We start from the raw sequence: 41131 nt of genomic DNA on the forward strand, positions 1-41131 counted from the left end.
GGCCGGGAGCAAACTCTTTGATGAATTTATGATATGATTTTACTAATATGTTAACTTTTACAGTTGAAATATACTGCAACGATTTAAGGTGATTATCGCAATGGGGCTCACCTCTTACCATTCCGAACAGAGAAGTTAAGCCCATTAGCGCCGATGGTACTGCCACAGGTGGGAGAGTAGGTCGTTGCCTTTCTTTTAAACCTCAATCTTTTAGTAGATTGAGGTTTTTTTTTGCTCTATATTTTAATGAAAATTATTTTTTGTTGATGAGCAACAACCACTTGAATCTATATAGTGAATATGTTCTTACTTTAAGTTATAAGTTGTTGAGTTTGCTTTTATCTAGCTTATCAATAAGCCTCCAAAGTTCATTATTGCTTAAACCATAACTTTCTATAGTTATACCAAAGCGCATATCGTATAAAAATAATACTTTATAAAAATTATCTTTCTTTGCATAGGTCTCTAAAACTTTTAATCCGTTTCGTTCGTAAGTTTTTTCGTAACCAGAAGCTTTTTTGCTATTAATTTTCATGTTTTGAGCCATATAATGAGTGTTTATAGCTAATAAGCCATCTTTACTTGCTCCATCTACAATTGTAATTTCGAGTTTTTGATTTTTATCGTTTTTATAAATTGCTCCTGCAGAAGCTATATTGTTTTGTGAAATACGACTTGTGGTAAAGGTTTCTCTTTTTAAATTACCCAAATTTTCTGGTAGCCAGTTTTTAAGTTGAGCTTCATTAGCAGGTTCTGTGTTTTTTAAGCGTTCTCTAAAATCGTTAGACTTAGGTGCTTTTTTTATTGTTTTAACAGTTTCTTGAAGAATTTCTTTGTTCTCTTTTTTAGTGTTACTACAAGAAAATAAAAAGAAGAAACAAATAGTAGTTGTTATTGTTTTTAGTAAATATTTCATATCGTTAATTTTTAAAGTCAAAATGAAATTACTGTGTATGAGGCAACGTTAGGGTACAAGGTTCGTAGGTGTATATTACTGAAGCACCATCTGGATTGATAATTTCTGCTTCTAATTTTTACTGCAATATTTTTAGTTTCCCTCATTTTTCAGACGTTTTTCAATATCTTCAATTCTATCATTGATTTCCTTTTTTTCTTCTTCAGAAGTAGCGCTTTTTAGTTCTTCCTTCAGGGTTTTTAGTTCTTTTTCGTAATTTTGTTTATTTATCTTTTTGGACACCTCTTCATACAATTCCTGATTTCTCTTTTTGTTACCAAAATACGAACTAAGGTCTAGGGCTTCTGGTATTTTAACCGTTATGTCTTGGTCGTAATAATACGTTGCTGTACCTTCTTTTAAAGCATTAATGTGTTTTAATCTGCCTTGTCGGTCAAAAGTCATGGATTTTCCTTTGTCTGGACCAGATTTTACTGTAAATTTTAAACACCCATTGGAAACTCCTTCACAATCAAAAGGTTTTGGTGTTACCTCATTACCATATTTTGCCCTAATAACTTCTGGAGAATAAAAAAATGCCCAATGTATAAAAACAGGAAAGCCGCCTATTGCATCTAATTCTTTACTTAATAATGCTTTTAATTCTTCTTTAAATTGTTTTTCAACCCCTGGATTCTCAAAGGGATCTTCTAATTTTTGACCCCTTTCTGATGTAAATACAAACCGTTCAAAAAGAGCAGCAATATAACCACTAGGATCCTTCAAAATTGAAGGATTATTCAAATCTAAAATTGAAGCCAATTCAATGAATTCAGAAACTAGTTTGTCTGTCATTAAATCAATGCTTAAATCCAAAATATCATTCAGATGAGCAATAGCCATTTGTTTAGCATTGAACCTTACATGTTTTTCTCCACTAAGCCCTTCAATGGCAAATGCTTGACCTTCAAACTGAACAGGGACATACCAATACCCATTTATGTCTGTGTATTGTTTGTGGCTTCCTCCTGATTCATAAAAAGGCTTTCCTCCCCATGCTTTTGCATCAAACGTATATTCTTTTTTAACAGTACTTACTTTCATTTCTAATGCTCTATTGTCCCAATCAAACTGAGCATCTATTCCGTCTTTACCACTTCGATACCTGTAATGCCCAAAATCTGTACCTTCAGAATGTAAGTCTCTACGATTTTCAACATCACCAACGGTCATTTCCATACGTATATCGCCTTGCCTAAATTTTTCCCAAAACCCAATTTTTTTAAAAACACCTGTAATTATATCTATAATGCCATCTGATTTTTCATTAGAATTATCTGCTGTTTTAACGGCGTCATCTGTAAAATAATTAAAGGTGCTTGCTAAGTAACTATATGCTTCATTAGTTTCTGTTTGGGCTTGTAGAGAAAAACTTAATAGAAGCAATAATGCTATATGTATATATGTTGTTTTCATGATTTGTTGTTTTATTCTATATAATCCTTTTGGTTAAAAGCCATTGTTTTAGGCTGTAATTGCGTACATACCATTTGGTAACTTTTGATAGCCGTGTTTTTTGATGTGAAATCAACCTCCATAATCATACTATTTTTAGTAAATGGTGAGTTTGGTATTTCTGCCTTGCTTTTAAACATGGCACCATAGATGGTGGCTGGAGCTTCGTTGGTAACCCAAAACCGTGTAATGCCTTCTTGCGTTGAAATTTCGTAACCTTTGCAATTAAACCCTAAGAGCTTTTTGTTACCTAATGGTTTTACTTGTTTGTCTGGGGCATCTTTAAAAGCTCCTACAAGTCTCGCTTTTGTTAAAATGTCCATTTTTTTACGGGCCTGCCTTTTTTTGCCTTGTATTTCGGCATAGTATACTTGCATACTACGTTCGTTATCGTAAACGATATGTTCGGTAAACCCATTTTTAGTTTGCTTTTTAGCATAATAGGTTTCGTTGGGCTGTAGTAAATAGTCAACTTTTACTGTATTGTTATTGCTTGTTACCTGCATAGTGACTTGATAAGAAAACTTGTAACTATCTGGCAGTTTTACATTATTGTCGGGCGGTGCTGGTATAGGGGGTCCCATCATTTCCATGGGGTTGGTGCTGGTATTGGGGTTTTGCTCCATGTTTCGACCACTCATAATCATATTTAATAACCCACTACCTTTTTGGGTTTCGGTATTTTTGGCACTCTCATTTCTGGTATTTTTGTTTTTAGATGTAGTAGCACTATCAATAGCCTGCTCCGTTTTTTTGCTGACCACCTCATCAGTTTTTTTAAGAATAGTTCGTTCTGCAGCTTGTTGCGCTTTTTTCTTTAATTTTTTAAAGAATTGAGCTTCTGCTGAATAACTGATACTTAAAAAAAGGAATATTGCTAAAATGTGTTTTGTTTTCATGATTTTATGTTTTTAAGGTTTTGAGCTTTTTACCAGCCGTAAACATTTCTGATTCTATTTGTTATTAAATATCGTATCTCAGTAAGATCATTTTTACCATCATCATTGTTGTCTATATATTGGTCAGTTCCATTAGTTAAAACAACAATACCAGCATTTTGAACTCCATCTTTGTTAATTTCTCTTATACCAGTAAAAAATGCTTTAAAGCCACCAGAGTTGGTTCCCCCATGACTATATCTATTTGCACCAGTATTCACTCCCATGTGATTGTCAACTAGGTTAGTGATAGCGTTTTTAGATAAAATTCTATTTCCTTGAAAAACACCATCGTTATTAATCATAATAATTAGATTAGCTAATTCTTCAGCATTTGTATACAGTCCTGCAGCTGCATATTGTGGGAACCTTAGAACTTTTACTTTTTCGCCACTTTTATTATGAGCTCTAGAGAATTCACCATACTTATTTTCAGGATTGATAACAAAACCACTTTTGTTCATTTTTAAAGGTCTTAAAATGTTGACTTGCATCCATGAAGGATAATTATTAGAAGTTATATCTTCTGTTAGTTTTTGTAAAACAGTAAACGCTTTTCCAGAATACCAACTAGATTTATTATTTGGACGTGAAATCATTTTAGTAGGATGATAGGTAATAGTTATATCTTTTAGAAGAGTATTTAAATTTGGCAAGCTATGTAAGTTTTCATAGCCTCCATAACCACCTCCTTTTTCACTACCTTTATAACTACAATTCGAATTAAATTGTGAACCTCTTCCTTCAATTCCGCTTCTATGTTGTAAGATGTTTTCTATAGTTACCTCATTAAAATTCTGAACCCAACTAGAATCTTTTACACATGAATTAAAAGGAATACTATTTTTAAGTTTTCCCGAAGTCAATAAGTTTTCGGTTAGTGTGACTTTATTATCATCAATTAACTTAAAAGCTCCAACTGCGGCAAATACTTTACTTATAGAAGCGGCTTGAAACATAGATTCTGGGTGTGCTGCATAACGCTTATCATTAGCTATTAAATGACCATAACTTGTTTTCCATGCAATTTTACCGTTAATAACAACTGCTACACTAACACCAGGTATTTTACGTTCTCTCATTATTTTCCAAATTGATTTAGAGGAATCAATATTTCGTTCAAAATCTCTTATTTTATTCGAAGGAATATTTTTAACACGTTTGTTAGCTACAACTGACCAGCCATTTTTATCTGGATCAAAAGTTAAAATAGAGTTGTTGTAACCTTTCCCTCTAAATTCTTTTAACTTTTCAAAAGCTTCTTCTGGTATGTTTCTTGAAAAGAAGTAATCTTCTGCCATTACTGTCCAACCTCCAGAAGGTGTGAATGATACTTTACTTATTTTTCGATCACTTGTTTTATTAGGCATATCAGTTTGTCTAATATTTCGCATTATTTGATAGCATTCATCTGGTATATTTCTAGTGTAAAATTGTCCATCAGTAGTCAAGATTACCCAAGCATTATTACTATTGTTGTAAATGTTTTTATAAGGAAATGATACACTTTCTATAGTCTTACCTTGCTGTTTAAACGATTGTATTTTCTCATAACATTCTTGTGGTATGTTTTTCGCATAAGTATTATTTTCTGTGATAATTATCCATGAATTGTCTCCACTATTAGGAGGAAAAACAACTTCTTTTATTTTTATTCCTTTGTTTACATACTCTTTAATTTTTTCATAACATTTTTGAGGAATATTTCTTGCAAAATGTTTATTGTCTTTCGTGATAATTACCCATCCCCCATTAGGTGAAAATGAGAAAGACTGAATACCTTTAGGTAAGAGTTCTTCCATTTTTTGATGAGCTTCATCAGAAATATTTCTGTTAAATTTTAGTTGAGCTATAGTTCCTACATTACTAGTTGAGTTTGTAGTTTCTTCTTCTGATTGAGAAGCAATTATAATATTATCTTGTAGATTTGGGCTTTGGTCGCTTAAAATGAGCGTGTTAGTATTTAGATTTGGCGAAGTGTTTGATGTATTCAAATTCTTTTCGGTTTCTCCTATTTGCGTGTTTTCCTGATTGGGGAACACATACATGAAATTGTCCTTTACAGTTAGTGTTTTTGTAGGTGTTTGTAACACGTTTTTGGACTCAAAATAGTTACCTGTAAGGGTGTTGTTTGTAGCTTTTAAAATTTGCTGTTGTACTTCATTAAACCTTAAGTTTTCTGTAATGTATTCATGTTCAAAATCAAATATCATCTGAGCATTTTTCTCAGGGAGTAGTGTATAGTTTCCGTACGTATTAAGGTCAATAAATTGAGGTTTTTTAACATCTGAAAATTCAACAGGTCTTAATTCATGATTGCCTGAAATAGTGCCTAAAAAGGTTTTGGTATTTGGATAGACATTTTTTAAGTTGGGTATTTTTTGAAGGTTTGATACCGAATTAATATCTAAAACTCTATTTGTTTTTCGGTCTACAATCATTGCAATTTGTATATCATTGGTAGAGGAGACGATTGTAAAGTTAGCAAAGCCCACTTTAGCATCGTAACTAGAGTCGTTAATACCGCTACCAATTGAAACCATAGTAGGCTGCATTTTAAATCTAGGAAGGTTAAGTATTAGCTTATCATCTAAGCGTATTTTTAGTTTGCCCATTTTACATTCTATTGTTACATGACGCCAAACGGGTTCTAGGGTATAAAACTCTTTATAGAAATTTTCGGCATTACCTGGTTGTGGTTGCGCCCAACTAGTTGATATCCCGTTTCGTTTTATAATGAAAGGTTGGTAACGAATGTCGTTTTGCTTATAACCATATTTTCCGTCCCATAATCTCACAGGAATACGTTGCCCATAAATAGAACTAGTTTTTCCAAAAAAAACATCAAACTCTATGATAAAATCACCATTAAGGTAGTTGTTGGTTTGATTGTTAATTATAGGTTTAATAATACTACCGTGCTTAAGACTTATAAATTTGTAACCGTCTTGTTGTTCTACAGTAGCCATACCTGTAACGACATCCCAATTACTTGGAAAGTCACCATAGGAATCGTTAGCTAGATTATCTTGATAGGTTTGAGCAAACCCTGCAAAACTTGTATATAAACTTAATAAGAAGGTGAAAATTAATCTGTTTGTTATTACTTTTTTCATTTTTAGTAGACTTTATTTACGGTATAACACGTAAATTATTTTTGTATTGATTGTAGTTTATTATGATAAAGGGGTTAACAAAAGCATCTATTTTTGGCTTTTTAGTACATAAAAAGGGGGATAAGAGGAGATATAACACTTAAAAATAGCTCAAAAGAATACCGAAGTACTGGCTAACTTTATAAGTTCAATAAAAGACTTTATAATTTGTTAAATTGAACTTGTAAACTGTATTTAGCAAATTTAAAATATTTAAAAATCAGAATATGAGGTCTTTGTATGTATTTGTGTGGTGAAAATGACTGAATATGAAAGAGATTGATTTATAAAGAGTTATTATAAGTATATTTAAGAAAATAAAGGAGTAGTATGATTCGGGCAATTATCATAGACGATGAATTTAACGCTGTTAAAAACTTGAAATGGGAGATAGAAAGCTTTTGTAGTGATATAGAAGTATGTGATACTTTTACCAATCCTGTTGAAGCAATTTCAGCTATTAATTATCTAAAACCTGATTGTGTTTTTTTAGATATTGAAATGCCCGAAATGGATGGTTTTCAACTTTTAGAAAGACTTACTTTTAGGGGTTTTGATTTAATTATTACTTCAGCTTATGATAATTATGCAATTAAAGCTTTTAAAGAACATGCAGTAGATTATTTATTAAAACCAATTGATTCAGAAGATTTGCTAAAGGCGGTAGATAGAGTTCGAGAAAATCAGAAACGTAATGTTTTAGGTAATCAGCTAAAAAACATAATTAAATCGTATGTGCCTGAGAAAAAGTTTTCGCGTTTAGCACTACCTACACTAGGGAAAACCATTTTTGTAAATTTTGAAGATATCATATACTGTAAGTCGAACGGAAGCTATACAGAAGTACACTTGAATACGAACAGTATGGAGATGCTGTCAAAAAAATTAAAAGAAGTAGAAGCACAAACCAACGATTCTTTCTTCAGGGTTCATAATTCGTATTTGGTTAATTTACATTATGTAAAAGAATATGTAAAAAATGAAGGTCCGTATTTGGTGTTAACCACTGGTGAAACAATTCCTATCTCTAGAGCAAAGAAAAATGAGTTATTACAAGTATTAAATTCGTAATCTTACTTTGAAAGAATCTGCTTTAACATATTTTTTAAGTGAACCACATCAAAATGGTTTCTTGATTTTTACTTTAGGTGTCCTTTTTATTCTAACGGTTTACCACTTTTTATTATATTTTCAGCACAAAGACAAGCTTTACCTTTTATATAGTGGATACACTTTTTTTATTATTCTTTCACAATTACAACACCTCAGAGAAGGCTTTTTATTTGAATTTTTACAATCTATATCAGAAGTAGTAAAATATCCAGAAGTATATACTGAAATGTATTATTTTATTTATGCATTTTTTGCTTTCAAGCTTTTAAACATAAAAAAAGAACTGCCTTTATGGTATAAAAGATGTTTTAAATGGTTGTATGTAATTATAATTTACTGTGTTCTAAAACTTATGGTTTTTATAATTATAGGAAATTGGGATATTTTACAAAAAGGATATTTACTCTTTACAATTGCGATGAGTATTTTAGGAATAGTAATGTACATTCCTTTTTTTAAATCAAAAAGTAAACTAAAGTACTATATGATAATAGGTTCAATGGTACTTTTTATAACTTCGGTAACCTCTTTACTGTACTATTTAAGCTTAATTAAACAAGGTCAAAGTATTGAGGCAGCGTATAGTATTTTATATATAGGTTTTATAGTAGAGAATATTATTTTTTCTTTAGGACTAGGACACAAACAAAAGTTAATTTTAGAAGAGCGTAATGAATCGCAGCAGCAACTACTTAAACAGTATGCTGAAAACGAAGAATTACGAGAAAAGGTTCAAAAAAAATTAGAATTAGATGTGGAAGCTCTTAGCAAACAAGCAGAAATTAAAAAACTAGAAACAGCTAAAATACAGTACGATAAAGAGCTGGCTGAGTTGAAGGTTTCAACATTACGAAATCAAATGAATCCACATTTTATCTTTAATTCCTTAAACTCTATAAAACGATATATTATTGATAACGATAAAAAAGAAGCCGTCTTTTATCTCAATAAATTCTCAAAACTTATTCGGAAAATTTTAGCGAGTACGATAGAAACAGAATCTTCTTTACAAGAGGAGCTTGAAATTTTAGAGTTATACATGAGTATAGAAAATACAAGACTAGATAATACGGTAGATTTTTCATTAAGTGTAGATGAATCGTTAAACTTAACGGCTATAAAAGTACCTCCTTTAATCACGCAGCCATTTATAGAAAATGCTATTTGGCACGGACTCGCATTAAAAAAAGGAAATCGTAAATTAACTGTTCAGGTTTTAAAAGTGAATGAAAATCAAGTACAAATAGATATTACAGATAATGGAATAGGAAGAGTAAAATCAAGAGAAATTAAAGAAAAAAAAATACACAAACGTACTTCTGTAGGAATAAAACTAACTGAAGAACGCCTACAACATTTCGCTAAAAATTGTAAAAGTAAATCCAACATTATTTTTACAGATTTGTATACCCAAAATAAACCAACAGGAACAAGAGTATCAATACTAATCCCTTTGGTATAAACTGAAAATATAACTCAAATACATATTATATTTATTTTGTTAAAAGCTGTAGTTTTGCCGAGTAAAAAACAATTTATTGTGATTTTACAACTCAAAATGAATAAAATTCAGAATGAATTATAAATATGCTTATTTAGTCCGATTTCAATATTTAGGATTTCGTTTACACGGTTGGCAAAAGCAACCAAATTTAAAAACAGTTCATTTTTTTGTTGATAAAACATTAAAGTTCGTGTGTAAAGGAATTCGTTGTAAATCAGTAGGAGTTGGGAGAACAGATGCCAAAGTATCATCAACCGATTATTACTTTCAATTGTTTATAGATGAAAAGCTAGACGAAGTTTTTTTTATGGAAGATTTCAATCGAAATTCACCTTCTGATATTCGTGTAGTAGCAGTTCAGAAGTTGCACGATGAATCATTTAATATTATCCAACATCCAAAAACAAAAGAGTATCGATATTATTTTTCTTACGGAGAAAAGAATCATCCTTATTGCGCAGCTTTCTTAACAGGGTATTTAGAAGAGTTGGATGTAGAATTGATGAAGCAGGGAGCTCAATTGTTTCAAGGGAATCATAATTTTAAACATTATTGTACTAAACCATCACCAGAAACAAAAGTTGAAAGAGAAATTGATGTTTGCAAGATTGAAGAAAACACTGAGTTAACAGCTTCTTTTTTTCCCGAGAAAAGTTATGTTTTAATTATCAGAGGAAGCGGATTTTTACGAAATCAAATCCGTTTGATTATGGGTGCCTTAGCAGAATTAGGTAAAGGAAATTATGATTTGGAGTTTATCAAGAGAAGTTTGAGTCCAGAGAATAGTAATATTGATTTTATGAAAACTATCGCGCCAGCTTCAGGGTTACATTTGCATAAAGTAGAATTCAAAAAATAAAGCTTGTCGATCGACAAGCTTTATTTTTTTACTATATTTTAGAGTAGAATTAGTCTCTAATTAAACTTCTTGAAATTACAATTTTTTGAATTTCTGAAGTTCCTTCGTAAATCTGAGTAATTTTTGCATCACGCATTAAACGTTCAACGTGGTATTCTTTAACGAAACCGTTACCTCCATGAATTTGAACAGCTTCAACAGTTTGTTCCATTGCTACTTTAGAAGCGTACAACTTAGCCATAGCACCTTCACGGTCGTAGTTTTCACCAGCATCTTTCTTGCAAGCAGCAGCCATTACTAAATGACGAGCAGCAGCAATTTCAGTATACATATCAGCTAATTTGAAAGCGATAGCTTGGTGGTTACAAATTTCAGTTCCGAAAGCTTTACGCTCTTTAGAATATTTTAAAGCTAATTCGTATGCTCCAGAAGCAATACCTAAAGCTTGAGCCGCAATACCAATACGTCCTCCAGATAATGTTTTCATTGCAAACTTAAATCCGAATCCGTCTTCTCCAATACGGTTTTCTTTTGGAACTTTTACATCGTTAAATTGTAAGGTGTGTGTATCAGAACCACGAATACCTAATTTATCTTCTTTAGGTCCAACGTGGAAACCTTCCATACCTTTTTCAACGATAAAAGCATTGATTCCTCTATGACCTTTAGCTCTATCTGTTTGAGCAATTACTAAATAAGTATCTGCACGACCACCGTTGGTAATCCAGTTTTTAGTACCGTTTAATAAATAGTAATCTCCTTGGTCTATTGCAGTAGTTGCTTGAGAAGTAGCATCAGAACCTGCTTCAGGTTCACTTAAACAAAAAGCACCAATTTGCTCACCAGTAGCTAATTTTGTTAAGTATTTTTGTTTTTGTTCTTCAGAACCATAAGCTTCTAAACCGTAACAAACCAATGAATTGTTTACAGAAACCATTACTGAAGCAGAAGCATCAATTTTTGATAATTCTTCCATAATTAATACGTAAGAAATAGCATCCATACCGCTTCCTCCATATTTAGGATCTACCATTACCCCCATAAAACCTAATTCACCCATTTTACGTACTAATTCGTCAGGGAATTGTTGTTTTTCATCTCTTTCTATAACTCCAGGCAATAATTCGGTTTGAGCAAAATCACGTGCAGCATCACGAATCATTAAATGCTCTTCTGTAAGATTAAAATCCATTATGTTTTTATATTTTATTAAATTATTCGTAAAAATCGTGCTCAAAGATACTTTTTTAATAGCAATTTTTCAATAGAGTTGTTATTTTTACTTCATGCAAGAAAAATATATTTACTGCATCGGTTTGATGTCAGGAACTTCTTTAGATGGTGTCGATTTAGCTTATATAAAAATGCATAGTTCTTTGTATAAAGATTTTGAAATTTTAAAGGCAGAGACCATTTCGTATTCAAAAGAATGGAAAACTAAATTACAAGAAGCAATAAATTACAAGGATAAAGACTTAAAAGAGTTAAATATTGAGTATGCTGAGTTATTAGGAGAAATTTTAAATAATTTTATTAAAACACATACTATAACCAATTTAGACTTTGTTGCATCGCACGGACATACAATTTTACATCAGCCAGAGAATGGAATTACACTACAAATTGGAGATGGACAAATTATAGCCAATCGTACTCAGCAAAAAGTAGTGTGCGATTTTAGAACTCAGGATGTACAATATGGAGGTCAGGGTGCGCCTTTGGTGCCTATAGGAGATCGATTATTATTTACTGATTACGAATACTGTGTAAACTTAGGAGGATTTGCAAATATTTCTTATGAGAAAAATAATCAAAGGATTGCTTTTGATATTTGTCCTGTAAATATTGTGTTGAATCATTATACACGCATTATAGGATTAGAGTATGATAATGAAGGGAAAATAGCTTCTGAAGGAACAATTAATGTAGAACTACTAGAGCGATTAAATCAACTTCCTTTTTATAAAAAAAATCCTCCTAAATCATTAGGGTTAGAGTGGGTTCAGAAAAATATCTTTCCTTTAATAGATGAATATGAGACCGATATTCCTACAATTTTGAAAACTTTTACTGAGCATGTTGCTGTTCAAATAGGAAATAGTGTAAAGAAAAATACTACCATTTTAATTACAGGAGGTGGAGCGTTCAATACGTTTTTAATGAAGAGAATAGAATTTTATGCAAAAACAAAAATCAAACAAGCAGATAAAGAACTTATCAATTATAAAGAAGCACTCATTTTTGCTTTATTAGGGGTGTTAAAAGTTCAAAACAAAGTAAATTGTTTACAATCAGTAACAGGCGCAAAAAAGGATCACTCTTCAGGTGAAATATTTTATCCCAAGAAATAACATAAACTATTTTGAGTAATGTTGTTTTTTATAATAAATTTGTTCGGTAACAACTAAATAACAAAAGCTACACTAAAATGAATCAACTTTAGCTCCCCTTTGGGGAAAATAATTACAGAGGTTTTTTGAAAATGAAAAAGAAATTATATAAAGTTGAAAATCATCTATAACAAAACTAAACAATGAAAGAATTACTTAAGAGATACGAAGAAAAACAACCAGAAGTAGTGTTTAATTGGAAAGATCCAGAAACTGAAGCTGAAGGTTGGACAGTTATAAACTCGTTAAGAGGTGGTGCTGCCGGTGGTGGTACACGCATGCGTAAAGGATTAGATAAATACGAGGTAACATCACTTGCTAAAACAATGGAAGTGAAGTTTACAGTATCAGGTCCAGCTATTGGAGGAGCAAAATCAGGAATTAATTTTGATCCACAAGATCCAAGAAAAAAGGGTGTTTTAGAGCGTTGGTATAAAGCGGTAGCTCCATTATTGAAAAATTACTACGGAACTGGTGGAGATTTAAATGTTGATGAAATCCACGAAGTAATTCCAATTACTGAAGATAGTGGTGTTTGGCATCCGCAAGAAGGGGTTTTTAATGGACACTTCAAGCCTACAGAAGCAGATAAAATTAACCGTATAGGTCAGTTACGTCACGGAGTTATTAAGGTATTAGAAGATAAAAATTTATCTCCTGATATTACAAGAAAATATACTGTTGCTGATATGATTACAGGTTACGGGGTTGCTGAAGCAGTACGCCATTACTATGATATTTATGGAGGAACTGTAGTAGGTAAACGTGCCGTTGTTCAAGGTTTCGGTAACGTAGGTTCTGCAGCTGCTTACTATTTAGCACAAATGGGAGCTAAAGTTGTAGGAATTATTGATCGTGTTGGTGGAGTTATTAAGGAGGAAGGATTTTCTTTTGAAGAAATTCAAGAAATGTTCTTAAATAAAGACGGTAATACCTTAGTTTCAGAAAACATGATTCCTTTTGAAGAAATAAACGAGCGTGTTTGGAATTTACCATGTGAAATTTTTGCACCGTGTGCAGCTTCTAGGTTAATTACTCAAGACCAAATTAATAGTATGATAAAATCAGGTTTAGAAGTAATTTCTTGTGGAGCAAACGTTCCATTTGCAGATAAAGAAATTTTCTTCGGGCCAATTATGGAAGATACTGATAAAAAAGTGAGTTTAATTCCAGATTTCATTTCTAACTGTGGTATGGCAAGAGTATTTGCTTATTTTATGGAAAGAAGAGTAGAAATGACAGATCGAGCTATTTTTGAAGATACTTCAAATACAATAAAAAAAGCATTACAAAGAACGCATGCCAAAAGTGCAGCAAAAACTCAAATAAGCGAGACTGCTTTTGAAATTGCTTTGAAAGAGCTAGTATAGTTTATAAATACAAAAAGTATGTTTAAATATTTTTTAGGGAATAGCCCTAAATGGTTTAAGTTAACCATAATTGGTTTTTTAATCTTTAATGTGTTTTCTTTTTTTGTCTTAGGTAAGACAATAACTGCATGGCTTTTTATAGCTGAGTTTATTTTTACACTAGCAATGGCATTAAAATGTTATCCATTGCAATCGGGAGGGTTAATAGCGATAGAAGCATTAATACTTGGACTTACAACTCCAGAGAATGCATATCATGAAGTAGCTCAAAACTTAGAAGTAATTTTGTTATTAGTGTTCATGGTTGCAGGTATTTATTTTATGAAACCTTTACTAATGTACATTTTTAGTAAGGTGTTTACTAAAATTAAATCTAAGGTATTACTATCTTTATTGTTTGTGTTTCTAGCGGCAGTATTATCTGCATTTTTAGATGCCTTAACGGTTACAGCCGTTTTAATTAGTGTAGCGGTAGGATTTTATGGAGTGTACCATAAAATTCATTCGAGTGCTTCTTCTGATTATGACAAAGATGGAGTTTTAGATAGAAAAGAGTTAAGTGGAGAAACCTTAGAACAGTTTCGTAGTTTTTTACGTAGTTTAATCATGCACGGAGTAGTAGGTACAGCATTAGGAGGTGTTTGTACATTGGTAGGAGAGCCACAAAACTTGTTAATAGGAGAACGTTTAGGTTGGGATTTTATTGAATTCTTTCAACGAATGGCGCCTATAACTATGCCTGTACTATTAGCAGGTATGTTAACTACCATATTGTTAGAAACTACGGGGTGGTTTGGTTTTGGAGCAAAATTGCCAAACGTAGCAGCAAGAATTATTGAAAGGTATACTGAGGAACAAGATGCTAAACGTACCGATAAAGAAAAATATGGGTTAATAATTCAAGGCACAGCAGCGGTGTTTTTAATAGCAGGATTGGCATTACATTTAGCACCTGTAGGTTTCATAGGACTAGCTTTAATTATAGTACAAACAGCCTTTATGGGAATTACAGATGAACATCAATTAGGGCATGCCTTTGAAGAGGCTTTACCTTTTACAGGATTGTTAGTTGTGTTTTTTGTAATCGTGGCTATGATTCACGATCAACATTTATTTACCCCTATTATTTCTTGGGCTTTAGAACAAGATCCGGCATCTCAACCAGGTCTTTTCTATGTCGCAAACGGAGCACTATCAGCAATTAGCGATAATGTTTTTGTTGCAACAGTTTATATTGGTGAAGTACAAGATGCATTTAAACATGGAACGATTTCAAAAGAACATTTTGAAAATTTAGCAATTGCGATTAATACAGGTACTAATTTACCAAGTGTAGCGACTCCAAACGGACAAGCAGCTTTCTTATTCTTATTAACATCATCATTAGCGCCATTAATTAATTTATCTTACGGAAGAATGGTAAAAATGGCATTACCTTATACCATTGTATTAGGTGGTTTAGGATATCTTATGGTGAAGATTGTATTAGGATAGATAAATAAAAAATAGCATTTTTAAAATCCTGAATTTTTTAAAGTTCAGGATTTTTTTAAACAATTAAAAAAGAAGTCATTCGTTAATAATTAAACACGTAAAAATTACATTAATGTTAGCATATTTTCAAGAACAAACCGAGTTACTAGAAGAAGTTCCACAAGAAAAAACATTATCAATCTATAATTTAATTATGGATGGAGGCGTTGGAGGGCAAATTATCATAGCTTTATTATTTGTATTATTAGCTGTAGCTCTTTACATTTATTTTGAGCGTTTCTTTGCAATTAAAGCAGCCTCAAAAGTTGATGTAAATTTTATGGATCAAATTAGAGATCATGTAACGAATGGTAGAATCGATAGTGCTAAATCACTTTGTGATACAACTGCAAGTCCTACAGCAAGATTAATAGGTAAAGGAATTTCTAGAATAGGAAAACCTTTAGAAGATATTAATACAGCTATTGAAAATGCAGGAAAACTAGAAGTGTATCAATTAGAAAGAAATGTTTCTGTATTAGCAACGATTGCAGGAGCTGCACCAATGATAGGTTTCTTAGGTACAGTAATTGGAATGATTGTTGCGATTCATGAAATAGCAAATTCAGGCGGACAAATAGATATTAAAATGCTATCAGATGGCTTATATACAGCTATGACAACTACAGTTGCGGGATTAATTGTAGGTATTATTGCATATATAGCATACAATCATTTAGTAGTTCGTACTGATAAGGTAGTGTATCAAATGGAAGCTAAGTCTGTTGAGTTTTTAGATTTATTAAACGAACCGGTATAATGAATTTACGAGGAAGAAATAAGGTCAATCCAAATTTCAATATGTCGTCAATGACTGATATTGTTTTTTTGTTATTGATATTTTTTATGCTAACATCAACACTGGTTACAGTAAGTGCCATTGATGTATTGTTGCCTAAAGCAGGAGGGAAAACTGAAAATCAAACTTCGGTAGCAGTAACTATAACAAACGATGCTTCATTTTATATTGATAAAACCAAGGTAAGCAATACAAATTTAGAAAAAGAATTACTAGCAAAAGTAGGAACAGATAAAAAGAAAACAGTAGTAATTCGTGGCGATCAAAATGTACCATATAAAAATGTAATGCAAGTAATTGATATTGCTAATAAAAACAAGCTGAAAATGATTTTAGCTGTAAAAGGCAAATAAATGACAGTTTTAGATACCCAACATAAACGTAAATCAGCTGTGATAACAGCAATTATTCTGATATTGTTATTGTTTGGAATATTCAATTATGGAATGAAATATTTAGATCCACCGATTGAATATGGATTGGCTATCAATTTTGGGAACTCTGAAGTAGGAAGTGGTGAGCCTGTTGAAAAAACAAAAGCGCAAGCGGCTCCTCAACAGGAAGAAGTAACAGAAGAGAACGTAGATGAAGTTCCTGAAGAAACAATTAAAGAAGAAATTATTACAGATGATACTGCGGAAGAAGTTCCTGTAGTTGAAAAAAAAGTAGAGAAAAAGGAAGCGGTAAAAGAAACTCCTAAAGAAGTAAAACCAAAAGAAAAACCAAAGCCTAAACCGTCTAAAGAAACTACAGATGCATTAAATAGTTTATTAAACGGAACATCTAAAGATGGAGCAAATACTGGGGAGGGAGATGATAAACAAACTGGCGTGAAAGGAAATGAAAATGGAGACCCAAATTCAGATAAATATTATGGAAATTCAGGAAGTGGCTCTGGTGGAAATTATAATTTAGCAGGAAGAAAAGCCTTATCAAAACCTATTGAAAAACCTAATTGCCAAGAGGAAGGGACTGTAGTGGTAAGTATCGAGGTAGATAGGAATGGAAAAGTAATAAAAGCAACTCCTGGAGCTAGAGGAACTACAAACTCGGCAGGATGCTTAGCAGAAGCAGCAAAAAAAGCGGCACTCAAAACTAAATGGAATGCAGATAGTAATGCGCGAGTAAAAGAGGTAGGAACTATTATCTACAAGTTTTCTCTTTCAAAATAATATATCTTTGCAAAATAATTATTCAATAAAGGTATAGATATACAGTTATTGAAGAATCAAGAAACATAAACAAATGAAATTAACTGTTATTGGAACAGGATATGTAGGATTGGTATCAGGGACTTGTTTTTCAGAAATGGGAAATAAAGTAACTTGTGTAGATATCGATCAAGAGAAAATAAATAAACTACACCAAGGGATCATACCTATCTACGAACCAGGATTGGAAAAAATGGTTTTGAAAAACGTAGAGAAACAAAACTTATTCTTTACGACGAAACTAGAAGAAGCTATTGAAGAAGCGGAAATTGTTTTTATAGCAGTGGGAACTCCTATGGGAGAAGATGGTTCAGCTGATTTGCAATATGTGTTGGCAGTAGCGAAAGAGATTGGTCAAAAGATGAATCACCGTTTGATAGTGGTAGATAAATCTACCGTACCCGTAGGAACAGCCGATAAAGTAAAAGCAACAATACAAGCAGAGTTAGATAAAAGAAATGTAGCGATTGAATTTGATGTGGTTTCTAATCCTGAATTTTTAAAAGAAGGCGATGCTATTAACGATTTTATGAAGCCAGATAGAGTGGTAATTGGGGCAGAATCTGAGTATGCTTTTGAAAAAATGCGTCAGTTGTACACACCATTTACTATGACAAATGACCGATTTATAGCTATGGATGTTCGTTCTGCGGAAATGACCAAATATGCTGCCAATGCAATGTTAGCAACGAAGATTTCCTTTATGAATGAAATGGCGAATATTTGTGAACGGGTAGGAGCAGATGTAAATAATGTACGTGCAGGAATTGGTTCAGACTCAAGAATAGGGTATAGCTTTATTTACCCAGGAGCTGGTTACGGAGGTTCTTGTTTTCCGAAGGATGTCAAAGCATTAAAGAAAATTGCCGAGGAAAACGGTTATGAAGCACAATTGATAAGGTCTGTTGAAGAAGTGAATAATCGTCAGAAATTTGTAATAGCAGAGAAAATCATTAAAAGATTTGGAGAAGATTTAACGGGGAAGACTTTTGGCTTGTGGGGATTGGCATTCAAACCAGGAACTGATGATATGCGTGAGGCTCCAGCAATTTATGTGATAAAAGAGTTGGTGAAGAGAGGGGCAAAAGTACAAGCGTACGATCCGAAAGCCATGGAAGAAGCACAGCATTTTTATTTAAAAGATGTTGAGAATATAGCGTATAAAAATGCAAAATACGAAGTGTTAGCTGAGGCTGATGCATTGATATTATTGACAGAATGGAAAGAATTCCGTTCTCCAGACTTTTCTGAAATTGAAAAACAATTAAAAACTCCTGTTGTTTTCGATGGAAGAAATCAGTATAACAGTTATAATTTGGAGGAAAGAGGGTTTGAATATTATCAAATAGGAAAAAACTAATGAAAATTTTAGTTACAGGGGCAGCAGGTTTTATCGGGTTTCATTTAAGTGAAAGATTGTTAGCAGAAGGACACACAGTTGTCGGAGTTGATAATATCAACCATTATTACGATGTCAATTTAAAGTATGCTCGATTAAAAGAGTTAGGGATTGGTAGAGAGGATGCTGAGGTGTTTTATAAAGAAACGATTAGTTCAACAAATAAAAACTTCAAGTTCGTCAGACTAAACCTAGAAGATAAAGAAGAGTTATTTCAACTGTTTGCTACTGAAAATTTTGAAGTGGTTTGCAATCTAGCAGCGCAAGCAGGAGTTCGTTATAGTATCGAAAATCCAGATGTATATATTCAAAGTAACATTGTTGGTTTTCTAAATATTTTAGAATGTTGTAGACATCATGAGATTAAACATTTGGTGTACGCAAGTAGTTCAAGTGTATACGGAGCCAATAAAAAAGTGCCTTTTTCAGAAGAGGACACAGTGGATAATCCTGTGAGTTTGTATGCAGCAACAAAGAAAAGCAATGAATTGATGGCTCATACGTATAGCCATTTATATAAGATTCCAACAACAGGATTACGATTTTTTACAGTATATGGACCATGGGGAAGACCTGATATGGCGCCGATATTATTTGCTGATGCAATTTCAAATAATCGTCCAATCAAAGTGTTTAACAATGGAGATATGGAGCGTGACTTTACCTATATAGATGATATTGTGGAAGGGGTTAAGAGAGTTATAGAAAAACCTGTTGAGAGTAGAGAACTATATAAAATATACAACATAGGTAATAACGACTCTGTGAAATTGTTAGATTTTATAACGCAGATGGAAACAAGTTTAGGGAAAGAAGCTACAAAAGAGATGCTACCTATGCAGATGGGGGATGTAAAAAGAACGTGGGCAAATGTTGATGGTTTAATCAAAGATTATGAGTATAAACCAGAGATTAAAGTAGAAGAAGGAGTACGTCGTTTTGTAAAATGGTATCAGGAGTACCATAATTAATTTTTCTTCATTTTTAATAATTTATTAGTTTTCTAAATGACTTATCAAGAAGTATTAGACTGGATGTTTGCTCAGTTGCCAATGTATCAACGTCAAGGGAAAGCAGCATTTAAAAAAGACTTAACCAATATTATTGCCTTGAGTGAAGAGTTGGGAAATCCACATAAAAAGTTTAAAACAATTCATGTAGGAGGAACGAATGGAAAAGGATCTACCAGTCATATGGTTGCTTCTATATTACAAGAAGCAGGTTATAAGGTTGGATTATATACTTCCCCACATTTAAAAAACTTTACAGAACGTATTCGGGTTAACGGAGAAGAAATTTCGAGAGAAGCGGTAATTGACTTTATAGAAAGCAATAAATTTTTTTTAGAAAATCAAGGCTTGTCATTTTTTGAAATGACGGTAGGAATGGCTTTTGAAGAATTTGCAAATCAAAAAGTAGATATTGCAGTTATTGAAGTAGGCTTAGGGGGAAGATTAGATTCAACTAATATAATTACACCCGAAGTTTCTGTAATTACGAATATCGGATTAGATCATACGCAGTTTTTAGGGGAAACCTTACCAGAAATAGCATTTGAAAAAGCGGGAATCATTAAATATGGAGTTCCAGTGGTTATTGGTGAGCACCAAAAAGAAACGGAAAGTGTTTTTACCGCTAAAGCGGAAGAGTGTAAAGCGCCTATAGTTTTTGCTTCAGATAATCCTAAAAACTATACGACAGATTTATTAGGAGACTACCAGAAGAATAATGTAACGACAGCTGTAACTGCCATTCAGCAATTAAAAGGATTTTCAATATCAGAAGAAAATATAAAAAACGGATTGTTGAAGGTTGTAAAAAACACTAATTTAAAAGGTCGTTGGCAGGTGTTACAGAACAATCCGAAGGTTATTTGTGATACAGCACATAATAAAGAAGGGTTATTTTATACATTGAAACAACTAAAAAAGGAAAATTATAAGCAATTGCATATGGTGTTAGGAGTTGTTTCAGATAAGAATTTGAGTGAAATTTTACCCATGTTTCCAAAAAATGCGATGTATTATTTCTGTAAACCAAATATTCCTCGTGGCTTGTCAGCAGACGAATTAAATGAACAAGCGAAGGAATTCGGATTGGTAGGAGAGGTGTTTGATTCTGTAAGTCAAGCACTTGAAAAGTCAAAAGAAAATGCAGTTAAAGAAGATGTAATTTACATTGGTGGTAGCACATTTGTGGTGGCAGAAATTTTATAGAAAAAAAATGAAAAAAGTTATTGTCAATCTCTAAAACTGTTATATATTTGCATCCGCAATTAACAAGTAAGGGCGCGTAGCTCAGTTGGTTCAGAGCACTTGGTTTACACCCAAGGGGTCAGGGGTTCGAATCCCTTCGCGCCCACAACTCTTACAAAGATTTAATTGCAAACGGGCGCGTAGCTCAGTTGGTTCAGAGCACTTGGTTTACACCCAAGGGGTCAGGGGTTCGAATCCCTTCGCGCCCACCAAAAGTCTCATCATTGATTTGATGAGACTTTTTTGTTATATAACCTTTTGTTAATGATGTTTTTTGTAGTTTTGTGAGCTAATAAAAAGAGAAAAAGATATAAAATTCTTCAAAAAATGAATATAGATCTTTCCGGAAAAAAAATAGTAGTCACAGGAGGTGCTGGTTTTATTGGTTCCAATCTTTGTGAAGTGTTATTAGAAAAGAGCAACGAAGTTGTATGTTTAGATAACTTTGCTACTGGAAAAAAAGAAAACATAGTACATCTTCATGGAAATGTTAATTTCAGTTTAATAGAAGGAGATATTAGAAACATGGAAGATTGTAGGAAAGCTGTTGAAGGAGCAGATTTTGTACTGCACCAAGCAGCTTTAGGTTCAGTTCCTAGGTCAATAAACGATCCTGTTACTTCGAATGATGTAAATGTGGGAGGTTTTTTAAATATGTTAGTAGCTGCTAGAGATGCTGGAGTAAAAAGATTTGTATACGCTGCAAGCTCTTCAACTTATGGAGATTCAAAAGGATTGCCAAAAGTAGAAGATGTTATAGGAAAGCCATTGTCTCCGTACGCAATAACGAAATATGTAAACGAATTGTATGCTGATGTTTTTGCGAAAACCTACGGTTTAGAAACTATCGGATTGCGTTACTTTAATGTATTTGGAAGAAAGCAAGATCCCAACGGAGCGTATGCAGCGGTGATTCCGAAGTTTGTAGGACAGTTTATGAAAGGAGAGTCTCCTACAATTAACGGAGATGGAAATTATTCAAGAGATTTTACTTACATAGACAATGTGATTCAAGCGAATTTATTGTCTTTAGTGGCTGATAAGCCTGAAGCGATAAATACGGTGTATAATGTAGCTTCTGGAGATAGAAATACACTAAACGATTTGGTAGGGTATTTAAAAGAATATCTGTCTGAATTTGATGCTTCAATAAAAAATATAGAAGTACAACACGGGCCTAATAGAGTAGGGGATATCCCTCATTCTTTAGCAAGTGTAGAAAAAGCAACAAAATTATTAAACTATAATCCACAATATTCACTTCAGCAAGGATTAAAAGAGGCAATAAAGTGGTATTGGGAAAATTTATAAAAGAATGAGTCAACCAAAAATAGCTGTTATAGGATTAGGATATGTAGGTTTACCGTTAGCAAGATTATTTGCAACAAAATATCCAACAGTAGGTTTTGATATCAATATAGAGCGTGTAGCAGAATTGATGTCGGGAACCGATAGTACGTTAGAAGTAGAAGATGAGGTGCTTCAATCTGTACTGGTAGAGCAACCTTCAAACATGAATGGTTTGTTTTGTTCTACCTCTTTGGATGATATTAAAGATTGTAATTATTACATAGTTACTGTACCAACGCCAGTAGACAAAAACAATCGTCCTGTATTAACTCCTCTAGTAAAAGCGAGTGAAACGGTAGGAGCAGTATTGAAGCAAGGAGATATTGTAGTGTATGAGTCAACAGTGTATCCTGGTGCAACAGAAGAAGAATGTATCCCAGTATTGGAAAGAGTGTCAGGTTTGAAATTTAACGAGGATTTTTATGCAGGCTATTCTCCAGAGCGTATCAATCCAGGAGATAAGGAACATACGGTTGAAAAGATTTTGAAAGTGACTTCAGGTTCCACACCTGAAGTAGGAAATAAAGTAGACGATTTGTACAAATCGGTGATTACTGCAGGGACGCATTTAGCACCAACAATTAAAGTGGCGGAAGCAGCTAAAGTAATAGAAAATTCTCAAAGAGATATTAATATTGCTTTTGTAAATGAGTTAGCGAAGATTTTTGGTCTGATGGATATTAATACACATGATGTATTAGTGGCAGCAGGAACCAAATGGAATTTTTTACCATTTAAACCAGGATTAGTAGGAGGTCATTGTATAGGAGTAGATCCTTATTATTTAGCACAAAAAGCTCAAGAATACGGGTATCATCCAGAAATTATTTTGGCAGGACGTAGGCTAAATGATAGTATGGGAGACTATGTAGCTTCAGAGGTGGTAAAATTGATGATAAAAAAAGATATTCGTGTTAAAGATGCGAAAGTGTTAGTATTAGGAGTAACGTTTAAAGAAAACTGTCCAGATGTACGAAACACTAAGGTAGTAGATGTGGTAGCCGCATTAAAAGAATATGGTACGGATGTTACAATTTATGACCCTTGGGCAAACGAAGAAGAAGTGAAGCATGAGTATGGGTTAACGTCAACTAGTAAGTTGCCAAATGAAACCTTTGATGCAATTGTATTAACAGTAGCTCATAAAGAGTTTAGTACACTAGATTTTTCTTCATTACGAAATGAAAAATCAGTAGTATACGATGTTAAAAATGTATTAGCTACCTCAATAAAAGATAAAAGTTTATAGTGAAAAATTTTGCACTCATAGGAGCAGCAGGCTATATAGCTCCACGTCATTTAAAAGCAATTAAGGATACTAATAATATCTTGGTGGCAGCTTTGGATAAAAATGACAGCGTAGGGATACTAGATAGCTATTTTCCAAAGGCTGATTTTTTTGTAGAGTTTGAGCGTTTCGACCGTCATATTGAAAAGTTAAAACGTCAACAAAATATTCAGTTAGATTATGTAAGTATTTGTACACCTAATTATTTACATGATTCTCATATACGTATGGCGCTACGTAGGGGCGCAGATGCAATCTGTGAAAAACCATTGGTATTAAATCCATGGAATGTAGATGCCTTAGAAGCGATTGAAAAAGAAACAGGAAATAGAATTAATACCATATTGCAATTACGATTGCATCCAAGCATTATTGCTTTAAAAAATAAAATTGAACAAGAAAATAAGAAAGAAAAATACGAAGTAGATTTAACCTATATCACTTCTAGAGGCAGTTGGTACGACATTTCTTGGAAAGGAGATGAAAGTAAATCGGGTGGAATAGCCACCAATATAGGGGTGCACTTTTTCGATATGTTGTCTTGGATTTTTGGTAATGTACAAGAAAATAAAGTACACCTTAGAGAAAAACACAAAGCTTCTGGTTATTTAGAGTTTGAAAAAGCACGTGTCCGTTGGTTTTTGTCAATTGATGAAACTACATTGCCAAAAGAAATCAAAGAAAAAGGACAACGTACCTACCGTTCAATTACGGTAAATGGAGAAGAAATTGAATTTAGTGGAGGTTTTACGGATTTACATACTACAAGCTACCAAGAAATTTTACAAGGAAATGGCTTTGGTTTACAAGAAGCAAGACAGTCCATTGAAATTGTGCATGATATTAGAAATAAAGATGTGTTTATATCAGATAATCACCATGCTTTTTTAAAGCTTTAATACTAGTTTTTAAAATAGTTAGAAATGAGTCAGTTAAAAAAAGGAGCTATTTTATCTTATGTTACAATTGTATTAACAAACATTGTAGGTTTAGTTTTAACCCCATTTATAATTGAAAAGTTAGGAGATGCTGAATATGGATTATACACATTAATAGGTGCTTTTGTAGGTTATATTAGCGTTTTAGATTTCGGGCTAAACAATACTATTGTAAGATTTGTTGCTAAATATAGAGCAGAAAAAGATAAACGAGCAGAGGAAAACTTTTTGGGAACTACAATGCTTATTTATGGAATAATATCTTTAGTTGTTCTTTTTTTTGGTGTACTACTATATTTTAATTTAGACAGTATTTTTTCATCTTCATTAACCAATACCGAATTAGAAAAAGCTAAGGTAATGTTTGTTATTTTGATTTTTAATTTAGCAATAACATTACCTGGAGGAGCTTTTGCGGCTATATGCTCTGGTTATGAGCATTTTGTTTTTCCAAGAGCTGTTAATATAGGAAGGTATATCTTTAGATCATTAATGGTTGTAGGGCTATTAATGTATGGAGGGGATGCAGTAGGCTTGGTGATTTTAGATACTATTATGAATATTTTAGTCATTAGCCTAAATAGTTTTTACGTATTTAAAAAATTAAAAGTAAAGTTTAAATTTTTTCAAACAGAACTAGTTCTTGTAAAAGAAATATTTTCTTACTCTATCTGGATTTTTGTTTTTGCAGTAGTACAAATGTTTCAATGGAGGTCAGGTCAAGTGATACTAGGAGTAGTTACAGATACAACTACAGTAGCAATTTATGCAATAGGTATTATGTTAGGGACTTATTATGGTGCATTTGCTTCGGCTATAAATAGTGTAGTACTGCCAAAAGCAACAAAAATGGTTGTGAATTCGGAAACTGGTGAGTCTATAACAAACATGATGGTGAAAATAGGAAAGCCAATATTATTGGTTTTAGGATTAGTTTTAATTAATTTTTCTTTGTTTGGGAAAAAATTTATTTACTTATGGGTTGGAGATACATATAAAGAAGCATGGTTTATTGCTGTAATGATAATGTTACTGATGACAGTACCCTTAACCCAAGGTTTTGGAAATTCAATTTTAGAAGCTGATAATAAAATAAGAGGCAAAGCACTATTAAATTTAATAACAATGGCGCTAGGTGTTTTAGTTGGGTATTTTTTAGCAAAAGATATTGGTATGAATGGTATGCTGTATGGTATTTTATTAGGGTTATTTGTTAATATGATTATAACAAATATATATTATGTTCATTTTTTTAACTTTAAAGTAATATACTTTTTTAAAAAGCTATATGCTAAGTTTGTTTTTATTCTATTAATCTCACTAATACTGGGTTTAATGTTGAATTATGTATTTAAAGACATTACATGGATGTACTTTTTTGTTAAAGTTACATTATTATCTATAACATATGTATATATAGTTTATTTAGTTTTTCTAAATGTAGAAGAAAGAAAAAATGTTAAAAAAAGATTATTTAAGTGAATGGAATAAGAAATTTTGAGAGTTTTGAGTATACTATTATTCTAGTAAAGCAAGAATTTACTTTACTAAAAATAAATAAACTAATCTAGCCAAAAGAAGAGTATTAATAAAGTGGAATGGTGGCGAAGGGTAGAGAGAATATAAAAAGAGAGGATTAAGGGGGTTAGTCTAGCTATAGAAACGTTTATTCAAAAATATGAATAAAATGAGAATAAAAATAAAAACGATAACATGTCATGAAGTTTATAACCATGGGGCGTCTTTGCAAGAATATGCATTATTACAGTTTTTAAACACTAAAGGACATCAATCAGAAGCGTTACATTATAAGCCAGAATATTTATCAGGCCATTTTAAATTATGGACTGTGAGTAATCCTAAGTTTAATTTGCCTATTTTAAAACAAGCTTATTTGCTAGCAAAATTACCTCAGAGATTAAAGAATTTAGCTCGAAAAAAAAAATTTGATGAATTTGCTAAAAGATATATTCCTACTGATAGTGTTTTATATAAAACCAACCATGACTTAAAACAGAATTTACCTGATGCAGATGTGTTTATTTGTGGTAGTGATCAAATATGGAACTCTTTTTTTCAGAATGGTAAGGACCCTGCATTTTATTTAAATTTCGTACCTAATACAAAATTGAAAATAGCTTATGCAGCTTCGTTTGCTATAGATGAATTAGAAGAAGACATAAAACCACTAGTAAAAGAGAATGTGTCAAGATTAGATGCGGTTGGAGTAAGAGAAATTTCTGGTGTTAGGATTTTAAAAGATTTAGGCTTAACCAATGCAGTGCAAGTTTTAGATCCCGTTTTTTTATTAGATAGAGCGCATTGGAATAAGTTTATGTCACCAATAAAAGAAGATTATATTTTTGTGTATGATTTTGATTCTAACCCAACAATCAAAGAAGTTGCTTTGTGTTTAAAAAAGTTAAATGGCTGGAAAATTTATTCGGTGAATCAAAACATAGATTATGCCGATAAAGTGTATTGGTATGATGGACCAGAGAAGTTTTTGAGTCTAGTATCTCAATCACAAATGAATATTACTAATTCTTTCCATTCAACTGCATTTTCCATAATTTTTGAAAAACAATTGGTAGTTGTGAACCGTGAAGAAAAAATTAATACAAGAATGAGAGATTTACTTTCACTTTTTAATTTAAACGAGCGGTTAATTACGACTATAAATGAATTTAATAGTCTTAAAAAGATTGACTATAAACAGATTAAAACGCAAAAAGAATCTTGTGTTAAAAAATCACAAGAATTTTTATGTAATGTATTAAATAAATGAAAAAGATAGTTTTTGTAATAGAATCCTTGCATTTAGGAGGAGCTGAGAAGAGCTTAGTTACTTTACTTAATAATATAGATTATAGAAAATATAAAGTAGACTTAATCCTGTTTAAACAAGGAGGAGTCTTTTTTAAAGAGGTTCCCAATGAGGTAAACTTAATACAAAAAAGTTTTCCTGTTTTATCTTTTTTTGATAGATTTTTATTTAAAGTTAAAAAGTTAACAAATAGGGAAAAGTACCATAATGCTCAATTGTTATGGGATTTAATCAGAGATAAATTTGATTTTTATGAAAAAGAATATGATATAGCAGTGGCTTATAATCAAGGCTTTTCAACATATTATGTCAATAAATTTATTAAAGCTAAAATAAAGTATGCTTGGTTAAATACAGATTATAAAAAAGCAGGTTACAATATTGAATTTGATTTACCAATATATAATGAATATGAAGCAATAGTAGCTGTTTCTCCTGAAGCAAAAAAAGGTATAGAAGAAGCTCTTCTAGGTATGAATTCTACTTTAAATATCAAAGTTATTAAAGATATATCAGATCAAGAAATAATACTAAAGAAGAGTAAAGAAGAGTTAGATTTCAAGTTTGATAAGAAGAGGATAAACATCGTAACTGTAGCTAGACTAGCTAAACAAAAGGGATTGCACCTTGCGGTTGAAAGTTGTAAAAGATTAATAGATCAGGGATACAAAGTACACTGGTACATAGTTGGAGAAGGTTCCGAAAGAAAAAAAATAGAAGCTTTAATAAAAAAACATCAGTTAAAAGATACCTTTTTTCTTGTGGGAGAGACTCATAATCCATATCCTTATATTGAAAAATGTGATATTTATGTGCAAACTTCCTTATTTGAAGGTCTAGGGTTAACTGTAATAGAAGCAACAATTCTTAAAAAGCCTATAATTTGTACAAATTTTCCTACTGCAGCCTCTATTATTGAAAACGAAGAAACTGGGTTAATTTGTGACATGAATACTGAATCTATAGTGTCATCGATAAAGAATCTAATAAATAGGAAAGATTTGCAAGACAAATTGGTTTATAATCTTAGTATAAAAATGAATCAAGAAAAAGAAAAAACCCTAAAAAAAATAGAAGAAATTTTTAGTTAAGTATGTCAATTACATTACGAGAGTCTAATCATCTTAAGTCAATAGCAATTTTGATGATGTTGTGCCTTCATTTATTTAATAGAGATTATCAAGGTATATTTAATCCTTTAATATTTATAGGTAAACAACCATTATCGTATTATATTTCTTTGTTTAGCGATGCATGTGTGCCAATTTTTGCTTTTGTGAGTGGATACGGATTATTTTATAAGTATCAGCAAAATAAAAATGATTATTTGAAGGGTAATTACATAAGATTGAAAAAACTATATATTAATTATTGGGTAGTTTTAGTGTTATTTGCTGTTTTTTTAGGCTTTCTTTTAAATAAAGATGGCTATCCAGGTGATTTTTATAAAGTTATATTGAATGTAACAGGTTTAGAAACAAGTTATAATGGTGCATGGTGGTTTTTTACTATTTATGTTTTTTTTGCACTTACAAGTAAATTTTGGTTTAGTTTATTAAATAAATTAAATGCTTATTGGTATTTCTTTTTTTTAGCAGCTATTTATGTTTTGGCTTTTTATTTTAGGATTTACAAAACAGATATCTTTGATAATCCTTATTTAAAATGGATGCATGTAAAAGCTGCATTGTATTTTTGCACATTACTTCAATTTATGCTGGGTGCTTATGCGTTTAAATTTAATTGGGACAGTAAAGTGGATAAACTTTTTAATAAATTAAATTATAAAGAAATAGTAGCATGTTTAGTTATTCTGTTAATTTTTATCTTACATGCATTAATACCTAACCTAATAATTGCTCCTTTTACAGCTTTGGTATTTATATTTATGTTTTTACAAATAAAACAACCCAGATTTAACTATAAAATCTTAGATTTTTTTACTCCTCATGCTACTAATTTTTGGTTGATTCATATGTTTTTCTACTCAATTTTTTTTTCTAATTTAATATATAGTTTTAAGTATCCGATAATAATTTTTTTTACATTATTAATAGTCTGTTTATTGGGTTCTTTTATCATCAATTTTGTCATTTCTAAAATAAATAGAATAATATGAAACTTCTCTATATAACAAACGGTATTAATGGTGCTGGAGGCTTAGAACGGGTGCTTTCTGTTAAAGCTTCTTATCTTGCAGATCATTATGGTTATGAAGTAAGCATACTGTCTTTAAATAATAATCATTTAAATCCGTTTTATACATTTTCAGATAAGATTACTATGTTAAGCATTCCGGTGGCTGGAAATCCGCTCCAATATATTAGGGCGTATAAAAGGGGTATAATTCAAATTATGGATCAAATAAAACCAGATGTGATTTCGGTTTGTGATGATGGATTAAAGGCATATTTTATTCCTAAAATAGTTTCTAAAAAGACTTCTTTAATCTATGAGCGACATGTTTCCAAAGAAATAGAAATGCGTGATGATTATAGTTTTTTTAAGAAAGTAATGATAAGGCTAAAATGGAAGTTAATGGAGTGTTTAGCAAAATCTTATCACAAATATATAGTGCTAACTTCTGGAAATGTACACGAATGGAAAAATTTGAAAAATATAGAGGTAATAGCTAATCCATTATCCTTTTATCCTAAGGAGAAATCTAGTTTATTAAAGAAACAAGTAATATGTGTGGGTAAACAGAGCTATCAAAAAGGACAAGACTTATTACTGGATGCTTGGAAGAAAGTGAATCATAAGTATCCGGATTGGAACTTAGCTATGTATGGAAAAATTGAACCTTCATTAAGTCTTGAGAAAAAAGCGAAAGAATTAAATATTATAAACTCAGTATCTTTTTATAAACCAGAGAGAGATATCCAAGATAAATATCTGGAATCGTCTATATATGTTATGTCTTCAAGGTTCGAGGGGTTTGGGATGGTATTAATTGAGGCCATGGCTTGCGGGGTTCCTGTTGTTAGTTTTGACTGTCCTCACGGTCCAGCCGACATTATTACTGATGGAGAAGATGGATATTTAATTGAAAATGGGAATACCGATGTGCTTGCTTTAAAACTGATTAAACTAATAGAAAACAAAGAGCTTAGAATACAAATGGGGGTAAAAGCTAAGCAAAACGTTAAAAGGTATTTGGTTGAAGAAATTACAAAGCAATGGGATTTGTTGTTTAAAGAGTTAACCAAATGAAAATAGTTTATAATACAGATCAGATATACTCACATGGTGGTATTGAGAAGGTAATGGCAACCAAGGTGAATTATTTGGCGAAAACAGAAGATATTGATGTTTATATTCTAACGACTGAACAAAAGCAAAAGCCGCCATGCTATCTATTAAACCCTGCTGTAAAATTAGAAGATTTAGGTGTTAACTATCAAAGAGATTTGTCCTATTTTAGTTGGAGAAACCTCAAAAAGGCAGTCAAACATTTGATAAAGCAGCGAAGAAAATTCAAAGAATTGCAGCCTGATGTAGTCATATCTCCCAATTATAATTTTGACCATTATTGGCTACCTTTTATTATACCCAATAAAACAAAATTAATTAAAGAATTGCATAGCTCCAGATTTTATGAGGTAGAAAAACGAAAACAAAAAAGTTTTAAAAACAAGTTGTCATGGAAGTTACAAGACTGGATCGAAGCTAAATACGATAACGTAGTGGTACTTAATGACGATGAAGCGAAATATAGACCAGGAAACAACACTGTTGTAATTTCTAATCCTACGATAGTGCCTGTGTATCAAGCAGATGTTAAGCAAAAAAAAGTCATGGCTGCGGGCCGTATTTCGCCTGTTAAAGGATTTGATAAATTAATTAAAGCTTGGCAATTAGTAAATAAAGATTTTCCAGATTGGCAATTACACATTTATGGGGATAATTATGGGAATACTAAGAGTGATTTACAAAAATTAATAAAAACTTTAGCGTTAGAGCAAAGTGTTACTTTTAAAGAAAGCGTTACTAACTTGCCCAAAGCAATGCTTAACTATGGAATTTACGTCATGAGTTCAGAGACAGAGTGTTTTCCAATGGTTCTCCTAGAAGCCTTGTCTGTTGGTTTACCAGTTGTGTCGTTTGATTGCCCTAATGGACCAAGACATATAATTACTCATCAAAAAGACGGTTTATTGGTTGAAAATCAAAATATTGAAGCATTAGCAGAAGAGGTGAGAATGTTAATGAACAATGATACTTTAAGAAATGAATTTAGTAGTTTTGCCAAAACCAGTGTGCAAAGATTTGAAGTAAACCAGATTATGAAAGAATGGTTATCACTGTTTAAGAACGTCAGCTAGACTTATGAGTATTGATTTTATACCATTAGAGTATTATACGCCAATTTTTTATTATATACTTATGTTGGTGGTGCTATTTACTTTTTTAGAGTTATTAACTAAAGGCTTTCTAAATACAAAATATGGTTTGTTGTTCGTTTTTGCTATAGTGCTGTATATGGGACTAAGACCTATAAGTGGTTTTTATTTTGGCGATACGTTAAATTATGCGCAAATTTTTGAAAGGTATCAAAACAGTGTTACTATAACTACTTCAAAAGATGTGTCTTTTCATTATTTTATCATGTTTTGTTCAACGATAATGGGAGTACATACATTCTTTCTTATTTGTGCTTTTTTATATGTATACCCATTATACTTGGTAAGTAAAAAGTGGTTTAAGCAATATTGGTTTTATGCTTTTTTATTGTTAGTTGCATCATTTTCATTCTGGGCCGGAGGAGTTAATGGTATAAGAAATTCAATGGCAGGATCTCTCTTTTTATTTGGGGTGTCTAGAGATAAACGTTTGTTTCAAATGTTTTGGATTTTTATAGCAATTAATTTTCATAAGTCAATGTTATTACCTACAATGGGTTTTATATTAGCTCAGTTTTACAATAAACCCAAGTACATAATAGTTTTTTGGTTATTATGTATTCCATTATCATTAATAGGGGGAGGTTTTTGGGAAGTTTTTTTTGCCAATTTAGGTTTTCAAGATGATAGATTATCCTATTTAACACAAGGTAATATAAATAATGATAACTTTGCCTATACAGGCTTTAGGTGGGATTTTCTATTATATAGCTCTTTTGCAGTATATGCTGGCTGGTATTTCATAGTTAAAAGAGGTTTTAATGATAAAGTTTACAATTGGCTTTTTATTACTTATTTAGTTGCAAATGCATTTTGGATTCTAGTTATTCGAGCTAATTTTTCAAATAGGTTTGCTTATCTTAGTTGGTTTATGATGGCATTGGTGATAGTCTATCCACTTTTAAAAGAACGTATAATTAAACAACAATCGATAAAACTCGGATGGATTATATTGATTTATTTTGCGTTTACATTTTTTATGAACGTCATATTAAAATAATAGTTTTATGAAAACAATTACAGTATTTACCCCCACTTATAATCGCGCTTATTGTTTGAGTCAGTTATATGAAAGTCTTTGTAGGCAAACAAGTGATGATTTTAAATGGTTAATAGTTGATGACGGATCAACTGATAGCACAGCAGAATTAATCGAGAAATGGATAAAAGAGGAGAAAATATGTATAAATTACCATTATAAAGAAAATGGAGGGATGCATACAGGGCATAATATGGCATTAAAATTAATAACAACAGAACTTAATATGTGTATTGACTCAGATGATTATGTTCCAAATGACTCTATTGAAAAAATTATAAACTTTTGGAAAAGTAATAAGCGTGGTAATTACGCGGGTATTTTAGGGTTAAATAGGTATAAAAATGGTAATTTAGTTAGTACAAAAAAATTTCCTGATAACATTAAATCAGGAAAATATTCTTTGTTAAAAAGAAAGTTTGATTTGGTTGGAGATGTTAAGTTTGTTTATGTTACTGATGTTATAAAAAAACAGGATGATTATCCAGTTTTTACAAATGAAAAGTTTGTGCCATTAGGGTATAAATATAGTAAGATTGATATGGAATATGATATGCTTTTTTTTAATGAAACATTATGTATAGTGGATTACTTGCCCGATGGATCAACTAGAAATATGTTTAAACAATACTACAAGAACCCAAAAGGTTTTGCGTTTAGTAGAATAGAATCTTTAAAAGGGCTTTACTCATTAAATGAAAAATATATTATTTGTATTCATTTGGTAGCAGAGTCTTTACTTTCAGGCCAATCCCCCTTTTATAATAATTCAAATAAGTTGTTAACATTACTCTCCTTTCCGTTTGGAGTGCTATTGTACTTTTTAATTTTATTAAGAAATATAAAATAATAATAATAATAATAATAATAATGGCAGTAGGTTCGCGTTTTCAAAAATATCAAATAATTATAAATTTCCTTGTTTTAATAAATAAAGCCATACCCAAAAAAATAAACAAATTGTTTCTAGTTTTGTTTAGAAACATGCCAACACCTTTAGGGGTTTTAATTAGATATGTCTTGTTAAAGAATATTTGCTTATGTGTGGGAAAAAACTTAGTAGTGTATGAGGGGGTAGTTTTTGATTCTCCAGAAACTATGAGTTTTGGAGATAATGTTTCAATAAATCCATATTGTTATTTAGCTGGTGAAATAATTATAGGAGATAATGTATCTATAGCGCATACAACGGCTTTTCATAGCTATAATCATACATGGGATAATCCTGATTTAACTATTAATAGAAATCCTTTGTACTCAAAGAGAATAATCGTTAATAATGATGTTTGGCTTGGTTGTAATTGTATAATATTATCAGGTGTTAAAATAGATAGCCGTACTGTAGTAGCTGCAGGTAGTGTTGTGAATAAATCGTTGCTACCCAATGCTTTATTTGCGGGAAATCCTGCTCGTTTTATAAAGAATATTTAAAAACTAAATTTAGCTTTTTTGTAGGCTTGAAATTCTATTAGAAAAAATAAAATATGAAAGATTATAAGATTGTAAATATATCTTCTAAAACACTGTCACTATTTAAAAGGTGTTTTGATAAAAATGGGTCACCTAAGGAAGAAGAAAAAGTAAAGTGGCAATTTTTAGAGTCGCCAATAAACGAAAGATATGTAGATATAGCGTTAGATAAGAAAAATAATCAAGTAGCTGCTATTTATGCGATTTTTCCTATTGCTTTTATTTTGGATTCAAAAATTGTTACTGCTTCTCAATCTTTAGATACAATGACTGATAAAGATTATAGAGGTAAGGGGCTATTTGTGAATTTAGCAAAAGATGTTTATGACAAAGCTAGTCAAAATAATATTCAATTTGTTTATGGCTTCCCTAATGGTAACTCTATACATGGTTTTATTAGAAAATTAAATTGGATAAACTTAGACCCAGTACCCTTTTTAATTAAACCGCTTAAAACAAAATATTTTACAAAAAGAATATCTTTTTTGTCTTGGTTGCCAAACATTAATTTAAGTAAGGTAAAAAATAAGTTAGTAATCAAAGATATATCTATAATTGAGAATAATTTATTTCCAAATGAAGTAAATAAAATATGGTATGAATTTTCGAAATCATTTAAAGTAGCACTGAATAGAGATAAAGAATATTTAGATTGGAGATATTTAAAAAAACCTTTAGAGAACTATAGAATTATACATGCTTATACTAAAGAAAATGAGTATTTGGGTTTTGTAGTGTTTGCTATAAAAGAAAAACATGGTGGTAAAATCGGCTATGTTATGGAGTTGATATACAATCCATCAAGTAAAAAGGTTGGTGAGGTACTTCTTAGTTATGCAGTAAATGAAATGAAGAAGTCGCAATGTGATTGTGTTTTAAGTTGGTGTTTTGATCATTCTCCAAATTATAATGCTTTTAAAAAGTCTAAATTTTATAAAATACCTGAAAAATTAAAACCAATTGAATTACATTTTGGTGTAAGGTTTTTTAATTCTGAGACCTCTGAAATAATCAATAACAGAGAAAATTGGTATTTAAGTTACTCAGATTCTGATACTGTTTAATATTATGAACAAAGGGAAATTTATCATATCATTAGATTTTGAGTTGCGTTGGGGAGGAGTTGAGAAATGGTCAATTGAACAAAAAACTTCTTATTTTTTAAAAACTAGAAAGTCTATTCCAGAAGTTCTTCTACTTTTTAAACAAAATAGCATTAAAGCAACTTGGGCTACTGTAGGTTTTTTGTTTGCTAAGGATAAAAAACAGCTATTAGATTATTCACCAAGTATTCAGCCATCATATTCAAACCAAAAAATTTCTTCGTATAATTATTTCAACGAAATAGGGAATAATGAAAAAAATGATCCTTATCACTTCGCTAATAGTCTGATAACAAAAATACTAGAAACATCAGGACAAGAGTTAGGTACGCATACTTTTTCTCACTATTACTGTAATGAACCCGGACAAAATTTAAATCAATTTAAAGCAGATTTAAAATCAGTTCAGAATTTAGCAAAAGAAAATTTTGGAATATCATTGAAGTCTTTGGTTTTTCCACGTAATCAATATAATCCACAATACTTAAACGTAGCTCAGAAAGAAGGTGTTAAGGTTATTAGATCTAATCCCGATGTCTGGTTTTGGAAAAATACTCAAGGTAAAATGATGCCTGTTTTTAGAGCTATGGACACATTATTCTCGATAGGAGGTTCATTATCATATGATAGTAATAATCTAAAAATAAATGATAAAATTGTAGAATTACCAGCAAGTCGTTTTTTTAGACCTTACAAAGACAAAGAAAAGTTCATTCAACAACTAAAAATGAATCGAATAAAAGGAGAGATGACTTATGCAGCTAAGAATAATCTAGATTATCATCTTTGGTGGCACCCACATAACTTTGCTGAAAATATTAATAAAAATCATAATCAATTAATAGAAATTATCAATCATTTTAAACAATTAAATGATAAATATGGTTTTGAGTCTGCAACAATGGGTGATTATGCTATGGTTTAATGGTTCTACTCTTAATTTAATAAATAATTGATAGCATTAAATATATTATTAACGAATGAAATCACACAAACTCCTTCGTATCACAACAGTTCCTCTTTCTTTAAAAGTTTTATTAAAAGGACAACACCGTTTTATGTCGTCAAAAGGTTTTGAGGTGGTTGGTGTTTCTAGCCAAGAGAAAGACTTAGAAGAAGTTCAGAGTGACGAGGGTATCCGTGTAGTCAGTATAGAAATGACACGAACGATAGCTCCTTTAAAAGACTTAAAGTCATTATGGGACTTTTACAAATTGTGCAAAAAAGAAAAACCTATAATGGTACATTCTCATACACCAAAAGCTGGGATAGTAGGAATGTTAGGGGCAAAATTAGCAGATGTACCTATTCGTTTACATACAGTAGCGGGTTTACCACTAATGGAAGCAAAAGGAACAAAGAGAAAGATATTAGATTTTGTAGAGAAGGTAACCTATGCTTCAGCAACGAAAGTGTACCCTAATTCAAAAGGCTTATACGATTTTATTTTACAAAATAAGTTTACAACTAAAGAAAAATTAAAAGTAATAGGAAATGGTTCTTCTAACGGCATCGATACTAGTTTTTTTTCTACTCAACAAGTTTCCAAAGAAACACAAAATCAATTAAAAGAAGAATTGAATATAACCAATGATGATTTTGTATTTGTTTTTGTAGGTCGTTTGGTGACAGATAAAGGAATAAATGAATTAGTAACTGCTTTTTCTAAACTTTCTAAAGAAAAGAAAAATATAAAATTACTGTTAGTAGGTCCATTTGAAAGTGATTTAGACCCTCTTGAAAACGAAACCTTAAATGAAATTGATAATAATAGAAGTATTATTAGTGCTGGGTATCAGAAAGATGTTCGTCCGTATTTTGCGATTGCAAATGTATTAACTTTCCCTAGTTATCGGGAAGGGTTTCCAAATGTGGTAATGCAAGCAGGAGCAATGGGGGTACCAAGTATTGTTTCCGATATAAATGGCTGTAATGAAATTATAAAAGAAGGGAAAAATGGGACAATTATTCCTGTTAAAGATAGCGATGCTATATATAATGCTATGCAGAGAATGATTGAAGATGAATATTTTTATAAACAAGTAAATTCCACTGCTAGAGAGATGATAACTTCTCGTTATGAGCAAAATCTTGTGTGGCAAGCTTTATTGGAAGAATATAACACATTACTTAAAGAAAAAGGGTATGCTGTATAAAAAAATAATAAAACGTTTTTTAGATTTTATTATAGCTTTAATAGGTTTTATGATTTTATCACCAGTTTTTCTAATAGTTACAATTGGATTATTTTTTGCAAACCAAGGCAAACCATTTTTCTTTCAAAAGCGTCCAGGTAAAGATGAACGAATTTTTAAGGTCATAAAGTTTAAAACTATGAACGATAAAAAAGATGTTCAAGGAAATTTATTGTCGGATGCTGATCGATTAACACCTATAGGCACCTTTGTAAGAAAAACTTCTTTAGATGAGATTCCTCAGTTACTAAATGTGCTAAAAGGAGATATGAGTTTAATAGGTCCACGACCTTTATTACCTGAATACTTACCATTGTATAATGAAGAACAAAAAAAGCGTCATCATGTAAAACCTGGAATTACTGGATGGGCACAAGTGAATGGACGAAATGCAATTAGTTGGTAGCAAAAATTTGAATACGATGTTTGGTATGTAGAGAACCTAACTTTTTTATTAGATGTAAAAATTTTTTTCTTAACATTTCTAAAAGTGTTTAAATCGGAAGGAATCTCAAAAGAAGGGCAAGTAACTACAACTAAATTTTTAGGAAATGAAAAATAAGGTTTGTTTATATGGAGCTAGTGGACATGGTAAGGTTATTAAAGATATTGCTATAAATAATAGTATAGAAGTAATCGCATTTGTAGATGATACACCAAAATTTGAAACTCTCCATGGTATTCAAATTATAAAATCTTCGAAGATAGAATCACTACTGAAAGAAAACTTTATAATTTCAATAGGAAATAATGAAGTCAGAAAGAAGATTAGTGAGTTTATTAAAGTTAGTTTTACTTCATTGGTAGACAAAACGGCAATAATTTCTAAGTTTAGTTCAATAAATGAAGGAACAGTTGTAATGCCTTCAGCAGTAGTTAATTCAGATACAAATATTGGAAAACATTGTATTATAAATACAGGAGCTGTTATAGAGCATGATTGTATTATTGGAGATTATGTACATATCTCACCTAATGCGACAATAACTGGAGGTGTTAATATAGGAGAAGGTACACATATAGGAGCAGGGGCAATAGTGATACCAGGAATAAATATTGGAAAATGGGTTATTGTAGGGGCTGGTTCAGTAATTATAAAAGATATACCTGATAATGCTGTAGTTGTAGGCAACCCAGGAAAAGTGATAAAATACAATAAATAAGTTATGCTAGAAAAAATATGGTTATCCTCACCACACATGGGAGGTAGCGAGCAAAAATACGTACAAGAAGCGTTTGATACCAATTGGGTAGCGCCTTTAGGACCTAATGTAAACGGTTTTGAAAAAGATTTAGAGGAGTATGTAGGAGAAAACTCAAAAGTAGCTTGTTTAGCTTCTGGTACTTCTGCCTTACATTTAGCTCTAATATTAGCTGGAGTAAGGAATGGAGATGAGGTGTTGTGTCAAAGTATGACCTTTTCCGCTTCTGCAAATCCAATTATTTATCAAGGAGCTATGCCTGTTTTTGTTGATAGTGAAGAAGATACATGGAATATGTGTCCAAAAGCCTTAGAGGAAGCTATCAAAGAGGGTGCTACTAAGGGTAAAAAACCAAAAGCAATCATAGTGGTACATTTATATGGGATGCCTGCTAAAATGGATGAAATCGTAGCGCTTTCTAAAAAATACGAAGTAGTATTAATTGAAGACGCAGCAGAAGCACTAGGGTCAACCTATAAAGGACAAAAATGTGGTACGTTTGGCGATTTCGGAATTTTATCATTCAACGGAAATAAAATAATCACAACTTCTGGTGGTGGTGCTTTGGTATGTAAGAATGAAGAAGATAAACAAAAAGCCATTTTTTTAGCAACCCAAGCACGTGATAATGCCCCTCATTACCAACACTCACACATAGGATATAACTATCGTATGAGTAATATTGTGGCTGGTATAGGTCGTGGTCAAATGGAAGTGCTAGATAAACATGTAAATCTAAGAAGAGCTAACAACCAATTCTATCAAAAGGTATTCAAAGACATAGATGGAATAAGAGTTTTAACAGAACCAACATCAGAATATTTCTCTAATCACTGGTTGAGTGCTGTAGTTATAGAGGAAAGCATAACGGGTTTTTCAAGAGAAGAGCTACGTTTAGTTTTAGAAAAAGAAAATATTGAATCTCGTCCCTTATGGAAACCAATGCATTTACAACCCATTTTTAAAGACTGTAAGTATTACGGAACGAATGTCTCAGAAAAACTATTTGAAGACGGATTATGTTTACCTTCAGGTTCTAATTTAAGTGACGAAGACAGAGTACGAATTAAAGAGGTAATTTTGAAAAAGATTGGGTAATGAAAAAAATACTAGTAACAGGAGGTTTAGGTTTTATAGGATCACATGTGGTGGTTGAGTTACAGAATTCAGGTTTTGAGGTAGTGATTATTGATGATTTATCAAACTCTAAAATAGAAGTATTAGAGCAAATTACCGAGATTACTGAAATTAAACCTGAATTCCATCAAATAGATTTAAGAGATAAAAAAGCGGTATATAATTTTTTGAACGAAAATGTAATTGATGGAGTAATACATTTTGCGGCTTTCAAGGCAGTAGGAGAAAGTGTCCAAAAACCGCTGGATTATTACGAGAATAATATCAATGCCTTAGTATACCTGTTACAGGAAATGAAAGATAGAAATATAGATCATTTTATTTTCAGTTCATCGTGTACAGTGTATGGACAAGCAGATGAACTGCCTATTACAGAGGAAGCACCAATAAAACCAGCAGAGTCTCCTTATGGTAATACCAAACAAATAGGAGAAGAAATTATAAAAGATAGTTGTAAGGCCTATAATATGAATGCCATAGCTTTACGCTACTTTAACCCGATAGGAGCACATGAGTCAATTAAAATTGGTGAGTTACCATTAGGAGTACCACAAAATTTGATTCCATTTATCACACAAACAGCGGAAGGTATCAGAGAAGAATTAGCAGTTTTCGGAGATGATTACCCAACTCCAGATGGTACTGCAATTCGTGATTATATTCATGTAGTTGACCTAGCAAAAGCGCATGTGAAAGCCTTACAACGTTTGCTAGACAAAAAAAATAAAGAGAATTTTGAATTTTTCAATGTGGGAACAGGTAAAGGAAGTTCTGTGCTGGAGATTATAAAAACTTTTGAAGAAGTAACGCAACAATTATTAAATTATAAAATAACGAATAGAAGAGAAGGAGACATAACAGCTGCGTATGCAGATACTACAAAAGCGAATGTAGTATTAGGCTGGAAACCTCAAAAGACACTAGAAGAAGCGTTGCTTTCAGCTTGGAAATGGCAACAGAAACAATCATAATTTAAACGTCATTGTAACTGTAGGGAGAAACCTTTAGGTTCAACGGAGTTAAACCTCAAACCCGACCTATTTTCGTTTTAGTAGAATTCAAGGTTATGAAGTATAAGAGAATCCAAAGAGTTTACGGTCTGGATTCGTATACGGAGTACAACGTAGAATTCAAAAAAAGGAAAATACGTCTAGATTTTTTTGGTTCGTTTTTTCATCAATGGAAAAAATGAACAACATAAAAGAAAATCACGTCATTGCGATCCCGACACTTCGGGAGAAGC

35 protein-coding genes, 2 tRNA genes, 1 rRNA gene and 1 pseudogene are annotated in these 41131 nt (G+C 31.6%); 34 read left to right on the top strand and 5 right to left on the bottom strand.

The annotated features are described in order from the left end of the window. Nucleotides 1–84 precede the first annotated feature (84 nt). Nucleotides 85–193 (top strand): 5S ribosomal RNA (gene rrf / locus N534_RS0112070). 123 nt (nucleotides 194–316) lie between these two features. On the opposite strand, the gene N534_RS0112075 is transcribed toward rrf, so the two are convergent. The 4 genes from N534_RS0112075 to N534_RS0112090 form a co-directional block, all read right to left on the bottom strand. Further along, complete coding sequence (locus N534_RS0112075; RefSeq protein ID WP_156025612.1) at nucleotides 317–916, bottom strand: hypothetical protein; 600 nt, start codon at nucleotides 914–916, stop codon at nucleotides 317–319. 132 nt (nucleotides 917–1048) lie between these two features. Further along, nucleotides 1049–2371 carry a hypothetical protein gene (locus tag N534_RS0112080; RefSeq protein ID WP_028892737.1) on the bottom strand — a complete coding sequence of 441 codons (1323 nt, stop codon included), beginning with the start codon at nucleotides 2369–2371 and terminating at the stop codon, nucleotides 1049–1051. Between the two features lie 11 nt (nucleotides 2372–2382). Further along, nucleotides 2383–3309 carry a DUF4412 domain-containing protein gene (locus tag N534_RS0112085; RefSeq protein WP_028892738.1) on the bottom strand — a complete coding sequence of 309 codons (927 nt, stop codon included), beginning with the start codon at nucleotides 3307–3309 and terminating at the stop codon, nucleotides 2383–2385. A 29-nt stretch (nucleotides 3310–3338) separates the two neighbouring features. Further along, nucleotides 3339–6464, bottom strand: coding sequence for a serine hydrolase (locus N534_RS0112090; RefSeq protein WP_028892739.1), 3126 nt, complete (start codon nucleotides 6462–6464; stop codon nucleotides 3339–3341). 369 nt (nucleotides 6465–6833) lie between these two features. On the opposite strand from N534_RS0112090, the gene N534_RS0112095 reads away from it, so the two are divergent. From N534_RS0112095 to N534_RS0112105, 3 genes are all read left to right on the top strand, one after another. Then, nucleotides 6834–7574, top strand: a complete 741-nt coding sequence (locus tag N534_RS0112095; RefSeq protein WP_028892740.1) for a LytTR family DNA-binding domain-containing protein — start codon at nucleotides 6834–6836, stop codon at nucleotides 7572–7574. A 61-nt stretch (nucleotides 7575–7635) separates the two neighbouring features. Next, nucleotides 7636–9078 (top strand): sensor histidine kinase, encoded by a 1443-nt coding sequence (locus N534_RS15140; RefSeq protein ID WP_231517332.1) that lies wholly within the window; start codon nucleotides 7636–7638, stop codon nucleotides 9076–9078. 112 nt (nucleotides 9079–9190) lie between these two features. After that, nucleotides 9191–9979 (top strand): pseudouridine synthase, encoded by a 789-nt coding sequence (locus tag N534_RS0112105; protein ID WP_028892741.1) that lies wholly within the window; start codon nucleotides 9191–9193, stop codon nucleotides 9977–9979. A gap of 49 nt (nucleotides 9980–10028) precedes the next feature. Here N534_RS0112105 and N534_RS0112110 read toward each other — a convergent pair whose 3' ends face one another. After that, on the bottom strand, nucleotides 10029–11171 hold the full coding sequence (locus N534_RS0112110; protein WP_028892742.1) for an acyl-CoA dehydrogenase: 1143 nt from the start codon (nucleotides 11169–11171) through the stop codon (nucleotides 10029–10031). A 94-nt stretch (nucleotides 11172–11265) separates the two neighbouring features. Between N534_RS0112110 and N534_RS0112115 the strand changes: the two genes are divergently transcribed. The 30 genes and pseudogenes from N534_RS0112115 to galE all read left to right on the top strand — a co-directional run bounded on the left by N534_RS0112115 (nucleotide 11266) and on the right by galE (nucleotide 40859). Beyond that, nucleotides 11266–12330 (top strand): anhydro-N-acetylmuramic acid kinase, encoded by a 1065-nt coding sequence (locus tag N534_RS0112115; RefSeq protein ID WP_028892743.1) that lies wholly within the window; start codon nucleotides 11266–11268, stop codon nucleotides 12328–12330. Nucleotides 12331–12512: 182 nt separating this feature from the next. Further along, on the top strand, nucleotides 12513–13739 hold the full coding sequence (locus tag N534_RS0112120; protein ID WP_028892744.1) for a Glu/Leu/Phe/Val dehydrogenase dimerization domain-containing protein: 1227 nt from the start codon (nucleotides 12513–12515) through the stop codon (nucleotides 13737–13739). A gap of 18 nt (nucleotides 13740–13757) precedes the next feature. Beyond that, complete coding sequence (nhaB, locus tag N534_RS0112125) at nucleotides 13758–15233, top strand: sodium/proton antiporter NhaB (protein WP_028892745.1); 1476 nt, start codon at nucleotides 13758–13760, stop codon at nucleotides 15231–15233. Between the two features lie 112 nt (nucleotides 15234–15345). After that, nucleotides 15346–16032, top strand: coding sequence for a MotA/TolQ/ExbB proton channel family protein (locus N534_RS0112130; protein WP_028892746.1), 687 nt, complete (start codon nucleotides 15346–15348; stop codon nucleotides 16030–16032). Further along, a complete protein-coding gene (locus N534_RS0112135) occupies nucleotides 16032–16424 on the top strand; it encodes a biopolymer transporter ExbD (protein WP_028892747.1) in 393 nt (130 codons plus the stop codon). The genes N534_RS0112130 and N534_RS0112135 overlap by 1 nt, the downstream gene beginning before the upstream one ends. Next, a complete protein-coding gene (locus tag N534_RS0112140) occupies nucleotides 16425–17243 on the top strand; it encodes a hypothetical protein (protein WP_028892748.1) in 819 nt (272 codons plus the stop codon). Between the two features lie 73 nt (nucleotides 17244–17316). Continuing rightward, nucleotides 17317–18642 carry a UDP-glucose/GDP-mannose dehydrogenase family protein gene (locus N534_RS0112145; RefSeq protein WP_028892749.1) on the top strand — a complete coding sequence of 442 codons (1326 nt, stop codon included), beginning with the start codon at nucleotides 17317–17319 and terminating at the stop codon, nucleotides 18640–18642. Then, complete coding sequence (locus tag N534_RS0112150; RefSeq protein ID WP_028892750.1) at nucleotides 18642–19652, top strand: NAD-dependent epimerase; 1011 nt, start codon at nucleotides 18642–18644, stop codon at nucleotides 19650–19652. Before N534_RS0112145 ends, N534_RS0112150 begins: the two co-directional genes overlap by 1 nt. A 36-nt stretch (nucleotides 19653–19688) precedes the next feature. Then, nucleotides 19689–20897 carry a folylpolyglutamate synthase/dihydrofolate synthase family protein gene (locus N534_RS0112155; protein ID WP_028892751.1) on the top strand — a complete coding sequence of 403 codons (1209 nt, stop codon included), beginning with the start codon at nucleotides 19689–19691 and terminating at the stop codon, nucleotides 20895–20897. 70 nt (nucleotides 20898–20967) lie between these two features. Then, nucleotides 20968–21042: transfer RNA gene (locus tag N534_RS0112160), tRNA-Val, on the top strand. A 28-nt stretch (nucleotides 21043–21070) separates the two neighbouring features. After that, nucleotides 21071–21148, top strand: a tRNA-Val gene (locus N534_RS0112165). 115 nt (nucleotides 21149–21263) lie between these two features. Next, entirely contained in the window at nucleotides 21264–22247 is a 984-nt protein-coding gene (locus N534_RS0112170; protein WP_028892752.1) for an SDR family oxidoreductase, read from the top strand. Nucleotides 22248–22251: 4 nt separating this feature from the next. Next, entirely contained in the window at nucleotides 22252–23535 is a 1284-nt protein-coding gene (locus N534_RS0112175) for a nucleotide sugar dehydrogenase (RefSeq protein WP_028892753.1), read from the top strand. Further along, nucleotides 23535–24473, top strand: coding sequence for a Gfo/Idh/MocA family protein (locus N534_RS0112180; protein ID WP_028892754.1), 939 nt, complete (start codon nucleotides 23535–23537; stop codon nucleotides 24471–24473). The genes N534_RS0112175 and N534_RS0112180 overlap by 1 nt, the downstream gene beginning before the upstream one ends. Before the next feature lie 24 nt (nucleotides 24474–24497). Beyond that, a complete protein-coding gene (locus tag N534_RS0112185; RefSeq protein WP_028892755.1) occupies nucleotides 24498–25994 on the top strand; it encodes an oligosaccharide flippase family protein in 1497 nt (498 codons plus the stop codon). Between the two features lie 205 nt (nucleotides 25995–26199). Further along, nucleotides 26200–27300, top strand: a complete 1101-nt coding sequence (locus N534_RS0112190; protein WP_197017721.1) for a polysaccharide pyruvyl transferase family protein — start codon at nucleotides 26200–26202, stop codon at nucleotides 27298–27300. Continuing rightward, entirely contained in the window at nucleotides 27297–28430 is a 1134-nt protein-coding gene (locus tag N534_RS14800) for a glycosyltransferase (RefSeq protein WP_051435921.1), read from the top strand. The genes N534_RS0112190 and N534_RS14800 overlap by 4 nt, the downstream gene beginning before the upstream one ends. Nucleotides 28431–28432: 2 nt before the next feature. Continuing rightward, entirely contained in the window at nucleotides 28433–29458 is a 1026-nt protein-coding gene (locus N534_RS14805) for an acyltransferase (RefSeq protein ID WP_051435922.1), read from the top strand. Continuing rightward, complete coding sequence (locus tag N534_RS0112205) at nucleotides 29455–30552, top strand: glycosyltransferase family 4 protein (RefSeq protein WP_028892757.1); 1098 nt, start codon at nucleotides 29455–29457, stop codon at nucleotides 30550–30552. The genes N534_RS14805 and N534_RS0112205 overlap by 4 nt, the downstream gene beginning before the upstream one ends. Then, on the top strand, nucleotides 30549–31664 hold the full coding sequence (locus N534_RS0112210; protein ID WP_028892758.1) for a glycosyltransferase family 4 protein: 1116 nt from the start codon (nucleotides 30549–30551) through the stop codon (nucleotides 31662–31664). Before N534_RS0112205 ends, N534_RS0112210 begins: the two co-directional genes overlap by 4 nt. A 4-nt stretch (nucleotides 31665–31668) precedes the next feature. Then, on the top strand, nucleotides 31669–32742 hold the full coding sequence (locus tag N534_RS0112215; protein WP_028892759.1) for an EpsG family protein: 1074 nt from the start codon (nucleotides 31669–31671) through the stop codon (nucleotides 32740–32742). Between the two features lie 7 nt (nucleotides 32743–32749). Continuing rightward, nucleotides 32750–33631, top strand: a complete 882-nt coding sequence (locus N534_RS0112220; RefSeq protein ID WP_028892760.1) for a glycosyltransferase family A protein — start codon at nucleotides 32750–32752, stop codon at nucleotides 33629–33631. A gap of 134 nt (nucleotides 33632–33765) precedes the next feature. Beyond that, the gene (locus tag N534_RS0112225) at nucleotides 33766–34212 is read left to right on the top strand and encodes an acyltransferase (protein WP_051435923.1); all 447 of its coding nucleotides are present in this window, start codon (nucleotides 33766–33768) and stop codon (nucleotides 34210–34212) included. Between the two features lie 53 nt (nucleotides 34213–34265). Continuing rightward, nucleotides 34266–35315, top strand: coding sequence for a GNAT family N-acetyltransferase (locus N534_RS0112230; protein ID WP_028892762.1), 1050 nt, complete (start codon nucleotides 34266–34268; stop codon nucleotides 35313–35315). Nucleotides 35316–35319: 4 nt separating this feature from the next. Beyond that, nucleotides 35320–36279, top strand: coding sequence for a polysaccharide deacetylase family protein (locus N534_RS0112235; protein WP_028892763.1), 960 nt, complete (start codon nucleotides 35320–35322; stop codon nucleotides 36277–36279). A 55-nt stretch (nucleotides 36280–36334) separates the two neighbouring features. After that, nucleotides 36335–37510 carry a glycosyltransferase family 4 protein gene (locus N534_RS0112240; RefSeq protein WP_028892764.1) on the top strand — a complete coding sequence of 392 codons (1176 nt, stop codon included), beginning with the start codon at nucleotides 36335–36337 and terminating at the stop codon, nucleotides 37508–37510. Beyond that, nucleotides 37503–38111 (top strand): annotated as a pseudogene (locus tag N534_RS14810) (sugar transferase). The gene N534_RS0112240 and the pseudogene N534_RS14810 overlap by 8 nt, the downstream one beginning before the upstream one ends. Beyond that, nucleotides 38101–38712: an acetyltransferase gene (locus N534_RS0112250; RefSeq protein WP_028892765.1), complete on the top strand. Its 612-nt coding sequence runs from the start codon at nucleotides 38101–38103 to the stop codon at nucleotides 38710–38712. The pseudogene N534_RS14810 and the gene N534_RS0112250 overlap by 11 nt, the downstream one beginning before the upstream one ends. 3 nt (nucleotides 38713–38715) lie before the next feature. Then, nucleotides 38716–39849, top strand: a complete 1134-nt coding sequence (locus N534_RS0112255) for a DegT/DnrJ/EryC1/StrS aminotransferase family protein (protein ID WP_028892766.1) — start codon at nucleotides 38716–38718, stop codon at nucleotides 39847–39849. Further along, complete coding sequence (gene galE, locus N534_RS0112260) at nucleotides 39849–40859, top strand: UDP-glucose 4-epimerase GalE (RefSeq protein WP_028892767.1); 1011 nt, start codon at nucleotides 39849–39851, stop codon at nucleotides 40857–40859. The genes N534_RS0112255 and galE overlap by 1 nt, the downstream gene beginning before the upstream one ends. Nucleotides 40860–41131: the final 272 nt, after the last annotated feature.

The organism is Tenacibaculum sp. 47A_GOM-205m (genome assembly GCF_000518405.1).
Lineage (GTDB): Bacteria > Bacteroidota > Bacteroidia > Flavobacteriales > Flavobacteriaceae > Polaribacter > Polaribacter lutimaris.

Excerpts from the sequence above, each read along its gene's own strand:
- N534_RS0112150 (WP_028892750.1), top strand. The coding sequence starts at position 18,642 with ATGAAAATTTTAGTTACAGGGGCAGCAGGTTTTATCGGGTTTCATTTA.
- N534_RS0112225 (WP_051435923.1), top strand. The coding sequence starts at position 33,766 with ATGCCAACACCTTTAGGGGTTTTAATTAGATATGTCTTGTTAAAGAAT.
- N534_RS0112175 (WP_028892753.1), top strand. The coding sequence starts at position 22,252 with ATGAGTCAACCAAAAATAGCTGTTATAGGATTAGGATATGTAGGTTTA.
- N534_RS0112185 (WP_028892755.1), top strand. The coding sequence starts at position 24,498 with ATGAGTCAGTTAAAAAAAGGAGCTATTTTATCTTATGTTACAATTGTA.
- N534_RS0112230 (WP_028892762.1), top strand. The coding sequence starts at position 34,266 with ATGAAAGATTATAAGATTGTAAATATATCTTCTAAAACACTGTCACTA.
- N534_RS0112190 (WP_197017721.1), top strand. The coding sequence starts at position 26,200 with ATGAGAATAAAAATAAAAACGATAACATGTCATGAAGTTTATAACCAT.
- N534_RS0112120 (WP_028892744.1), top strand. The coding sequence starts at position 12,513 with ATGAAAGAATTACTTAAGAGATACGAAGAAAAACAACCAGAAGTAGTG.
- N534_RS0112145 (WP_028892749.1), top strand. The coding sequence starts at position 17,317 with ATGAAATTAACTGTTATTGGAACAGGATATGTAGGATTGGTATCAGGG.
- N534_RS0112110 (WP_028892742.1), bottom strand. The coding sequence starts at position 11,171 with ATGGATTTTAATCTTACAGAAGAGCATTTAATGATTCGTGATGCTGCA.
- galE (WP_028892767.1), top strand. The coding sequence starts at position 39,849 with ATGAAAAAAATACTAGTAACAGGAGGTTTAGGTTTTATAGGATCACAT.
- N534_RS0112240 (WP_028892764.1), top strand. The coding sequence starts at position 36,335 with ATGAAATCACACAAACTCCTTCGTATCACAACAGTTCCTCTTTCTTTA.
- N534_RS0112105 (WP_028892741.1), top strand. The coding sequence starts at position 9,191 with ATGAATTATAAATATGCTTATTTAGTCCGATTTCAATATTTAGGATTT.
- N534_RS0112235 (WP_028892763.1), top strand. The coding sequence starts at position 35,320 with ATGAACAAAGGGAAATTTATCATATCATTAGATTTTGAGTTGCGTTGG.
- N534_RS14805 (WP_051435922.1), top strand. The coding sequence starts at position 28,433 with ATGTCAATTACATTACGAGAGTCTAATCATCTTAAGTCAATAGCAATT.
- N534_RS0112255 (WP_028892766.1), top strand. The coding sequence starts at position 38,716 with ATGCTAGAAAAAATATGGTTATCCTCACCACACATGGGAGGTAGCGAG.
- N534_RS0112080 (WP_028892737.1), bottom strand. The coding sequence starts at position 2,371 with ATGAAAACAACATATATACATATAGCATTATTGCTTCTATTAAGTTTT.
- N534_RS0112115 (WP_028892743.1), top strand. The coding sequence starts at position 11,266 with ATGCAAGAAAAATATATTTACTGCATCGGTTTGATGTCAGGAACTTCT.
- N534_RS14800 (WP_051435921.1), top strand. The coding sequence starts at position 27,297 with ATGAAAAAGATAGTTTTTGTAATAGAATCCTTGCATTTAGGAGGAGCT.
- N534_RS0112095 (WP_028892740.1), top strand. The coding sequence starts at position 6,834 with ATGATTCGGGCAATTATCATAGACGATGAATTTAACGCTGTTAAAAAC.
- N534_RS0112135 (WP_028892747.1), top strand. The coding sequence starts at position 16,032 with ATGAATTTACGAGGAAGAAATAAGGTCAATCCAAATTTCAATATGTCG.
- N534_RS0112090 (WP_028892739.1), bottom strand. The coding sequence starts at position 6,464 with ATGAAAAAAGTAATAACAAACAGATTAATTTTCACCTTCTTATTAAGT.
- N534_RS0112130 (WP_028892746.1), top strand. The coding sequence starts at position 15,346 with ATGTTAGCATATTTTCAAGAACAAACCGAGTTACTAGAAGAAGTTCCA.
- N534_RS0112075 (WP_156025612.1), bottom strand. The coding sequence starts at position 916 with ATGAAATATTTACTAAAAACAATAACAACTACTATTTGTTTCTTCTTT.
- N534_RS0112140 (WP_028892748.1), top strand. The coding sequence starts at position 16,425 with ATGACAGTTTTAGATACCCAACATAAACGTAAATCAGCTGTGATAACA.
- N534_RS0112155 (WP_028892751.1), top strand. The coding sequence starts at position 19,689 with ATGACTTATCAAGAAGTATTAGACTGGATGTTTGCTCAGTTGCCAATG.
- N534_RS0112220 (WP_028892760.1), top strand. The coding sequence starts at position 32,750 with ATGAAAACAATTACAGTATTTACCCCCACTTATAATCGCGCTTATTGT.
- N534_RS0112250 (WP_028892765.1), top strand. The coding sequence starts at position 38,101 with ATGAAAAATAAGGTTTGTTTATATGGAGCTAGTGGACATGGTAAGGTT.
- N534_RS0112210 (WP_028892758.1), top strand. The coding sequence starts at position 30,549 with ATGAAAATAGTTTATAATACAGATCAGATATACTCACATGGTGGTATT.
- N534_RS0112205 (WP_028892757.1), top strand. The coding sequence starts at position 29,455 with ATGAAACTTCTCTATATAACAAACGGTATTAATGGTGCTGGAGGCTTA.
- nhaB (WP_028892745.1), top strand. The coding sequence starts at position 13,758 with ATGTTTAAATATTTTTTAGGGAATAGCCCTAAATGGTTTAAGTTAACC.
- N534_RS0112215 (WP_028892759.1), top strand. The coding sequence starts at position 31,669 with ATGAGTATTGATTTTATACCATTAGAGTATTATACGCCAATTTTTTAT.
- N534_RS0112085 (WP_028892738.1), bottom strand. The coding sequence starts at position 3,309 with ATGAAAACAAAACACATTTTAGCAATATTCCTTTTTTTAAGTATCAGT.
- N534_RS0112170 (WP_028892752.1), top strand. The coding sequence starts at position 21,264 with ATGAATATAGATCTTTCCGGAAAAAAAATAGTAGTCACAGGAGGTGCT.